This is a genomic window from Bradyrhizobium sacchari (assembly GCF_002068095.1).
Lineage (GTDB): Bacteria > Pseudomonadota > Alphaproteobacteria > Rhizobiales > Xanthobacteraceae > Bradyrhizobium > Bradyrhizobium sacchari.
Window position 1 is genome coordinate 1 of record NZ_LWIG01000031.1, and the last position, 57,671, is coordinate 57,671.

Annotated in this window: 43 protein-coding genes and 5 pseudogenes (1 of these 48 running past the window's edge); 24 read left to right on the top strand and 24 right to left on the bottom strand. The window is 58.7% G+C overall.

Going from position 1 to position 57,671, the window contains the following annotated elements; translation table 11 throughout:
• Both A5906_RS42660 and A5906_RS42375 read left to right on the top strand, forming a co-directional pair.
• Positions 1–373: pseudogene (locus A5906_RS42660) on the top strand (transposase); the annotation flags it as partial.
• A 1,276-nt stretch (positions 374–1,649) separates the two neighbouring features.
• Entirely contained in the window at positions 1,650–3,296 is a 1,647-nt protein-coding gene (locus A5906_RS42375; RefSeq protein ID WP_080138335.1) for an NEL-type E3 ubiquitin ligase domain-containing protein, read from the top strand.
• 178 nt (positions 3,297–3,474) lie between these two features.
• On the opposite strand, the gene A5906_RS27245 is transcribed toward A5906_RS42375, so the two are convergent.
• From A5906_RS27245 to A5906_RS27300, 12 genes are all read right to left on the bottom strand, one after another.
• Complete coding sequence (locus A5906_RS27245; RefSeq protein WP_080138336.1) at positions 3,475–4,194, bottom strand: hypothetical protein; 720 nt, start codon at positions 4,192–4,194, stop codon at positions 3,475–3,477.
• 59 nt (positions 4,195–4,253) lie between these two features.
• Positions 4,254–5,003, bottom strand: a complete 750-nt coding sequence (locus A5906_RS27250; RefSeq protein ID WP_080138337.1) for a P-loop NTPase family protein — start codon at positions 5,001–5,003, stop codon at positions 4,254–4,256.
• A 1,502-nt stretch (positions 5,004–6,505) separates the two neighbouring features.
• On the bottom strand, positions 6,506–7,849 hold the full coding sequence (locus A5906_RS43215; RefSeq protein WP_245326941.1) for a M16 family metallopeptidase: 1,344 nt from the start codon (positions 7,847–7,849) through the stop codon (positions 6,506–6,508).
• Positions 7,850–7,908: 59 nt separating this feature from the next.
• Positions 7,909–9,291, bottom strand: a complete 1,383-nt coding sequence (locus A5906_RS27260) for a M16 family metallopeptidase (protein WP_080138383.1) — start codon at positions 9,289–9,291, stop codon at positions 7,909–7,911.
• A gap of 502 nt (positions 9,292–9,793) precedes the next feature.
• A complete protein-coding gene (locus A5906_RS42665; protein ID WP_161495439.1) occupies positions 9,794–9,940 on the bottom strand; it encodes a hypothetical protein in 147 nt (48 codons plus the stop codon).
• Between the two features lie 417 nt (positions 9,941–10,357).
• Positions 10,358–10,975, bottom strand: a complete 618-nt coding sequence (locus A5906_RS27270; RefSeq protein WP_245326932.1) for a tetratricopeptide repeat protein — start codon at positions 10,973–10,975, stop codon at positions 10,358–10,360.
• Between the two features lie 30 nt (positions 10,976–11,005).
• Positions 11,006–13,105: a type III secretion system export apparatus subunit SctV gene (sctV, locus tag A5906_RS27275; RefSeq protein ID WP_080138340.1), complete on the bottom strand. Its 2,100-nt coding sequence runs from the start codon at positions 13,103–13,105 to the stop codon at positions 11,006–11,008.
• A 15-nt stretch (positions 13,106–13,120) separates the two neighbouring features.
• The gene (gene sctY / locus A5906_RS27280; RefSeq protein WP_080138341.1) at positions 13,121–13,540 is read right to left on the bottom strand and encodes a type III secretion apparatus assembly chaperone SctY; all 420 of its coding nucleotides are present in this window, start codon (positions 13,538–13,540) and stop codon (positions 13,121–13,123) included.
• Positions 13,541–13,542: 2 nt separating this feature from the next.
• Positions 13,543–14,079, bottom strand: a complete 537-nt coding sequence (locus tag A5906_RS27285; protein WP_080138342.1) for a hypothetical protein — start codon at positions 14,077–14,079, stop codon at positions 13,543–13,545.
• Positions 14,080–14,112: 33 nt separating this feature from the next.
• The gene (locus A5906_RS27290; protein WP_080138343.1) at positions 14,113–15,006 is read right to left on the bottom strand and encodes a SctD/MshK family protein; all 894 of its coding nucleotides are present in this window, start codon (positions 15,004–15,006) and stop codon (positions 14,113–14,115) included.
• Positions 15,007–15,121: 115 nt separating this feature from the next.
• Entirely contained in the window at positions 15,122–15,313 is a 192-nt protein-coding gene (locus A5906_RS27295) for a hypothetical protein (RefSeq protein WP_080138344.1), read from the bottom strand.
• A gap of 42 nt (positions 15,314–15,355) precedes the next feature.
• Entirely contained in the window at positions 15,356–15,664 is a 309-nt protein-coding gene (locus tag A5906_RS27300) for a hypothetical protein (protein WP_080138345.1), read from the bottom strand.
• A gap of 912 nt (positions 15,665–16,576) precedes the next feature.
• Here A5906_RS27300 and A5906_RS27305 point away from each other — a divergent pair.
• Positions 16,577–18,025, top strand: coding sequence for a DUF1521 domain-containing protein (locus tag A5906_RS27305; protein ID WP_080138346.1), 1,449 nt, complete (start codon positions 16,577–16,579; stop codon positions 18,023–18,025).
• A gap of 1,832 nt (positions 18,026–19,857) precedes the next feature.
• Here the strand turns inward: A5906_RS27305 and A5906_RS45120 are convergent.
• Both A5906_RS45120 and A5906_RS27320 read right to left on the bottom strand, forming a co-directional pair.
• Positions 19,858–20,724, bottom strand: coding sequence for a rhamnan synthesis F family protein (locus A5906_RS45120; protein WP_245326933.1), 867 nt, complete (start codon positions 20,722–20,724; stop codon positions 19,858–19,860).
• Between the two features lie 307 nt (positions 20,725–21,031).
• The gene (locus A5906_RS27320) at positions 21,032–21,724 is read right to left on the bottom strand and encodes a secretin N-terminal domain-containing protein (protein ID WP_245326934.1); all 693 of its coding nucleotides are present in this window, start codon (positions 21,722–21,724) and stop codon (positions 21,032–21,034) included.
• Positions 21,725–21,897: 173 nt separating this feature from the next.
• Here A5906_RS27320 and A5906_RS41745 point away from each other — a divergent pair, with 173 nt between their 5' ends.
• From A5906_RS41745 to A5906_RS41750, 13 genes and pseudogenes are all read left to right on the top strand, one after another.
• Positions 21,898–22,410, top strand: coding sequence for a nodulation protein NolB (locus A5906_RS41745; RefSeq protein ID WP_136615515.1), 513 nt, complete (start codon positions 21,898–21,900; stop codon positions 22,408–22,410).
• Between the two features lie 8 nt (positions 22,411–22,418).
• Complete coding sequence (gene sctJ / locus A5906_RS27330) at positions 22,419–23,285, top strand: type III secretion system inner membrane ring lipoprotein SctJ (RefSeq protein WP_080138348.1); 867 nt, start codon at positions 22,419–22,421, stop codon at positions 23,283–23,285.
• Positions 23,286–23,296: 11 nt separating this feature from the next.
• On the top strand, positions 23,297–23,929 hold the full coding sequence (locus A5906_RS27335; protein ID WP_080138349.1) for a nodulation protein NolU: 633 nt from the start codon (positions 23,297–23,299) through the stop codon (positions 23,927–23,929).
• Positions 23,926–24,546, top strand: a complete 621-nt coding sequence (sctL, locus tag A5906_RS27340; protein ID WP_080138350.1) for a type III secretion system stator protein SctL — start codon at positions 23,926–23,928, stop codon at positions 24,544–24,546. The genes A5906_RS27335 and sctL overlap by 4 nt, the downstream gene beginning before the upstream one ends.
• Positions 24,543–25,898 carry a type III secretion system ATPase SctN gene (sctN, locus tag A5906_RS27345; RefSeq protein ID WP_080138351.1) on the top strand — a complete coding sequence of 452 codons (1,356 nt, stop codon included), beginning with the start codon at positions 24,543–24,545 and terminating at the stop codon, positions 25,896–25,898. The genes sctL and sctN overlap by 4 nt, the downstream gene beginning before the upstream one ends.
• On the top strand, positions 25,874–26,410 hold the full coding sequence (locus A5906_RS27350; RefSeq protein ID WP_080138352.1) for a hypothetical protein: 537 nt from the start codon (positions 25,874–25,876) through the stop codon (positions 26,408–26,410). The genes sctN and A5906_RS27350 overlap by 25 nt, the downstream gene beginning before the upstream one ends.
• A complete protein-coding gene (gene sctQ / locus A5906_RS27355; RefSeq protein ID WP_080138353.1) occupies positions 26,407–27,528 on the top strand; it encodes a type III secretion system cytoplasmic ring protein SctQ in 1,122 nt (373 codons plus the stop codon). Before A5906_RS27350 ends, sctQ begins: the two co-directional genes overlap by 4 nt.
• The gene (sctR, locus tag A5906_RS27360; protein ID WP_080138354.1) at positions 27,521–28,186 is read left to right on the top strand and encodes a type III secretion system export apparatus subunit SctR; all 666 of its coding nucleotides are present in this window, start codon (positions 27,521–27,523) and stop codon (positions 28,184–28,186) included. The genes sctQ and sctR overlap by 8 nt, the downstream gene beginning before the upstream one ends.
• Before the next feature lie 2 nt (positions 28,187–28,188).
• The gene (locus A5906_RS27365; RefSeq protein WP_036014823.1) at positions 28,189–28,464 is read left to right on the top strand and encodes an EscS/YscS/HrcS family type III secretion system export apparatus protein; all 276 of its coding nucleotides are present in this window, start codon (positions 28,189–28,191) and stop codon (positions 28,462–28,464) included.
• 10 nt (positions 28,465–28,474) lie between these two features.
• Complete coding sequence (gene sctT / locus A5906_RS27370) at positions 28,475–29,296, top strand: type III secretion system export apparatus subunit SctT (RefSeq protein WP_080138355.1); 822 nt, start codon at positions 28,475–28,477, stop codon at positions 29,294–29,296.
• Positions 29,293–30,330: an EscU/YscU/HrcU family type III secretion system export apparatus switch protein gene (locus tag A5906_RS27375; RefSeq protein ID WP_080138356.1), complete on the top strand. Its 1,038-nt coding sequence runs from the start codon at positions 29,293–29,295 to the stop codon at positions 30,328–30,330. The genes sctT and A5906_RS27375 overlap by 4 nt, the downstream gene beginning before the upstream one ends.
• 1,251 nt (positions 30,331–31,581) lie before the next feature.
• A complete protein-coding gene (locus A5906_RS27380; RefSeq protein ID WP_080138357.1) occupies positions 31,582–31,983 on the top strand; it encodes a hypothetical protein in 402 nt (133 codons plus the stop codon).
• A 1,028-nt stretch (positions 31,984–33,011) separates the two neighbouring features.
• Positions 33,012–33,176, top strand: a pseudogene (locus tag A5906_RS41750) (IS3 family transposase); the annotation flags it as partial.
• 47 nt (positions 33,177–33,223) lie between these two features.
• Here A5906_RS41750 and A5906_RS45125 read toward each other — a convergent pair.
• Positions 33,224–33,986: pseudogene (locus A5906_RS45125) on the bottom strand (transposase family protein); the annotation flags it as partial.
• Between the two features lie 124 nt (positions 33,987–34,110).
• Here A5906_RS45125 and tnpB point away from each other — a divergent pair.
• Together tnpB and tnpC are read left to right on the top strand one after the other, a co-directional pair.
• Entirely contained in the window at positions 34,111–34,794 is a 684-nt protein-coding gene (gene tnpB, locus A5906_RS45130; protein ID WP_245326935.1) for an IS66 family insertion sequence element accessory protein TnpB, read from the top strand.
• A 74-nt stretch (positions 34,795–34,868) separates the two neighbouring features.
• Complete coding sequence (gene tnpC / locus A5906_RS27405; RefSeq protein WP_080138359.1) at positions 34,869–36,461, top strand: IS66 family transposase; 1,593 nt, start codon at positions 34,869–34,871, stop codon at positions 36,459–36,461.
• A 22-nt stretch (positions 36,462–36,483) separates the two neighbouring features.
• On the opposite strand, the pseudogene A5906_RS45135 reads toward tnpC, so the two are convergent.
• A pseudogene (locus A5906_RS45135) lies at positions 36,484–36,901 on the bottom strand (IS5/IS1182 family transposase); the annotation flags it as partial.
• Between the two features lie 493 nt (positions 36,902–37,394).
• On the opposite strand from A5906_RS45135, the gene A5906_RS27415 reads away from it, so the two are divergent.
• Together A5906_RS27415 and A5906_RS27420 are read left to right on the top strand one after the other, a co-directional pair.
• A complete protein-coding gene (locus A5906_RS27415) occupies positions 37,395–38,918 on the top strand; it encodes a S10 family peptidase (RefSeq protein ID WP_080138360.1) in 1,524 nt (507 codons plus the stop codon).
• Between the two features lie 311 nt (positions 38,919–39,229).
• Complete coding sequence (locus A5906_RS27420) at positions 39,230–39,970, top strand: glycoside hydrolase family 12 protein (RefSeq protein ID WP_080138361.1); 741 nt, start codon at positions 39,230–39,232, stop codon at positions 39,968–39,970.
• Between the two features lie 587 nt (positions 39,971–40,557).
• On the opposite strand, the pseudogene A5906_RS41755 reads toward A5906_RS27420, so the two are convergent.
• From A5906_RS41755 to A5906_RS27460, 8 genes and pseudogenes are all read right to left on the bottom strand, one after another.
• Positions 40,558–40,736, bottom strand: a pseudogene (locus A5906_RS41755) (transposase); the annotation flags it as partial.
• Between the two features lie 195 nt (positions 40,737–40,931).
• The gene (locus A5906_RS27430) at positions 40,932–43,118 is read right to left on the bottom strand and encodes a hypothetical protein (protein WP_080138363.1); all 2,187 of its coding nucleotides are present in this window, start codon (positions 43,116–43,118) and stop codon (positions 40,932–40,934) included.
• Between the two features lie 1,033 nt (positions 43,119–44,151).
• Complete coding sequence (locus A5906_RS42675) at positions 44,152–44,490, bottom strand: hypothetical protein (protein ID WP_080138364.1); 339 nt, start codon at positions 44,488–44,490, stop codon at positions 44,152–44,154.
• Positions 44,491–44,688: 198 nt separating this feature from the next.
• Entirely contained in the window at positions 44,689–45,351 is a 663-nt protein-coding gene (locus A5906_RS27440) for a CpaD family pilus assembly lipoprotein (RefSeq protein WP_080138365.1), read from the bottom strand.
• A gap of 10 nt (positions 45,352–45,361) precedes the next feature.
• Complete coding sequence (locus tag A5906_RS27445) at positions 45,362–46,816, bottom strand: type II and III secretion system protein family protein (protein WP_080138366.1); 1,455 nt, start codon at positions 46,814–46,816, stop codon at positions 45,362–45,364.
• Positions 46,813–47,532 (bottom strand): response regulator, encoded by a 720-nt coding sequence (locus A5906_RS27450; protein WP_080138367.1) that lies wholly within the window; start codon positions 47,530–47,532, stop codon positions 46,813–46,815. Before A5906_RS27450 ends, A5906_RS27445 begins: the two co-directional genes overlap by 4 nt.
• Before the next feature lie 39 nt (positions 47,533–47,571).
• Complete coding sequence (locus A5906_RS27455; protein ID WP_080138368.1) at positions 47,572–47,952, bottom strand: hypothetical protein; 381 nt, start codon at positions 47,950–47,952, stop codon at positions 47,572–47,574.
• A gap of 1,382 nt (positions 47,953–49,334) precedes the next feature.
• Complete coding sequence (locus A5906_RS27460) at positions 49,335–50,303, bottom strand: hypothetical protein (RefSeq protein ID WP_245326936.1); 969 nt, start codon at positions 50,301–50,303, stop codon at positions 49,335–49,337.
• A 703-nt stretch (positions 50,304–51,006) separates the two neighbouring features.
• On the opposite strand from A5906_RS27460, the gene A5906_RS27465 reads away from it, so the two are divergent.
• The 4 genes from A5906_RS27465 to A5906_RS27485 all read left to right on the top strand — a co-directional run.
• Positions 51,007–51,441 carry a VirK family protein gene (locus tag A5906_RS27465; RefSeq protein WP_080138369.1) on the top strand — a complete coding sequence of 145 codons (435 nt, stop codon included), beginning with the start codon at positions 51,007–51,009 and terminating at the stop codon, positions 51,439–51,441.
• 2,868 nt (positions 51,442–54,309) lie between these two features.
• A complete protein-coding gene (locus A5906_RS45145; RefSeq protein ID WP_245326937.1) occupies positions 54,310–54,678 on the top strand; it encodes an ATP-binding cassette domain-containing protein in 369 nt (122 codons plus the stop codon).
• Positions 54,679–55,350: 672 nt separating this feature from the next.
• A complete protein-coding gene (locus tag A5906_RS27480) occupies positions 55,351–56,832 on the top strand; it encodes a pentapeptide repeat-containing protein (RefSeq protein WP_080138370.1) in 1,482 nt (493 codons plus the stop codon).
• Positions 56,833–57,032: 200 nt separating this feature from the next.
• Positions 57,033–57,671, top strand: the 5' portion of a protein-coding gene (locus A5906_RS27485) for a pantoate--beta-alanine ligase (protein ID WP_080138371.1). Its footprint extends 243 nt past the window's final position; 639 of the gene's 882 nt are visible here — the first part of the coding sequence; its start codon is at positions 57,033–57,035; its stop codon lies off the right edge, out of view.

Consider the following 57,671-nt stretch of genomic DNA (forward strand, 5'->3'; position numbering starts at 1 on the left):
CCTGCGCCATGACCGGATCGATGCGCCATGGTTCATCGAAGGGCCGATCGATGGCGTGAGCTTTCGCACCTATGTCGAGAAGGTTCTTCTGCCCGTCCTTCGACCTGGCAATATCGTTGTCTTGGACAATCTTGGCACAGGAGCAAAGCAGTTCACCACCTCATCCGTTCGGTCGGCGCCAAACTGTACTTCGTGCCCAATACTCGCCGACCTCAACCCGATCGCACAGGCCTTTGCCAAGCTCAAGCACCTGCTCCGCAAAGCTGCCGCGCGAACTGTCGACGGGGTCTGCGCCGCAATTGGCCAAGCACTCGATGCCTTCACCCCCGAGCAATACGCCAACTACCTCAAAAATTCAGGCTATGGAATCTAGTGCCATCGTGCTTTAGCCAGTTGGCGCTGCGAGATCGCATGGATGATGGAATGATGCAGGCAGCAGATGTGGCCGACCCAGCCTAGCCGCGTCTTTAGCCGGTCGAGGGAAAGCGCGCTGGGTGAACGGTCAACTCGCAAGCAGAGACTACGGCAGACGGTTCATATCTAAGCATGTTGCTGCGATGTCGAAGACGATTGTTCTTCGCAGCAACAACGTGGCGATGTGGTCGCCAAGAATTACAGAACTGAACAAAAATCAAATGACTAGGTCCAGAGCCAGGCGGAGAATGACGTCGTCGAGCACATGCTCTCATCATTGACGACCGGCTTGTCGCAGAAGGGTGTCGCTCCCTCCGAGGAGCAGCTGATGCATTGAAGGAGCGCCCGAGAAGGTGCGGCTGATCGCGACAGGGAGATGTCAATACGGGCACTCAAACGTGACTCACGCGAGATCAACAAGGTGCGGTAGATGCTTGAGTTCATTGGTCGCGGCGCGGCTCGACCACGCTGAGCTCGGCATAGAAGCTCTGTCGCGCCAGTGCAGATGCAGCTTCCGATTGTTCAGTCGAATGCATACGGTAAAGAACGCCCGACGGGCGCTCGAGGGGGAGGGCCGATTCACGTGGCCGATGTCAAAATGAGCTGGGAACTCCTCACCCGAGAAAGTTAGCGAGCCCGTGTTGTGAACACCGGGTGCGCGCCGCGTCTCGTAGCCAAGGGCGAGCGCGTTAGGCGCGATAGGTTGCAAGCTTTTAAACTCAGCTATCACATACGCGTTTGAACGTGGGAAGAAGTGGGGCCACCTGGCCCCAAGCCACAGCAAAGTTGAGGGCGTAAGGGCGCCGCTGCCGGCGTGCCTGCCCCCGGCACCAGTCGGTCCAGCTCGAACTCATTCGTCTGCGCAGTCTCGGGCCATCCGTCTTTTCGTCGCTCCGGGGCCGTCAGCTTATCGACAGCTAGCTTCCATATCATCAACACCGCTACTGGCTCGCTGGCTCGGCTCAAAAGGCGCAGATCTCGAAGGCGAGACCGGGGTGGACTCCAATATCGGCCGATCCACGGGCGAGATGTCGCCTGGTTCGCTCCACTACCTGCAGGTGCTCGGTGGTGCTTTTAGAAGCGTATTCGCGCCAGTCGTGCGGGACGGCCCTATTGTGGGATCGCACCTCATTGCGGTTGGCCGTCGGGATGTCAGCCATAGCGGGGGATTACGAATCCTAAGATGCGCCGACCCGGCGCGTTCGCTCCATTTTGCTACCGAAGAGACGATATCGATGAACGCAGAACAGCTCGGCGCTGGTACTCCTTCCGCAACTTCCGATTCGGAAAGCTCCGAACCGGGCTCTCCGGTCGCGTCGCAGTGGGGAGAGGCCCTGAGGGACGTGCATGCATCCGCTGCCGAGGTGGCTGCCTGGCACGAGGAGATGCTGGCCGACTGGGCTGCCGAAGACGGGCAGGGGCAACATGAGGATCGGCAACAGGCGGTAAGTCGAACGAGGGCTTGGCGGGGCACGGGTGAGCTTGATGAGCCGCTAGGTCTGTCGTCTCTGTCCTTGACCGCATTGTCTGCGCCCATTCTGGCCGGCGTGCGCCGCCTGAATGTCGAAAACAATCAGCTGGCAAGCCTGCCCGAACGCCTTCCAGCAACGCTTCAGGACTTGGACGCCAGCCGTAACCGCCTGACCCACCTACCCCCGCTTCCGGCTGGGCTCCAGTTTCTGAACGTCGAGTACAATCAGTTAACGGAGCTGCCCGAGCCTCTTCCGGCCGGGCTCGAATGGTTTAGCGCCAGCCACAACCGGCTGACCAACCTGCCTGAGACGGTCCCCCACCAGCTGATATGGCTCGGCGCCAGCAACAATCAGCTGACCAGCGTGCCCGAGACCCTGCTGACGCGCCTGAGCGGTGAGTCGAGCGTTAATCTGGAGAATAATCCGCTGCCCGATTGGGTGCAGGTCGGCCTGGCAACAGCGATGCAGCTCGAACACTATGCCGGCCCTCAGGTTTTCTTCTCGGACACTGTTGGAGCGTTGGAGGTCCAGCCGCGGCCACTGCAACAGGTTGCCGCGGACTGGCTCGAGGGCGAGCCCACGGTAGTGGCCACCTGGCAGCACTTCGGCCATGAGGCGGGGGCCGCGGACTATGCACGCTTCCTCGACAGGCTTCGGGGCACCGTGAACTACCATCACGAGACGTTCCGCCAGGCGGTTGCCGAAGATCTGCGGCAGGCAGCCGTCAGGCCGCGTTTGCGCGAGCAGTATTTCGAGTTGGCTTCGGGAGCGAACGCGAGCTGCGAAGATCGCGTGACTTTGGTCTGGAACGGCATGCAGACTGCACGCCTGAACGCTGATGTCGAGGACGGCGCCTATGACGGCCGACTGGGCGAATTGCTTCAGAACGGCCGCGTCATGTTTCGCCTGGAAGCGCTTGATGGCATCGCGCGCGAGAAGGTCAACTCACTTCGTCGTGCCGATCCCGACGCGGACGTTGATGATATCGAGGTCTACCTTGCCTACCAGACCCAGCTGCGTGACGCGTTGGAGCTGCGGCACATCGCTCCCGACATGCGCTTCATGAACGTCTCTCACGTGACCGAGGACGATGTAGCCAGTGCCGACGAAACGGTGCGGGACCAGGAAGCGGCAGAATTTCCGGACTATTTGGCTGCGCGCTGGCAACCATGGGAAAGCGTGGTGAGGCGCATCGCACCCCAAGACTATGCTGAAATGCAGGAGCGGCTCGTCGACGCGATGGGCGTACAGTTTGAATCCCGCTTGGATGAGCGACTGGCCGAGCATGGTCTGACAGGCGACGCCGATGCTGAGCGGGTCCTCGGCGCCCAGATACGAAACGAGATTGCCCGCGAGATCAAAAGCGCGGTCATGCATCAGGTGCTCGGGAAACTCGGCCTCGAGCTATGAGCGCCTTGCGAAGAAAGGTCCCATCGATTCGCTAGCCGCTCACAAAGTCAAGTAGGTCATCGACTCTTTCGAGCATGGGCTGTCTGCATGAGCCACTGGCGAATGAGCTCCGTCAATGAAGTCAGCGATCATCGATCACTCGTAGCCCGGACGAGTAGATGGCGATCAGACCGAACCCTCAAGTGGCCCGTGTGCAACGTAGGCTATCGATATCCGTCCCCCGCGGCCGATCGGAGCTTCGTAGCGTCACGCTCGAATCCAGATCGCGAAACATGCTGTAATTCCGTCGGATCCATTGATGTAACTCGGTGGACCAATCCTTCTCATTACGCAGGTAGCCAGTGAAGGAAAAACTAAGTCGGTCTATATATCTCTTAAGGAACAGCGGAAGTGCGGAAATCCGAATCACTCGCTCGCCATCCATCGCTTCAGGCAATCCGCCGCGCAGCACGAATTCATTGTGGACGGTGACCAGCGACGCCGGCGGAATCCGCCGCCGCAGCATTTCATAAGCGCGAAAGGAGATACGGTCTGCACCCGCGACGAAGAGAATGATAGGGGTCACGTAGCAGCGCGCTGTCTCCTTCATGAAGCCAATCTCCTCGCACATCTTGAAGAATTCGTCGAACGCGTGAAAGCCGAGGTCAATTACCTTGGCTACACGATCGTGGATGATTAGAGGGTCCATCAGCTGCATCTTGCCATAAGTGTCGATCACATCCGCGGTCTCCGTGATGTTCGGGAGGTAGTCGAGCAATGACGGCTCTTTCAAGTTGACATCAAACGACAGCGCTGTGCCGTTTTTCAGCAGCAAAAACTCGCTCATGGCACGAGCGATGAGGGTTTTACCGACCTGCGGGCTAGGAGAGCAGATGATGTAGATAGGGGTCGCTAACATAGCCAGCAGATCAATTTCGTTCCGTACGTGGGCTCGACCTGAGCTCGCCGAATATGCGACTACTTTTCGCCGGCCCGGGTGGCGGACTTGGCCCCGGCCAATTCCGTCAAGTTGATGCGATCAAATTCGCTCCAAACATTTGCCAGCCAGTGCCGGACATAGCCGCGCAGCACGAAGGAGTTGGTCGCGGGTTCATCGTTCCGTCCCTTGTTTGCGACGAAGTCTATGAATGGGACGGATGCGATCTCCACCTGCTCATAGGCCATCTCGTTAAGCTTCGGTATGGTCAATTCAGTCGCATGTTTGATGCGGTGGAAATAGGAATTGTAAGTCGCCTGATCCCACTGGAAGAATTGAGTGTCGTTGATGAAGTTCTTGACCAGGTAGTACTTTGCGCCGCTCATGAAAGTCGCAGTTTCCTCGATCTCGTCTAGCGACGCGATGGATGATCCCAGGATGTGGAACACGGCAAATGTGATCTGGCCGGACCGTGCCGAGTCCAGAAAGCCGATGTCGCGCAAGGAAGCGAGCGCAGAGGACAGTAGGCCTGCGCGAGCATCGATGACAGTGACGGACAGCCCTGAATTCAAGGTATCGAAGATCTTCATCTGGTCCGCTGTCGTCGTCATGTCGACGATCTCAGTAATCCCGGGATAAAAGCGCTTCAGCGTTCCCCGGGGCGACTCTGTGTCGAATGCGCGTGTTTGCACGTTATTGACGCTGAAGTAGTCCAGGAGCGTTCGTGATACGGTCGTCTTGCCGACTCCTCCCTTGTCCGCGCCGACCACAATTACCACTGGCTTCACCATAGAAACATCTCCTGAGATTCTCGCTATTGCCGCGCGCAAAGGTGCGCAATCGGTGCGACTCTGCTTTCGTTGCGAACATGGCAGAAAGAAGGGGTAATGAAACTTCGACGCGAGGGCTCTGCGATTGATAGACGTTTTCAACATCAAGCGAGTAACACGTCGTGTGATGATGCAGGGCCGAGAAATGGAGTAATCACTTGTATCGATGATTTACGTGAGGTTTGTGGACAGCTGGAATGCGCGAGCCAAGAAACAACTGTCTGCCGGCGGTGATCGTTGCATTGCCATAGGTGAGCTATGGATCCCGTCGCTGCCGTTATCTAATTTTTATGAGCGAGCGAGTCTTACGTAGCGTCCGATTGCGAGCTCGATGAACGCGCAAATGAAGCCGATCCTAGGCGCTCGGACTATGGCTTGGCAGATCATCAAGGGCCTCCTGGATCAGATCGTCTTTTCGACAGAGAGCAAAACGGCGGGTTAATCTCCGAGAGGTGAACCTGAACGACCGAGCGCTCACCCTGCTGAAGAATGTCAGGATATGCGAAAGCTGAAACGCGCTGGTGACTCAATAGCAACCATGCATCTGTTCGCTCTTCGGCGAGATTATCGTGTCACGGAGACCAAATGGAAGGGAGAGCAGGGCGCCGGCCGACGGCGCAGTACCAGTGGGGAAGCGTTATCGGACGCTCCGTTAGAAGAAGTCACCGTCGAGTGGCCGGAACCGGTGATCTTTGTTTTGGACACAATCGTCGCCGAGCTAAGTCCTACAGGGAAGGACCCTTAGTGGAATGAACGAGCTTGGCGGGAGTGCACTCTCGTTGGGCGCTTCCTTAGGGCGACAGACACTGTACGCTATGGCTTTAAAGCGCCCACTCTGACCACCCTTCGATATACTGGGCAAGACCGCCTGAAATGGGTTGCGAGCTGCGCGTCAAGCTCTCTTTCTTTTGATCGATCGCGCCTTACGTATTTGATCTGCAAATTCGGCCTCCGCCTAAAGCTACGTCATGCTCAACTTCATATGCAGTTACAACCGGAGCTTGGTCAGGCCGCCAGCTACAGTTTGCGCTCCAGGGGGCATCGATCCTGCCGGCGCAACGGTACATAACGCCGGCCTGTCAAGGCAACGCAACTCGAACACTCCTGAACACGATTAAGCCGGATACTCACTGAAACAATTGAGCGATGCCTGAAAAGCAGGAAGGGTCGAACTCATAGCGATCCCCTAGTGCTGCGAAGAGCTCAGATCCGGGGATCTCTTGGCAGGTTGTAAATCTCTGTCGTATTTGGTTAACGGGAAGATTCTAACTCGGACTGCCGCCTTGTTTGAACGCGTTTGCGCAAAAGCGGCCTCGAGCGACGGCATGGAACTTGCGTAGCCAACGAATATCTCCACTAGCTAAAAGCGAGTGGCTAGACGCACTCTGCGCGCAAGCGCGAGGCGCTTGCTAAGCGTCTGAGCTGCTAGAAAGCTAAATTGGGCGGCGTCGTTGGGGCGGCGTCTACTGATCGACGCCTGGCGGGGGTGCGGGCCCCAATGGCACGGTAATCGGTTGCGCTGCGTCCTTTTGGTAGCGGCCGACGATAACTGTGAGCAGACCCTGGCCCCACAGCCGCTGCGCTGCTCTCTTGGCGTCCTCCAGCGTCACCCGATCGATCACGGCATTCTGCTTTTCGAAATAGTCGATGGGCAGCTTGTCAAGCTGATGCTGCAGTAGCGTTCGCGCAAGCTTTGATGATGTGTTGACAGCCACCAGTTGCGAGCCCTTCAGGTAGGACTTTGCGTCATCGAGTTCCTGCTGAGTCGGTCCTTCCTCGGCGATGTGACGGACCTGCTTTTCGATTTCGTCGACCGTTTCGCCGGCGCGATCGGCGCTGGTGCCGCTGTTGCCGAGAAACATGGCTGAATGATCCAACCAGACAAGGCGCTCACCGACGGAATAGGCCAGTCCACGCTTCTCGCGGACTTCGCGGAAAAGGCGGGACGTCAGTCCGCCGCCGCCAAGGATGTGGTTGACGATATAGGCGGGCATGAAATCCGGCTCGCTGCGACGGACGGCTGGACCGCCAAAAGTCACTACTGTCTGCGGCACATCGAACCGAATGAAGACCTGCTGTGGCGGCTTTGCTGCGGTGACTTCGGCAACCGGCATTGCTTCCGCGTTGCTCGGCAGGCTGCCAAAGGTCGTGTCGAGCAGCTTGCAGACGACCCCTGGATCGACGTCGCCGACCACCGCGATTTTGAGCGTGTCTTTTGCGATCACGCGTCGGACATAACCCTTGAGATCCGCGACCTCAATCTTCGGCACGCTTTCCAGGGAGCCTTCGGTTGGGCGAGCATAAGGATGATCCCCAAACGCGACTTCCAGGAACCTGCGATGAGCCAGAGACGAAGGATCGGTCGAGTCGCGCCGAAGGCGCGCAAGCACCGTCGCACGGATCCGTTCGACGTCGGCGGCGTCGAAACGCGGCGAGGTTAGCGCGATCCGTAAAAGTTCGAAGGCCTCGTCCGCGTTGTCCTCGATCGTGCGCAAGGCACCACGGAAGTGATCGTGGGTCACGTGAAAACGCAGCTCAATGGCACGGCGGTCCAGCCGCTGATGAAAGGTCTTAAAGTCAAAGTCGCCGGAACCTTCCTTGAGCAGGCCAGAAACCATGTGTCCCACGCCCGCCTTTTGAGCGGGGTCCTGAGTCGCGCCGCCGGTGAAGGCATATTCCATCGAGATCAATGGGACAGTGGAATCCTGCACGAACCAGGCTTCTATACCGCAAGACGAAATCAGGCGCTTGATCCTGGTCCGGCCAAGTGCTCTCGCGGCGGCAGCCGAACTTGGCGAAGCGAGCATCGCGATGGACAGCGAGGCTCCCCCGAGGAGGATCCCACGTCGTGTGCAAGGATTGATCACTAGAGCTTCTCCCAGTGTTGCGGAGCAGACTCTTTGATGAGATAGCCCGTCACGGCTCGTTTCTTGTCGAGCCATTTCCGCACGGCCTCATGCACCTGCTGTGCACCGACCGCGCGGATGTCGTCGGGCCAGCGTTGAAGATCCTCGATAGATTGTCCCGTTGTCAGGCCGCGGCCATACCAGTGCGCGAGCATTTCCTGACTGTCCTGGGCGTAGGTGACCTGCGCGATCAGCCGCGTCTGCGCCCGCTGGAGATCTTCGCTGCTCGCGGGATTACGGATAATGTCGGCGATTACCTCGTCGATGCAGCGCTCGATCAGGTTGAGGTTGACGCCAGGTTTTGGTATGGCGGAAATCTCGAACAGCGAGGGATCGAGCGCGGCAGAGTGGTAGCTCGCTCTGGCCGTGACCGCGAGCTGCTTTTCGAGTACCAGCGAGCGATAAAGATATGAGTTGACGCCGCCGCCGATCAACTGCTCGAGCACCTCAAGCGCTGGACCCTCCCCCACGTCCGCGGTGCGAGCCGACGGTACGAGATAGTAGCGGTGCAGGGCTGGCTGCTCGACGCGGTAATCTGCCAGCGTTACTCTGCGCTGCGCGGCCGGCGTCGGCTCCTGCGGCCGCTGGCGCTCCTGGGGAATCGATGGTTGCGTGGGGATGCCGCCAAACGTCTCATTCACCATCGAGCGCATTTCGTTGGCAGCTACGTCGCCAGCGACGATCAGGATCGCGTTGTTCGGTGCATAGAAGCGCTTGTAGAAGGTAAGTGCGTCCTCTCGGGTAAGCTTTTCGATTTCTTGGCGCCACCCGATAATGGGGTGGCCGTAGGGGTGGTTGAGGTAAAGCGCCGCCATCATCTGCTCAGCAAGTTGGTTACCTGGACGATTGGCGACGCTCATATTGAGCTCTTCCAGCACGACGTCGCGCTCGGATAGCACGTTCTCGTCCTTGAGAATGAGACCGGTCATTCGGTCGGCTTCAAATTCCATCATCTCGCCGAGGTGCTCGCGAGGCACGTGCTGGAAGTAGCTGGTGAAGTCGAATCCGGTAAAGGCGTTGTGATAGCCGCCGGCGCGCAGGACGGCCTTGGGGAATTCATCCGCTGGATGTTTGGAGGTGCCCTTGAACATCAAGTGTTCAAGGAAATGCGCAAGCCCCGATTTGCCAGGCGGTTCGTCCGCGGAACCAACCTTATACCAGATCATCTGAGTCACGACGGGTGTCCGATGATCCGGGATCACGACCACCTGCAGGCCGTTCTGAAGCGTGAAGCTTGCTGGTCGAACTGATCTCGCCGTCTCGGCAAAGACGCTGGCCTGATCAGGAAGGTATAAGCCGGTGCCATCATCCGTTCGATGCTCGACCGCCGGGGCCGTGCGCATCGTCGAGTCAGAGGCTTCAGCGGCGGTGCCTGCCGCCTTGGCGGTGGCCGAAAGCCGGTTCTTCATGGCATCGCCTTTCGTTCCATACTGGTCACTATGTGGGGAAATCCGACAGGGCGCGGAGCCGCGCCTCGTTTTGGCGAGCAGCGCAGCAAAAACCGGACCAATCATCGGACGGCGCCTCGCGTACGCAAAGGGACACCAAAGAGAACCGACGCGCAATATTCTGGCTAAATGTAAACCGTCGACGTGTCGTGAACACGACCTTGCGCACAACGCGTCAGGAGAACTGCGGATTTCGTATGATAACCGACATTCGATGAGACGGAGGAAATCACCTTCGCGTGCCGTCGCTGCTTATGAAGGCAAAGGGACACCAAGTAGCACCGCTCTTCGTCTTTAAATCACCAATAAACAGGTCTTTCAGATTAAGGGTACCAAAGACACGCTCGATCACTGTCATCTGATCGTGGTTGCAAGCCGCCCGACTCGCTCACGTCAGCTATTTCTCCTCGCCGTTATCTGAACAACAAGATGCCAAACGCGCCTGAATGCGGCACGGCCGGGCGGTCTTGATGTGGATCTGTTCCTGCTGGAGGACGTTCATGTCGGCCGCCATCATGCCGGCAAGGTTCTGCCAGCCAAGCATGCCATCCGCTCCCGACGACCAACGGATCAATACGGCTCTTGAGCAAGTTCTTGACCGGGATAGCGGAGGAGGTGATCCACACATGAGCGGACTGGCCATTTATGGAAAACGTTCCCTCTATCGCGCGATAGCTTCGCTGTGCCGCCAGACCGCGGCACTTCGGCCAATGCAAGGACGTTCATGGCTGGCGCAAGCTGCAGATTGGGAGAAACGCGCGGTTACGAACCTCGAGAGATACCTTGCTTCTTCTGCTGCACGCCTGCTTGATTGCGCCAGACGAAGAGGATCCACGGCGCAGTTCCGCCATCCGCTACGCTCACACGTCCTATTTGTGTCGACGAGGGCTGCGCCGATTGAGGTTCCGCGCTCATAGTAAGCCTAGCTGTCGGCAAGCCGACAGGTAAGCATCAAACTTCGCTATTCCGCCCCGCTCTTGATTGCCACGCTATCTTGAGCGAGCCCATGCGTCCGGGCCGTCCGCCTGCGGTGCAGGTCGGCATCGCCAGCCTCCGTCTTGCCTTCAAGGGCGAGGGACAGTTCGAAATTGTTGCGCAGCATCGGGTTTGCCGGTTCCGCCGCGAGAGCTTGGCGGTATAGGTCTTGGGCCTCCCGGTGTCGGCCCTCGTGATCGAGAACAACTGCTTTGGCATTCAATGCGCGCAGGTCGCCAGGGGCTGCCAATAACACGCCGTCGAGCACCTCGAGCGCATCATTAGGACAACTGCGTGCCAGCAGGGCTCGCGCAAGAGGAATCGCCGCATCGATGTTGTTCGGCTGTTGCTTCAATGCATCGCGCAGAGCCCCTTCATCAGGACCTCGGCCGAGCGCGTACGAAATGCGCTCGCGCACGGCAGGGTCGATCTCTTTGCTGTCTGCGAGGTCTGATGTGGACGTTTGCTGCGGTGAAAGGCCATGTTTATCTGGGGTAGCACAGCCGGCGAGCAGCACAATAGCTAGCATCGCAAGCAGAGCCGGCCGCGGCCTTGGACTGGCGTAGCACAAATACCGCCGGTACCTGGTTTCATTACGTTTCATAGGCGACTCACGAGGAAGCGCTGCGCACTCTTAGCTTGCAGTTGTTAGGAGCCCTCCCGAGGACGGCGCCTTGGGAAGCTTGACGGATCCAATCGGTTGGACCGTGAAGTCCGCGGCAAGATCTTGATAGGACAGAACGGGCAGGTCGATCCCATTGCGTGTGAGAAAACCGCGTACGAAACGCCGGATATCCATCGAACCTAGGACGACAGGCTGGCTCTTGCTTTGCGCGATGGTCGCATGGATCTGACGAAATTGTGCAAGCAGCTTTTCGCTCTGCCATTCATCCAAGACGAGGTATGGGCCGACGGCCGTTTCCCGTACTGCGCCGCGGATGATTTCTTCGCTCTCACGCTCAATGATAAAGGCGACCACGACGCGATGAGCATTAGCATACCGAAAGCATATTTGCCGCTTTAAGGTAGCACGAACATATTCGGTGAGCAGGACGGCGTTTTGCTCGCGCTCGCTCCATTCTGCCAATGCCTCCAGAAGCAAGCGAGTATTGCGGATTGGAATGCCTTCGTCGAGCAAGCGGCGCAGGACCTCGGCGATCCGAGGAACGGTGGCCGTACGCAGCACCTCCTTCACCAGGTCAGGATATTCCTGCTCCATCCGGGCGAGCAATTGGCGTGTTTCCTGAATACCCACCAGGCGCTGTGCATAGCGTGTCAATGTAGAATGGAGACGTAAGGCTAGAACTTCGCTCAGCCGATGATATCCGATTCCGGCGGCCTTGAGGGCCGCTGCATGCCGTTCTTCGATCCAGACCCGATTCGTTTCAGGGTCTTGCTGAAAGGGGATGCCGCTCAATTCGATGTTCGCCATATCGTCGTTGAGCGCCAGGTGGCCAGGATTGATCACATCGCGCTCAACTGGAACACTATCGACATCCACCCGGAATTGCGACGAGGACAAGCTCTCGCCAATCTGGGCAGGAATGCGCGGAATGGTGATGCCGAGGTCCGCCGATACGAGCTTTGAAACACGCAAAATGCTCTCTTCCAGTTCGTCTTTGTCGATTGAATCCGTCAGGTTCGGTGCAAGGAACAACGCGATCGGAAGTGCTTCCGCATGTGCGGTCTGCTTCTGAGCCGCTGCAGGAGTCGGCGCCGAAGCAGCGGCGCTAGCTCCTATTTTGGCGGCAGGCTTGTCGCCTTTGGGAGCGACCTTGACGTAGCTTGCGGCAGCGAACAGGACGGCCAGCACGACAAACGGCGGCAAAGGAAAGCCGGGAACGAGCCCCATGAATACCAAGACGCAGGCGGCTAGCCTAAGTGCCTGCGTACTTGCGGTAAGTTGGTGAACGATATCGGCGCCGAGCTTGAGTTTGGAGGGACCGCTGACGCGCGTGACAATGGTCGCGGCGGTAATTGACAGGAGTAGCGCCGGAATCTGCGAAATGAGCGCATCACCAATCGTCAAGAGTGTATAGTGATGCAGCGCTTCATCGAGCGACATACCTTTGGAGAGCAGGCCGATGCTGATTCCGCCCAGCATATTGATGCAGATCACGATCAGCCCAGCGATGGCGTCTCCCTTAACGAACTTCATGGCACCATCCATAGCGCCATGAAGTTGACTTTCTTGCTCCAAGGCGGCACGCCGGCGGCGTGCTTCGTATTGATCAATGTGGCTGTTGCGAAGTTCTGCATCGATCGCCATCTGTTTGCCTGGTAGTGCGTCAAGCGTGAAACGCGCAGATACCTCTGCGACGCGTTCGGCACCCTTGGCAAGAACCATGAATTGGACCATGGTCACGATCAAGAAAATGACGATTCCGACCGCAATATTCCCTGAAATGACGAAGTCGCCGAAGGTGTGAATGATGCTGCCGGCATCGCCTTCGGCAAGGATCAGCCGCGTTGTCGCAATCGTTAGTGCCAGCCGAAATACGGTGGAGATCAGGATCACGCCCGGCAAGGACGAAAAATCAAGAGGTGTGCTGAGATAGAGGGCAACCATCAGCAGCAATATGGCAAAGCCAAGATTGAAGCCGATCAGCATGTCGATCACGATGATCGGGATTGGCATGATCATCATGCCGATCGCCAGAAGCAGCATCAAGGCAACCATGAAATCCGGGTGGGCCGGAGCGCGCACGATGAAGTCACGCAAAACGTTGGCCATGATAGATCCCTATTGCTATTTGATGAGGGCGATGCTCGCGCGCAGTGAGACATAGCGCTGAAAGACCTCGCGAGCCTCGGACATGCGGCCAGCGTGCCGCAGTGCGTGACTGCGCAACAGCGTCATCGGTATGCGGGAAGAGGGTTGCGTATCAAGTGCGTCCAGCCGATCCAGCACGTGGAGTGCTTCCTCGCCAAGGCCCTCGGCGATCAGCGTGTAGGCTAGAATGCGGAGTAAACCGACGTCACTGGAGTGCTCGCGAGCTGCAATTCGCAGTAGAGCCAGACTCTGTGCGCTCTGCCCGCACGCGAGATGGACATATGACAGTGCGCAAAGCAGGTCGCGCTCCGGCCCGGAGATCGACGGAATATCACTGGATTCGGAGACTTCTGGAATCAGGGGAGCGGCGTGCTGCAATCCGTCAGGATCGGCCATGGTTATCCCTTGATTAAGCTGTTTTGATTTTGCCGGAGCATTAGTAACCGCTGAAGTTCCTGCTGCAGGATTGCCAAACACTCTCGCGCCGTCTTGTCTTCCGGCGTCGCCTGCAACGTTCGCGTCAAGCGCTCCAGAAGAACACCGTGCTTGTCGGCGCGCAGCACGTCCGGATGACGGAGGCGTGGAACGACGAAAGAGAGCAGTCCGCGGGACAGATTGGGACCATAAAGGGAAGCTAAGAGTGCGTGTGGATCTAGCTCATTTGCCCCTGCCTCACTTTCGAATAAAGTGACGCGCGAAATGGCGCCGACGGAATTGACCTCGAGCGCCGCGTCGCTCGCACCATCAATTGGCAGATCAGGCGGAACCGCATCCCGCCACGACGCGCGCTTCGTGCCGCTATCCGCATGGGCGCCTCCGACTTCCAGTTTGTCACCTCGCGAGGGAGGCGAGCCGATGACCGGTGCGTGCTGGCCCGCATCTAAGCCCTGCGATGAGGTGCTGGGCCCTACGGAGTGCTGGGGCAGCCTAGCCATCGCCTTCTCCTTCTTTCTTGCAGGGTAGAGACCTTAGTATTGCAAAGCGGCAGATCGGCCGTTGCGGCTGAGCAGAACTCGTCCATCCTCAATTCGATCAACGGTCCATCCATTACTCAAGAGCGCGCCGACAAAATACTTCTGCCCGGCAATAAGCAGATAAGGTTCGCTTCCACGCCAGACGGCTTGGACAGCAATCGAAGACGGTGTCTTTTCCTCTTTCACCGTGACAGCATTTACAAGGGGCGGGGCACCGTTGGTTTGACGATCGAACCATTGCTGGATTTCTTTCCATTTTGCGACGAAGTTCGGGGCAATTGTGCCCTCCGCGGTCACGACGCCGGGCCCGCGCCCGATCTTGACGTCAAGCAGACCCTCTTGTTCGATCTGTTGGCGCAGCGATGCGGCCATTTCATCAGCAGTTCTCGCGTCAGAATGATCGACGGTTGGTTTAGCCGCAATCTCGACCGCGCGCGATGACTCGGCACTTGGCGCCTCCGCCCTGTCGCCGAGGTCGACGATAGTTGAGACGGTGCCGATCGCGACAGCGCTGAGCAATATCAGACTGAGTGCCACGATCGGCCTGCGAGATCGCCTGCTCGAAGCAGCTGGCTCGAAATCCTCCGTCGACCAGCGGATAGACATCGCGCCGGCATGAACGATCGCGGGCAGGGGCACTCTGACGCGCTCACCTGAAGTGAGGCTCGCGCGACCTTCTAAGCTGATATTGGGAGCGAGCGCCTCGACCTCGATCGAATCGCTCTGTGCGATGATGCGCAGGTGATGCAGCTCGAGCCCCTGTTCAACGAAGATCATGTCGGCATCGAGGCCGCTGCCCACAATGCTCTCGCCGCCCGCCGTCTTTCCTTTGAGCCCGGTATAGAGCCCCGAGAGCACCTCGAACTCGAGCGAAACAGGGTCGTTCACGATAATCTCCTGAATAACGAGAGAAGCCGTACGGCGGTGCCGTACGGCTCATCCAGAGTTCGTCATTCACAGCGCGGCGACGGTAGCAACGCGGTGAGTCACCCGTCTTGCAGAATTACTGGACGCGCTCGTCGGCGACCTTCTTCTCGGACGAGAGTTCGGTCGTGATTCTGCGCATTGCCACGGCCTGGGCCTGAACCTTCTGGCTCACACGCTCGAATTCAGCCATCTGGTTCTGGAAGCCGGTATCGCCGGTCTGCTGAACACCAGCAGCCCCGCCATTTCCGCCAACATTGTCAACTGCCATGTCTATTTACCTTTCTTCCGGGATAACCTTGGTTGTGATTTGTTAGGAGGTGCGGGCCGGCGAGACGAACGCAGGAATAGAAAGGAACATCGGCGTACCGCCGAGCGTGCTGAGCCCAAGGTTCAGCTCCGGGCTCCTGCAGGCAGTCTCGGGCTTGGGTTGCACCTCGGTCTTTTCGCCGACGTCTTTGTGGTCTGCGGCCTTATCATGGCTACCCTTGTCAGGCACCAAGGCGTGGACTACCTTGTCAAAGACCTTGTCCACGGTCCCACCCACTGCCGAACCAATCGCCGCTCCGGCCGGGCCGCCAAGGTATCCGCCGGCAGCGCTTCCGATCATTTCTCCGATCATCGCATTCTCCTATGCTCGTCTTGTTGCGCTCAATAGACGACTGCTCGCCTAGAGTTCAGCGGCCTCATGCTAGGGGGGCTAGCTTTCGAAAACCTGACGAGTCGCACGTTGCGTGTGGGTTGATTTTATGCTGTCGCCTTGGATCTGCTGGTAATCATCGGCTCACCCGGGCGTTCCAGCCGCGCCTACAGTCAGCTTGGCTCAATGCGGGTTGAGCGGTGCTTAGTTGCGCGTTCAGGAATCATTTTACCTGGGGGAGCCTGCGCAGGCGCGTGGCCTGCAGCGTAGAGTGCGGAAGCGGGATAAGGCATCAAGTTGTGCGGGTCTCAGCCGGCCCTTGGCTCGTTTGCTAACATGGCTGCTTGCGAAAAGTCTGGTTCGCGGGTCTTAATGTTGGGGGGCTGTTCGACGCGAGTGTTCAAGCTATCGATCGCTCCCCGCAGATGTGTGCCCGACCGGCGGGAGCGCTGATTGCTCGGTGAGGCGGGATGATTGGCTGATAACCGGCAGACGTCGCGTCACTTGTCATGAAGACATAGGGACGCCTCTGGGACCAGGCGAGTCTTGCCAAAAGAGGCATTGAAGCTTGCGATTAGTTCAGCGAGGGATGCGTTTCGGGCATCCGATCGACGTGAACGTGAGTGCGACTTAGCTCGCTCATCGTCGTCAGCTTTTCGACAGGTGTTCGAGCTACCGTCTCTGTGAGTTAAATGCGCGTGATGTGCTCGTGCAGTTACGGTGGTGGGGCGAGAGGAAGGATCTAAATTGGGCTGCCGGCTCTGGCAAGAAAAGTAGTCGTTCGTTCGGATGAGCTAATGGTGCGTTCTCATGCAGATCTGAAAGCGAGGTGCCTGCTATGCGCGTAACGCTCACGCTTTTGCAGATTTCGTCTATGCAACAGGAGTAAACTAAATGCCGTATCTTCCCGTGGCCGGTCTCCCAGTGGTGGGCGCGCCCGACTCGATGAACGGAGTGGTGCCAGAAGGGGCGGTTGTCACTCCCGCCTTCAACGCCTTGTTGGGGCAGTATGCTCCGGCAAGCTACCAGTATCTGCCGGTAGCCTCATCGGCCGTCGTCAGTCCGGGCGTTGCGAGTGTCGTTCCGCTCGTCGTGGCGCCAGCCGTCGTGACGACCCAGGCGTACATGATGGCGCCTCCGCCTCCCACCATGCTGATGAGCCAGCTGAGTCAGAATTCGGAGTCTGCTGTGGATCCGGTGTGGACGCATGAGGTCAAGGATGGCAAGGCCACGATCAACCTTGGAGACAAGTATACGATTACGGCCGATGAGAAGGATGGCACCTGGACGGTTCGCAACAACCAGACCGGTCATGTCACGGTAATTCATGGCGACCCCCACGTTGATGCTGATGGAGACGGCAAGGATGACTTCGATTTCAAGAAGGATATGACGTTTCAGCTCGACGATGGCACGAAGATTACTGTCAATAATGTCGACTACGGTAATGGTGAGGCCATCTCGTCAAAGCTTACCATTACGAACGGCCACAACGCGATGGTTGTCGAGGGGCTCGGCGACGACAAGGATGGCGAAAACAATCTGAGGGTGACGCAGTCCAATGCTGGGATGACCCTTGACGAGTTGACGTCCGATGGTGCCCAAACGATCCATGAGAGTGGCCAAGGCTGGGTCGATGGCGCCGGACGCGCGGTGAATCAGGCGAGTATCGATGCAGGCGAACAAGGGCGCGGGCCAGGTCAGTATGCAAGCACAGCGCCTGCCTCTACGGCCCCCGTCTTCTTCGTTCCTCCTCCTCCGCCGCCTCTTGCGATGGTGCCGGTTGCAGCCGCCCAGGTGCCCACGCAGTCCTCTCAGCCGGCGCCGGTGTGGTCGCATGAGGTCAGAGACGGCAGGGCCGAGATCAAGCTTGGTGATAAGTATTCGATGTTGGTCGACGAAAATGACGGAACGGTGCTCATTCGTAACAATCAAACAGGCAAGGTCACGGCGATTCATGGCGATCCCCACGTCGACGCCGACGGTGACGGCAAGATCGATTTTGACTTCAAGAAGAACATGACTTTCCAGCTCGACGACGGCACTAAAATTACTGTCGACACCGTCGATATCGGCAATGGCAAAACGATGGCCTCGAAGCTGACCATTACCAACGGCGACAATGCTATGGTCGTCGAAGGGCTTGGAGACCGCTTCGACGGTAAGAACAATCTTAAGGTGACGCAGTCGAATGCGGGCCGTACGCTTGATCAGCTGACTTCGGATGGAGCCCAGACGATTTATGAACAACCAGGCTCGGGCTGGGTTGATCGGTCTGGACGCCAGGTGAACCAGGAGATCATCGACAGCAATGAGAATCCCGGCACATCGTCGGATGCTTGAGTCGGCCGCGCGCCTGGTTAGTATTGGGAGGCGTTCCTAGCTTTCGGATAAGTCACTGAAGCGGGCGCTAGCGCCCGCTTTTCGTGTCGGCGAGGAAGATGAAGATATGAGGTGCGGCGGCGTATCGATCCAGGGTCGCCGCTCTCATCGCGGGATCGGGGCGGTCTGAGTTGGCGCCAATCGTGTCGACAAACGCGCCGTGACCTCGGGATCAGGTACCCGCAACATTTGTTTCGATTCTTGTGTCAGGGATCCAGGAGTCGCGCAGGTATGGGCGCGGCGAGCGCCAAGGTTCGCCGATGTTACGGAAAATCTCAAAGGATCTCTCTGGTGCACGATACCAATCGAGGATAGCCAGCTGACGCAATTGATCATTGGTTCGCTTGAAACGTCTATTGTCCTGACTAAAGAGCGCTCCTGACGAGCCCTCATCGAATAATGTGGGCGCGGCCGCATGCGCAAGTTGCTGCGGCGTCTTCCCAAAGTTCCCAGCGCGATCGGATTTGCGGACCGGCCGCACCGGCGACCTGGAGGATCGCCTAAGCCGCATCTAGCGGCTGTTATGTGCCAAGTCGACCTTCTTCGCCCGATCGTTCTCGGTTCGGCTTGCCTTCCGTCAGACCCTTCCCTGTGCGCGTCTGATAATCCGGGCCTTTACCCATCGTCTAGCTCGCTCATAGCGTCATCCATATCTGACTGAGAATCGCTTATGACTTGGGTGGCGACGGCAACCAGAGCCTTTTCGAAGGCTCGCTGCAACAATGCTGCGGGTGAATTGTCGCCGCCGTTCGGGGCGTTATCGGTGTTTGTGCCAGCTTCTGGCGCCGTTGCTGCGGTATCGGCTGCGCCTGTGTCCATGTCGTAAAACCCAGCTAGCGGCGGTGCCGCGAATGACCTATTCCTGTCCTGCTAGCAGGGACAGCTTGCAAGAAGCTGACGAATGGTGAGGCTGTATTGATCTCGTGAGTCCTGCGCTCAGTGATCTCAGGTGACCTCGCGTCTTGGAATTGTGATGCGCAAAGGACTGTGCTGGTTTGAATGATCCGGCCGCTGCGTGTCTGCCGAACATCGGCACGCATTGGTCCGGCTCCAGGCGGGCCTGAGAGCCAGTGGATCGGATGGCATCTGTGTTCCGCTACTCTGGGATAGGGAGCTGGCCCCTGTCTCACGATTCTAGAAAAAATGACGCGAACGAGGGAGGTGCACCTTGCCCGACTTCTGAGGCAGGTCATCGAGTGGAATGCTGAGATGAGAGACATTGGGGTGGCGAACAGAGGTTTTCGCGGCTCAATCCGTCTAGAGCTATCATTGAAGATATTCATGCTTTAGATGGCCCGCGGGCGTACCTCTCTGAGCGCTGCTATCAGTCAGGCTATTGCCACCAGATGCTAGAGTCCTCGTGTTGCGAATGATCAATCGTTCGAAGGAATGAGGGGAGCGGCAGAGCAAGCACTTCGGCATTGAAGGTGCTCAGGGGAGCGTCATACCCTGACTATCCTGGTCCGGAACGCGTTTACCTTCATCTCGACGACATAATCTTCTCGCGGTCCGTCTAGATCGCCGCGTGACTCGCCGGGCTGGGCGCCAGACTTGCTTTCGCAGCCAAATTGCAATGCTGGCCCTTGTGTTCTCACCGGGCCATAAGAAGGACTATGTCATGCATCCGGCTCGCGCGGTCTTTGACTCGACCAGTGCCCTCGCACGAGGGCGCCTGGCACTTTTGTAGTGGCCCGGAAAGGAGAACGTCGCCGCGCCACTCGCCAGGTGTTTTGCCATCGGTAAGGTCGGTGTCGGCCCCGCGGAGATCGCCTTGCAATTGCTGGCTGCCGCCGTTAGCGGGTGGGCGGGTCTTCCGTGTCTACAGGCTGCTCTTGCTCTCCCTCTTCAGGCCAAAGGGTCGGCTCTAGCGAGGGTGTGAGACGAATGAAGTCCTCCCCCCTCCATTCGGCAATATGAGGGACCCCAAGAATGGTGAAAATTGCCGTCGGGTGGTCCTTGCTCGGCTTCACTCCGCTGCGCTCCAGCATGTCGATCTGAGCGCTTGTGGCTGTTTGACCAGTAAACACCCAGTAGTCCTTCGCGAGATGTCCGTCCCACATACGGAACTCGGAAAGTTCTGGCGGAGCTGCGGAAGACGCACCTTGGGGCGGCCCCGCCTGCAATGGTGGGGCGTGGGAGGGGCCAGCGTGCGACGGCGCACCCTGAAAAGGGGCGGTGCGGGATGGTCCCGCACGCGATGTCCCCGCTTGTGGCTCACCGTGCAGCGGCTCGGCATCCGTCGGGCCGACATCTAGATTCTGCCATATCAGATCTTGATCGAAGCCGGGATGGTCGTCGATGGCCTGAGCAATGGTCTGGGGCGAGAGATGCGGCGGGCCTTTTTCCGGCTCTGGCGCCTCGACGGCCGCAGGCGGGGCATATAGATCATCCAGCCGACCCCAACCTGACGAATGGGGATGCGCTAAATCTGGGTGAGGCCGATAGAGGTGTCCAGTATCGAAGTATGGCGAGTAGGGATGGCCCGCGTCCAGATAGGGTGAATAAGCCTCGCCCTGCAGCACGGGATGGACAACGCCCTGGGCCAAAGCGCGAGCCTCTATGCCGCTGAGCTGCCGCTCGAACTCGGTTGCATCTGTCGCTGTGCGTGCTGTGTCGGACTCCGGGCTCGTATTCGCCGGGGCGACTGTATTGAAATCCACCCTGTTTCTCCTTCCAAATGATGACGCGCATCAAGCTATGCTAAGCCTCAGCTAGCTCGGAAGGACGCGTGCGGAGGCCCACATTGATCTTTAATGCCTCGCGCTGCGTGCAAAGGCAGCGCAACCCAATTTCCCTCGAGCACCCGGTCTCTGATCCATCTATCGGGGCTGTCACAAGCAAAGCAGCCGCCAAGACCTCGCAGGCTCATGCTGGGGACCTTAGCTTTCAAAAAGCTGACGATCGGATGAATATAGGCAGGCGCCGGACGGACCGACTTCGCTCGGAGCGGTCTTGCCTCTTCGACCATCACTTCTGGCCTGGACCGGCTTCGCGCAAAACTCCCTCATGGTGCGGCGTTTCGGGAGAACCTTCCGGCCGCCCGTTCCGGAAGACCGTGCTCGAGGAGCCGCGAAACAGCATCAAAATCGACTCGTGTGACCTCTCGACGGCAACGGGACTGCGCCGGGCCTGCGCTTCCGCCATAAGGCCCTTAAGGGTCTGGTCCACCAGCGCAACAAATCGCGGTGGGCCAGAAGCAAGGATGAGGCCCTCTCCGGGAGCCGGTTTCACGATATAGCGCTCATCCGAGATGTTGAGCGCGTCGAGCGCGGACTTGAGCGCATCGAAGCTGATCGGGTTCAACACAATGAGCCGGCTTTGCGCCTCGTGGGCGGCTGAGATGTAAAGGACGAGCCCGTCGTAATACCACTGAAGATTGTACAGGGCAGTCAAACGGTCAAGGAATTCTCGTGGCGGCAGGTCCGGCATTCGTCCGCGAATCCGGCCCCTGACGTCGGCGCTGACATTGACCCTGATATTGAGATTGTTTCCGAACTCCTGCAGCGCCGCAGAAAGATCCTGATCGAGAACGGTGTAGCTATAAGGAGCGGACGGCAGTGAAAGGGATGCAGCAGACGAGCGCATTATTCCGATACAGATCAAAACGCCGGCACAAAGAATTCTTTCTAAGATATGTACCATCGTGGATCGCGCGAGCATTCCCGGACGCCTTCCGCTCATCATGAAGTTGGAGTTTCGTCCCAGCCTGGAAGCCAAACGTGATCTTTAGATGACGCAGTCAGCCCGATCTCCGTCAGGTTTTCGTCAGCTCGCCGGCCTATGAACTTGATCGATTCATCGGTTAAACGCCCAGGTCTCATCCCGCGAGCACAATGACTCATTCCATGTTGTTAGGCGCAGCGCCGATCCATCCCAATTCAGCCGACTGTCTTTCCGCTACCTGCTCGCCGGCAGCTGCTGGCGAGCAGGCGCGCTTCGAGCAGTCCCTGGCGCAAGTAGCTTCCAATCAAGGGTCTGCTTTCCCGCTCGCGAATCGGCCCACAGCGGCTCCGCCGATATTGGAGGTCCAGCGCACGAATGTGCTGGCAAGTCCGCCCGGTGACCGAATCCTTCAAACGCTTTCCAGTATCCACCAGGGCCGCGCCTTTCCTCCGGCGAGTGCGCCGGCTCCCGTGACAGGTTTGCAGTCTGGACCCGCTGCGCAGCTGCTTTTGCAGGCGGATAACGTCGGTGCACATGCAACTGTTAAACCGGTTGGAGCCGATTTTGAATCGATGATGACGAATCTGCGAGATGTATACAGGGACGTTATTCAGGTTTCCCTCGTCTCCAAAGGAACCAGCGCCGTCAGCTCGTCGCTAAACAAGCTGCTATCGGCCGGCTGAGCAAGCTGATGACTGGCGATATGAAAAGGGGTAGCTGGGGCGGCCGTCTATCGTGGCGGCAGCTTCGCATGTGTCTTGCTCTGCCCTTTCTCGTCTCGCTGATCGGCTGTAAGGCTGATCTCTACACCAAAATTCAGGAGCGCGAGGCCAATGAGATGCTCGCCCTTCTTCTTGGCAAGGGTGTTGATGCTGTCCGTGTTGTCGCCAAGGACGGAACCAGCACGATCCAGGTCGAGGAAAAGCAGCTCGCTTATTCGATTGACCTGCTCAACGTTGAGGGGTTGCCGCGCCAATCCTTCAAAAATCTTGGCGAGGTGTTCAAAGGGTCGGGCCTCGTTGCCTCGCCGATCGAGGAACGGGCACGCTACGTTTATGCTCTGAGCGAAGAATTGTCGCGCACGATCAGCGATATAGATGGCGTGCTTTCAGCGCGCGTCCATGTCGTTCTGCCGAAGAACGACTTGTTGCGGCAAGATGCGACCCCTTCCTCAGCCTCGGTTTTCATTCGCCATGGCTCCAGCGCTAAGCTCTCGGCACTGTTGCCGCAGATCAAGATGCTCGTCGCAAACAGCATTGAAGGGCTGTCCTACGACAAGGTCGCCGTCGTCTTCGTGCCGGTCGAGCGCGCTCCACTCGAGCAGTCTGCCGCGCCGGTAGTCCCTACGACTCAGTCAGCCAGAGCCGGTTCAGTGCCGTTACTTGCGCTTGCTATGGGAGGCGCCGGAGCAGTATTCGGCATTGTCGCTTGCGTATTCTTGGGGCCGCGCTTGCGTCATTTTGGACAATCACCGAGTAAGCTGAGCATGTTCGGTAGGGGCTCGCGTGTGTCTGCTGAGCAAGCGGCGGACAAAAAGATGATTGCTGATGCGACGTAGTCTGGACGCTCATGTCGGCATCGATGTCATCCACAAAATCCAATCGTTCGTTCACGCTCGTACCCGATCGGCTGCGCGAGCTTGCTGCCTCGGTCGATCCCGGTCGTTTTGCTGGGCTTCTTGACCCGCTACTTTCGCCTTCCACGTTGGCAAGGCTACAGCAGAGTGCCAGGCTGCAGCCAAGGCTGGCCGAATTGCTCCTGGGCAGCAACGTGGAGGTGAGCTGTGCCGACTGGAACGAAGATGCTCTCCTGGGGCATGATCCGCGGCGAGCTGCGCTGCTCGCGGGCAGCACCTGGCATGCACGCTCGATCCTCAAGCTGGTTTCCAGGCACGATCTGCCGAAATTGGTGGAGTTGATCGGTCCCGAACCGCATGCTTTCGCAGTCCGGAATTTATCCAGTGCCGTCGCAACGACCCCAATCGTCGACCCGGAGCAATTGTCCCGACAGATCGAATATGACGGGCATGCTTGTCTCGGCGCCTGGCTCGAAGAGACGTCATCGCTTGCCCGTATCTGCGTGCTTCTACGCTTGCCAGTTGGGACGGCCGCCGAGAGTCCAACTGCTGAACACCGTAGCGCAGCAGGCCAGCTGCTTTCGCTCGTGATGGCTCATTTGCGTACAGAGGCTGCCGGAGCATGACGGCCGATGCCCCACCACCGCCGGCGGCCCCGCAGATTCGGCCTCTTGGACCGCTGATCCCAGCTGTGCAGCTTGAGATCTGGCAGGATGCCGTACGGGCGCGGGCCGCTGCCGAGCGGCATCTGCAGCGGGTTCGCGGGTGGGCTCGCCAGGCTTATGAGCGGGAACGGGCGCGGGGGCGCGCCGAGGGTGCAAAGGCTGGCGCAGAGGAAATGGCGCGGCTGATTGCGCAGGCGACTTGTGAACTGGCCCAGCGCAAGGCGCTTCTAGAGCGGGAATTGCCGCAACTTGTCTTTGAGATCGTTCGCGATCTGCTTGGCGCGTTTGATCCGGGCGAGATGCTGGTCCAAAGCGTTCGTCATGCCATCGAGCAAAGGTATAAGAACACGGAAGTTTGCCTTCACGTATCCCCACTGAAAGCCGACCTGCTAGCCAGTGAGTTCAAGGACTATGATGGACTCGAGGGCCGGCCGAAGGTCAGGATTGAGGCGGATCCGGCGCTGAGCGCGGACCAATGTGTCTTGTGGAGCGAGTTTGGCAATGTCGATCTCGGACTTGCCGCGCAGCTGCGCGCGCTGCGTCTCGGGTTTGGCTTGTCAGAGGAAGCTGAATCGTGACCGTGCAACGACCGACCCATGATGCCGCGGCCGCAGAAGGAACTGTAAAAGCCGCACTCTCGTCCTTGAGAGCTTCCGCCAAGCACATCGATACACGGGCCGTCCGCGGCCGGATCACGCGGGCGGTGGGCACGCTGCTGCACGCCGTCTTACCGGAGGCCAGGGTCGGCGAACTGTGCTTATTGCAGGATCCTCGCAGCGGATGGTCGCTCGAGGCCGAGGTGATCGGTCTTTTGCCCGACGGGGTGTTACTCACGCCCATCGGGGACATGGTGGGGCTGTCCAATCGCGCGGAGGTGGTTACGACCGGGCGAATGCAGGAGGTGGCTGTCGGCCCCGATTTGCTCGGCCGCGTCATCGACAGTTTTGGCCGACCGCTCGATGGCAAGGGCCCGATAAAAGCTGGCGAGGCCAGACCGCTGCGCGGCAGGGCGCCCAATCCGATGAAACGGCGCGGGATTGAACAGCCGTTCCCGCTCGGCGTCCGTGTCCTGGATGGTCTCCTGACATGTGGAGAAGGTCAGCGGATCGGAATCTATGGTGATGCCGGTTGCGGCAAGTCGACGCTGATGTCGCAAATCGTAAGAGGCGCGGCGGCCGACGTCACCATCGTTGCGCTCATCGGCGAGCGCGGTCGAGAGGTGCGTGAATTCATCGAACGTCATCTTGGAGAAGCCCTTCACCGTTCCGTTGTTGTGGTGGAGACCTCCGATCGATCGGCAATGGAGCGGGCCCAATGCGCCCACATGGCGACAGCGCTGGCCGAATATTTTCGTGATCAGGGCCTTCGCGTCGTTCTGATGATGGATTCTCTGACGCGCTTTAGCCGCGCCATGCGTGAAATCGGCCTAGCCGCAGGAGAGCCGCCGACCCGGCGGGGATTTCCGCCCTCCGTTTTTGCTCTGTTGCCCGGCTTGTTGGAGCGCGCCGGCATGGGTGAGCATGGCTCCATTACGGCCTTCTATACGGTGCTCGTCGAAGGTGACGGCACGGGTGATCCAATAGCGGAAGAATCACGCGGCATCCTTGATGGCCACATTATTCTCTCCCGCGCGCTGGCCTCTCGAGAGCATTTTCCGGCTATCGATGTGCTGTCGAGCCGCAGTCGCGTCATGGATGCGATCGTGTCTGTGCCCCATCGCAAGGCGGCATCCTTCTTCCGCGATCTGCTCTCACGCTACGCTGAGGCCGAGTTCTTGATCAAGGTCGGTGAATACAAGCAAGGCTCTGATCCGCTGACCGATCGCGCGATCGCCTCGATCGAGCAGCTGCGCGCCTTTTTGCGACAGGGGCAGGGCGAGGGGTGCAGCTTCGAGGAGACGATCGCATGGATATCGCGTCTGACCGCCTGAGTCCTGTTCACGCCTCAAAGCTGCGGCTCGTCAAAGACATGCGAGAGCGAAGCGCCATTCGTGAATTGTCTAACAGCGAGGCCAAGCGCCACCTCGCGATTGAAGCTGTCCGAGAAGCTTGCCAGCATCTTGCACACGCCGAAGAGCGCCGCGCAAATATCGAGGCGGAGCTCTATCGCGAGATGGTAGCGGCCGATGCGATATCTGTCTGCGAACTGCTGCGACGCTATCATCTCATCATCGGGCGGCTCACAGACGAGATCACAGCGGCGCAGCGCGCTCTTGACAAGGCCCGTGTTGTTCAAGAGCAAGCTGAGGCTGCGGTTCTTGAGGCACAGGCCGTTTGGACCAAGCGTTCGGCGGCGAGCCAGAAATGGCGTGAGATCGACCACGACGTTCGGCGCATCACGAATGCTCATTTCGAAGCCGCCGCCGAAATCGAAGCCGAAGATGAAGTCTTGCTCCGCTACCGACGAGGCCCATCAGGGCAGACGGCAGGTGAGCCAACATGATGGCAGATCCTCTTCCGCGCCAGCTAGCGACCTGCGACGCGGAAGCCGCACCGGCGTCATATCGGCTGGCTGAGCCCGCAGCCTTCATGCCGACGCTGATCCTCTCGCACGCCGTCGCCTCGTGGCTTAACGAGATCGCAGCGTTGCGTGCGCCTCTGCAAGGCGTCCTCGGCGAGAAGCCGCTCTCGGTGCGTGTAAGCCGAATCGTCTGGCAGGCGGAGCCGGCTACGACATCGATGCTTGACTGCGTCTTCGAAGTAGATGGTGAAGCCTTGATCCTGTCCTTGCCCGGTAAGGTTGCGGAAGCGCTGGTTGGGGCCGTGCAGGATGGGCTTACCTTACCTTCTGAGCCGACGCGTTCGCTGGTCCTGGAACTTGCGCTTGAACCCTTGCTTGCTCCGCTGGAAAGAATGACGCAGCGGAATCTGCAGCTTGTCCGCACCGAGGAAGCGCGGAGTACGAAGCCTTATCTTGAATTTGACGTCGCCTATGGTGAGCTCGCGAGCAAGGCTCGGCTCCTTCTATTCTCGCCACTCGACGGTTCCGTTCCGCCGGCTTTCGCCGTTCTCGGCGAGCTTCTCGGCCGATTACCGCGACAGACGGCCAAGCTGCTTTCCAAACTCCCGGTCACCGTTGCAGGCCATATCGGTTCGCTCCGCGTCGCGATCGGCGTTCTTCGCCAAGCAGAGCAAGGCGACGCGCTGCTCCCGGACGCAATTCCACTCGCGCGAGGCCAGATCATTCTCGCTGCAGACAGATTGTGGGCCCCTGCAGAGATTGCCGGCGATAGGCTGATGCTGCGAGGACCATTCCGCTTGCAATCCCACCCCCTAAAAAGTGAAGATGTGATGCCCCAAAGCCAGGCTCAACAGCAGCCCCCGACCGAGGCGGATATCGACAGCATCGAGATCACACTCGTCTTCGAATGTGGCCGCTGGCCGGTACCGTTGGGAACCCTGCGAACCATCAACGAAGGCCACGTGTTCGACCTTGGCCGTCCTCTTGATGGCCCGGTCGATATCCTTGCCAACGGCCAACGTATCGGCCGCGGCGACATCGTGCGGATCGGCGAGGAGCTGGCCGTCAGGTTACGCGGCAGGTTGGCGCTTAATGACTGAGATCCAACCCAGCATTCTTGCGCTTCTTGCGATTACGGTCGGCCTTGGCCTCCTGGCCTTCGCTGTCGTCACAACTACCGCCTTTATCAAGGTCTCGGTTGTTCTCTTCCTTGTGCGCAATGCGCTGGGGACTCAATCGATACCGCCGAACATCGTCCTTTACGGAGCGGCACTAATCCTGACCGTTTTCATCAGCGCTCCGGTCTTCGAGCAGACCTATAACCGCCTTACCGATCCGCAACTTCGCTACCAAAGCTTCGATGACTGGGTGACGGCCGCCAAGGAGGGGCAGGAGCCGCTGCGTGCTCATCTGAAGAAATTCACCAACGAAGAGCAGCGCCGCTTCTTCCTGTCGTCCACCGAACATGTCTGGTCGGAGGAGATGCGCGGCAGCGTAACGGCAGATGATTTCGCAATTCTTGTGCCGTCGTTTTTGATTTCTGAACTCAAGCGTGGGTTCGAAATTGGCTTTCTTCTCTACCTTCCATTCATCACGATCGATCTGATTGTCACGACGATTTTGATGGCCATGGGCATGTCGATGGTATCTCCCACGGTGATATCTGTCCCCTTCAAGCTCTTTTTGTTCGTCACTATCGACGGCTGGTCGCGTCTCATGCACGGGCTGGTACTAAGCTACACGACGCCAGGAGGTTAACCATGAACGAAGCCAGCATCCTTACGCACCTCAGTCAATCGCTCGTGCTCTTCATGATCTGGGTTCTGCCGCCGCTGCTCGCAGCTCTGATCTCCGGCTTGATCATTGGCCTCATCCAGGCGGCAACTCAGCTCCAGGACCAAACCCTGCCGCTGACGGTAAAGCTTTTGGTCGTCGTCGCCGTGCTCGCCGGGTTTTCTCCCGTGCTCAGCGCTCCACTGATCGACCAGGCCGAGCACATCTTCAGCGAGTTCCCAGCACTCACAGCAAGATACTAACAGAGCTTGGATGGCCGGCCTGTCACCCGCAGAAGCGCAAGCTCTGGTTCAGGGCATGATCGAATTTGTCGCCGCAACCGGTCTGAGTGCGGCCCGCGCCCTCGGCATTATGCTGGTGCTTCCCGTCTTCACCCGGCCGCGTATCAGCGGCCTGGTTCGGGGAGGCCTGACGATTGCGATCGGCCTGCCGTGCCTCGGTCAGATCAAGCTCGGTCTGCAGGCCCTGGACCCGAACACGCGCCTGGTCAGCGTTACCATGCTTGGCCTAAAGGAGGTGTTCGTCGGTCTTATGCTCGGCATTCTGCTCAGTATTCCATTATGGAGCGTACAGGCAGTCGGAGATATCATCGATACCCAACGAGGAATTTCAAGCCAAGTGGCGGGGGAGGATCCCGCGACCCACAGCCAAGCGTCCGGAACTGGGCTTTTTCTCGGTGTTACGGCGGTTACGATCTTCGTTCTGGTCGGCGGGTTGCAGACCATGGTGAGCGGCCTCTATGGCAGCTACCTAGTGTGGCCTGTCTATCAGTTTCTGCCTGCCGTGACAGCGCAAGGGGCAATGGAATGTCTGGCCCTTCTGGATCGTATCATGATGACGACCTTGTTAGTCGCCGGGCCGGTGCTGGCCCTGCTGCTGCTGGTCGACATCTCGGTCATGATGCTCGGCCGCTTTGCATCTCAGCTCAAGATGAACGATCTCTCCCCGATGATCAAGAATGTTGCATTCGGGGTCATCATGGTCAGCTACACCGTCTATCTGCTACAATACGCCGGAGCTGAAATCCTGACCTCGAACAACATGCTCGAGTATCTGAAGAAGCTGTTGAAATGAGCTCTACGAGTGAGGAGAAAAAGCTTCCTCCGACGCCCAAGAAGCTGCGCGATGCGCGCAAGAAGGGGCAGAGCGCGCGCAGCTCCGATCTGGTGAGCGGCGTCAGCGCCTGTGCCGGTTTCGGCTGCCTGTGGTGGCGAGCGGGTGCGATCGAGGACAAGTGGCAAGAGACGGTCCGACTGGTCGATAAACTGCAGGGGCAGCCGTTCACAAGCGCGGTGCCACAAGCGCTCAGCGGCTTGCTAGAACTTTCGATTTCCACGGTTGCTCCGTTGCTCGCCGCTGCCGTGACAGCAGCTCTTCTGGCCAATGTCCTGGCCAATGGCGGCTTTATGTTTGCTTCGGAGCCGCTCAAGCCGAAGCTTGAGAAACTGGATCCTGTCAAAGGCTTGAAACGCATCGCCTCGAAACGTTCGGCCATCGAGCTCGGCAAGACGCTAGCTAAAGCGATTTTGGTTGGTGCGACCTTCTTTCTTGCCGTGACCGCGAGCTGGAAAGCGCTGGTGTACCTGCCAGTCTGCGGCATGGGCTGTTTTGGCTTCGTCTTCACCGAGGTTAGACTGCTGACGGGGATTGCCGCTGGAGCTTTTCTGGTCGGCGGATTGGCTGACCTTCTAATCCAGCGCTGGTTATTTATGCAGGACATGCGCATGACGGAAACGGAGGCTAAGCGGGAGAACAAGGAACAGCAAGGCAATCCGCAGGTGAAGCGTGAGCACCGGCGTCTGCGGCAGGAGTCGGCCAACGAGGCTCCGCTCGGCATCAATCGGTCCACGTTGATATTGCGGGGATCGGCATCGTTGATTGGGCTGCGCTATGTTCGCGGCGAGACCGGCGTACCGGTCTTGGTCTGCCGTGGCGAGGGCGAAGCTGCCTCACAGCTACTTGGTGAGGCGCGCGCGCTGCACCTCACCATTGTGGATGACGATGTCCTGGCACGTCAGCTGCTCGGCAAAGCAAAGCTCGGCAACCCGATCCCCTCGCAATACTTCGAGTCGGTCGCAAAAGCGCTTTATGCGGCTGGGCTGGTCTAGATCGTCCCGTCCCGACGCTACGATCCGCAACTTGCGCCTGAAGGACGCTCGGTTCGTACGCCAGGGTCCGATGGGACGGCCCGTTAACTGCTGGACCGCGCCTCGCCGACCGGAGTACCGGATCACCCCCCGGCGCCAAGCGCAACAGTTGTTTGCCGATTTTGTGAGCTTCAGCGTCCTGCACGGACGTCTACTTGTACCGCCTGGCTAGAGAGGCGCTGCCACTCGGATGACGAGCCGGTAGTTCTGATCGTCAATTAGGACGGCTTCCATCTGGCGCACGCTCTCAGCGAGGCCCTGTTTTTCGATGGTCGCCTATCTCGAGCAGCGCGCTAAAGCTTGATACCATCATTGCGTTTATACCTCTCAAGTGTAGGGCGAGCGCCGCATTGAGCCGCGCGCGTTCGAGAGCTGCAAGCCTGCGCGCGAGGGAAAAAGGAGAGCGTCTAGCTTAACTCGGGACGCAAGGTATTGCCGCCGTTGACCATCAATCGGGTCTTCCCGCGCAGGGGCCTGCAATTTCTACTGCGTCATCTAACCCAACCCGCTAGCTGACACCGACAAGTTTCGCGCCGAACCTCGCGGCTTTCCGCCGATAGTTAGATCGCTCGTACCGAAGCATCCAGTTCGCATGCGATCGGGCAAGAACGTCTAGGTGATCAGGTATTGCGGTGCCGCGGCGGTTACGGTCGCCTGGTTGCGCGAGCCGCCGAGAGGGTTTCTGATTAGATCATTTACGGAGCCGGCCGTGTCTGCTTCCAACTATCGACGGCATCCACCGCGATCCAAACTGGCTTTCACGTAGCGCTCCAGGAGCGCTCGTTAGCTCAGAGGGGCGGGCCCGTCAGCAGGCCGTGCAGGCTGCGGGTGAAGCCGTCGACGGTGGAGGCGATCGCCTGTCTCAGGGGCTTGGCCAATCTCAATAATTATTGAGTGTTGAGTGCTCCTCCATTTACTGCGCTCAGCGACTTTGACGCCGCCAGCCAACTACGCGCAGCGGGTAGTATCCTGCATTCGATCACGCAGTTCTCAGCCTCTTGGTGAGCGCGAGTGAGCAACCCGACAGCACACGGGCGCGCGCTTTACAGGCCGATGCGCTCTTGCGCACCGCGTTCACTTCCTCCTTTGGTGCGACCCCACCCTATGAGGTAGGTGTTGCATGATGGCAATTATGGTACCTTCTAGGCGACGATCGTAATGAGCAGCGAACAAGTCTGTGCGTTAGAAGCCCTTCAGGGTAGGAGATGTCGAATGCCCGCGAATGCAAGCGAAAACGAGAAACACGAGCGGCGGCCACATGTGGGGCCTGAACCGGCTCTGGCATCGGCCGCTTCCGCCGATGGCGCTGGAAAATTCACGACAGCTGCAGCGCGGATTCCATTTACGTTTCGGGAATGGCAGAGCTCGATCGAAGCGACAAGCAACCTGTTCGCTAGGGCACTGAAAGACGAACTAGGTTTGACTGCTTCCATTGTGCACGACCAGGCCACCTTTCTGAAGAATGTTGCGGACTCCAAAACTCCGGCCGAGCTCTTGAGTTGTCACCTGGACCTCCTGGATAAATTCTGGTCGAGGTCGTTCAGCGCGGGCTCGAAGATATTGGATTATCTCAAGCCACAGCCATCACCTGCGGGAAGGCAAGCGATTCACTGAGCCTGTAATAAGACCCCGATCGCAGCTACTTTCTCCTGAGCCGAGGGCATATGTCGCCCACGGACGACGGTGTGGAGCGCTGCATTGGCTTCGGCTGACCCGCCAGGTATTCGTACGATTGCTCTGAACTCGGAATGCCGCGAGTTATCTACGGTTCGTATTGCCGTAGATAACTCTCTTTGTCGAAGGGAGCTTGACACGAACTTGATGAATGAAATGCGTAGTCGCGTCGCGCGAGGGCCTGTCGCCGGAAGGTCGTTCTCACTCTCGACGGCAACCGGTCCACACAGGCCGCTTTTCGTTGGATAATTGCCGCGTCTCGTCAGCTTTCAGTAAGCGAGGCCGGATACAGAGCCGTTGTGGTTAGCGGGACGTGGCAGGGACAGCGCTATCTATCCAGAACGGTAAGCGCCGAGTCACGCTTTCCGCTAAACTCAACGGCAGTGCGGGTGCGGCAGGCATAGTCCCTTTATCCAGCCCCCCGGGTCGGTAGGCGCCAGGCCGCGCCCGCGCTGCTTCCTGTCGCTGACCTTCCGTCTGTGTCAGCTTTAGTGGTTTTGAGCGTTCAGGGGTGGACATGGACGGCTTCAATTTAACAGCTTGGCCTCATGGGCCGCAATTGCGGCGCAACCAGCCGCTGCCAAGTTTGTCTCTTTATGTGCCTGCGGGCTGGCAGCACGGAGACCAGTGGGCGCCGGAAGAGCTCAAGTTGGGAATGCGTTTGCACAACCTTCTGCCATCCGTGTCTGAGCCAAAGAAAAGCCTCACTCTCCGGGACGTGAACTACACAGCCAGTATCGGTCCGCCAGGCTCGGAAGATGAGATTTTTCTCCGCAGAACCTGAACAGGCTTCCGATTGAAGTCAGCCAAGGCGGCAAGTCGCGCCCGCGCTGCCTGCGTCCGAAGCTGACCGCTAAGCCACCTGAGGTGACTACCAGTCCTGGGGCGAGAGCTTCGTCGCCCTGGCCGAGGGTCTGCAGAACGCGCTGTGGTCGCTCGGCGAAGCAGCGCGAGAGCATCGCACCGGGCCAAGGCTGCTCAGCGACAATGGTTCGAGTTACGCGGCGGACGATCTGGCCGAGTGGCTCGACCAGGGGCATGCAGCACGTGCGCGGCGCTCCGTACATCCTCAGGCCCAGGGAAAGATCGAGCGGCGGCATGAGACGCTGAAGAACCGCATCCTGCTCAATAACTAAGACCTACCCGATAATCTCGAAAGTCAGTTCGTCGAACACTATAATCAATCGCCCATTAAGAACCGATTCAGTGGTGATTGGTCGTTGGGGCAGCGATGAATGGTGGTCAGCAAGAGACGCCAAAGAGCCCTCAGCCAGGTGTGGATGGGGCGGAACTTATGAACGACGGCGGAGAGGATGACCTACGGCATCGTCGGGGTGGCCTTTGAGGTCGCAGCGGCCGAGGTGACTGTCGGCCCTCATGTGTCCGATAATGGGTTCGATGGCGGAGCGGCGGCGCAGCTCGCGCTTGATGATGCCGAGGACCCCGCGCTCTTGGCCAAAGATGAAGACGCGATGCGGGTTCTGCGCCTCATGGCCGCGGTATCTCGTTGTCGACACGGCCGCGCGCGATCGCGGGGCCGGTCAACGTCTCGGCGCGCGATGACGTCCCACAGGGTGTGACCGTCATACGGCTTATCAGGCAGCGTCCTGGCATGCAGCACGAACAGACCAGCGGGAGCACGGGATTGTTGGTGACGAAGGAGGCTTTGACACCGAATGGTAAGGTGAGCGGGCCTTGCCTTTTTCCGATGCACTCCACCTCCCGGGGCGTGGAAGGAATACAGCTTCCAGCCGCGCTGGGCTGCTGCTGGGACCGCATCTGGGTGACCCGCTAGCGAGAGGACGAACGCGTTCTCGAGCGAAGACTGACCTTCGATCTAACGGGGATATCGCGGATCATTCTGCGCAGCCGGCTGCGCAGGATGCCCAACTGCCGCTGATGCGCTTGAATTGCTTCGCATGAGCATAGCGGGAAGCCATCATCGTCGTAAGCGGCAAAGAGACCCCATCCGGCGGACTGGATGAGCGATCGGCTATCGGCTGCGGAGTCTGCGAGCCGATGTGAGCTTCTATGTCTGCGCCTAGTTCTGAAACTAGAACCTTCCATATGATCGAAGCGGTCGCCGAGCGTCTTGAGGGGGCGCCGCGACAACTTCGCCGACGCTGGTCGGACGAGTTCAAGGCACAAGTCGTGGCAGAGGCGCTGGAGCCCGGCGCGAGTGTATCGGGGATCGCCCATCGGATCGGCATTCACCCCTCGCAGCTCTTCGCCTGGCGTCGCGATGCTCGGGCCGAACGAACCTACCGCTCGGGGCCTTCCAGTCGCGAAGCCGCGGTGGCGTGCATGTCAGACGCAGTGATCGAGATTGCCATTGGCGGGGTGGTCGTGCGCGCCAGCGTCGATGTCGACGAGGCACACTTGCAGCGGGTGATCGGTCCGATCGGCATGATCCCCTCTGGTGTGAAGGTGTTCCTCGCCAGCCATCCCGTGGACTTCCGCAAGGGCATTGATGGTCTTGTTGCGCTTGTGCGCGATGCCGGCTCGGATCCGTTCGATGGGGCGCTTCATGTGTTCCGGGCCAAAAGAGCCGACCGGATTAAGATCGTGTGGTGGGATGGCTCCGGCGTGTGCCTCTATTTGAAACGCCTTGAAAAGGCGACGTTTTGCTGGCGGCGGATCGGGCATCATCGGGTGCAGCTCACCTCCGCGCAGTTGATGGCACTGGTGGATGGGATGGACTGGAAGCGGGTCCGGGCTGTGCCGGTTAGGCCGCCGGAGATTGTTGGGTAAAAGCGCTGCGGCGAAGTGAATCAACCGGCTGAAAGGGCGAGAGAACCGGAGCAAAATGTGCTCTGGTCGGGTCAATGACGCCGCCCAATTTCGACCTCCCGAATGATGTAGAGACGCTGAAGGCCATGGTGCTTGCCATGGCTGAGAAGGCGGCCCGCGTCGATGCTCTGGAGAGCGAGGTCGACGATCTCAAGGCCCGCAACGCCGATGCCGACGCGCGCATCGCGCGGCTGACGCAGATCCTGAAGGCCTTTGACCGCGTCCGGTTCGGCCGACGATCGGAGAAGCTCGGCCCTGCGAGCATCGATGACGAACAGCAAGCCTTTGCCTTCGAGCAGATCGAGACCGGCATCGCTGCGATCAGGGCACAGGTCAATAAGGGCCGCGAGCGTGCGGATGGCAAACGCGCACCTCGTCGGCGCAAGGGCTTTGCGTCCCATCTGGAACGGATCGAGGTTGTCATCGAGCCGGAAGCGTTGGCTGAGCATGCCGGCAAGCAGAAGGTGCTGATCGGCGAGGACGTGTCGGAGCGTCTGGATGTGGAGCCGGCGAAGTTCCGCGTCATCGTCACGCGCCGTCCCAAGTATGCCTTCAAGAACGAGGACGGCGTGATCCAGGCGCCGGCCCCAGCCCACATCATCGAGGGTGGCATTCCGACCGAAGCCCTTCTGGCCCAGATCGCCGTGTCCAAGTACGCCGATGGCCAACCGCTCTACCGGCAGGAAGCCATCTATGCCCGCGACCAGGTCGAACTTGACCGCCAGCTGATGGCGCAATGGATGGGCAAGCTCGGCTTCGAGCTGGAGATCGTGGCCGACTACATCTTCAGCGAGGTCAAGAAGGCCGAACGGGTCTTTGCCGACGAGACCACCTTGCCGACGCTCGCTCCCGGTTCCGGATCGACGAAGACGGCCTACTTATGGGCCTATGCCCGAGATGATCGAACCTTTGGCGGCAGCGGCCCGCCGATGGTGGCGTATCGCTTCGAAGACAGCCGCTCCGGCGAATGTGCGGCCCGGCATCTCAATGTTTATCGCGGCATCCTGCAGGTTGATGGATACGCCGCCTATAACAAGTTGGCGCGACCCGATCGCGGCAATGATGGCATCACCTTGGCCGGCTGCTGGTCACACAGCAGGCGCAAGTTCTATGAGCTGCATGTTGCAGGAAGCTCGAAAGTGGCAACGACGACGGTCGAACGGATGGCAAAGCTCTGGCAGGTTGAGAAGACCGTGCGCGGCCAAAGCCCCGACGCACGCGTTGCAGCGCGCCAGCAAGCCTCCGCTGCGGTCGTCGCAGATCTCTTCGATCTCTGGCAGCACACCTTGCGGCGGATCTCCGGCAAGTCAAAACTGGCCGAGGCAATCCGCTATGCCGTCTCGCGCCGCTCCCTCTTCGAACGCTTCCTCACTGACGGCCGCATTGAGCTCGACTCCAACATCGTCGAGCGCGCCATCAGGCCACAGACAATCACAAGAAAAAATAGCCTCTTCGCGGGCAGCGATGGCGGCGGACGAACCTGGGCGACCATCGCAACACTGCTGCAGACGGCGAAAATGAACAACGTCGATCCGTTCGCTTGGCTCGCCCTAACACTTCAACGTATCGCCAACGGCTGGCCGAGCAGCGAAATCGACGCGCTCATGCCGTGGAACCACGCCGTGTGACGGCCGCAGCTTGCCGCTTACTCATCGTCGCCGTCTTGGCTATGCGAAGATAGGACTGCCGCAGCTTGAGCCCGCGTTTGATCGCCAGGCGGTTGAGCCCCTTGGTAGCTGTGCGCAGCAGCTTGGCATCGGTTGGGAAGGTGATGGCTTTCGGCTGCACGGTGGTGTCGACGGTGACCCGCTTGAGGTCCGCCTTGCAGAACGGGCTGGCCTTGCGCCAGCAGCAGGCTCTCGGCCCGCAACAGCTTCAGCTTGTCGCCAAGTCGCTTGCGCCATTGGGCTCGGTTCCGAGCGCTCGTGCGGGAAGGCGGGCTGAAAGAACTCTACGCCTGAAGTATTGGAAATACGGGGCGTTCGGCCAGGCTCGCACACACCCCCTCAAGGGATAGACCGCAAATCTGCCTAAGCAGCAGCCGGATCACAAACCGGGTCGCGATCCCAGCTGGCCGTTCTCAGCGGTGACGTTGGATGCTGGACGCAGGAACAACAGGAAGATCGCCAATTCTGGAAGGCTCTGCAACAAAGCGGATGCTATCGGCCATCAACTTGGTCCGGAGCACAAACAGCAATACGCTGATCCGCAGACTGATCCATCGCGGTTAATGCACGGTGAGGGGCCCGGCCGCCGTACCGGGGTTCGACTTGACGCGCAAATTTGAAAACTGAAGCCACGACCTGCGGATGCGCTGGCAAGCCGCCGACGCTTCGCCCAATGATAGAGACTACCAGCTTTAGTAGGTCTGTTGTTTCCGATTTTCAGCTAAGTGAGTAGCGCCGCTGTGAAAACACCTATCGTGCAACAGAAGGCGAGAATCAACCGTGCGAGTTCGGATTGCCCCGCAACGTCAACTTCCGCATTTGGCAGCGCGGCCCGGGCCTGATCAGCTCCTTCTTGAGTGAAGAGCAACGTGCGGCCGGACCGGGACAAACTCAATGCTGTTCGATTTGACCGCGCTACGCCGCACCTCGCTTGCGATAGCCCTATTTGCCGGCGCCGTGATAGGCAGCGCCGGGGCTGATGATACGCCGCCAGGCCTCGGCTCCCCGCCGAGTTCCCGAGCGACCGCCGATCAGCATCGCCTGCCGCCGGATTCTACCACCAAGCACACGCTGGAGCTGCCCGGCCGGACACTTCGTTTCACCGCGACTGCTGGTTCGATCCGCGTTTTGGACGACAAGGGCGAGCCGCAGGCCGACATCGCCTACACCTCCTATCAGCTCGAGGGCACAGATCGCGCCACGCGTGCGGTGACGTTTCTCTTCAATGGCGGCCCAGGCTCATCCTCGGCTTGGCTGCAGTTCGGCTGTGCCGGGCCCTGGCGGCTGCCGATCGATGCGGAGACCGTCACGCCTTCGGCCTCGCCGGAGGTCAGGCCCAACGCCGAGACCTGGCTCGATTTTACCGACCTCGTGTTCATCGATCCCGTCAGCACTGGCTATAGCCGTTTCGTGGCGACCGGCGAGGATGTGCGCAAGCGGTTCTATTCGGTCGATGGCGATGCCAGTTCGATCGCGCTTGTGATGCGTCGCTGGCTCGAAAAGCACGAGCGGCTCTCCTCGCCGAAATATATCGCGGGGGAAAGCTATGGCGGCATTCGCGGGCCCAAGGTGGTGCGCAATCTGCACATTCAGCAGGGCGTTGGCGTGAAGGGTCTGATCCTGGTCTCGCCACTGTTCGACTACCGCGTCGCAGGCACGAGCCTTCTGCAATATGTCGCCACGCTGCCAAGCTATGTCGCGGTGGCACGCGAAGCCAAGGGCGAAGGCAGGGGAGCCGTCACACGCGCCGACCTCACAGATGTCGAAGCTTACGCGCGTGGCGAATTCTTGGCAGACCTCGTCAAGGGGCAGGCAGACAGGGAGGCGACCAACAGACTCGCCGACAAGGTCGCCGCCCTAACTGGTATCGACCAAGCGGTAAGCCGACGGCTGGCAGGGCGCTTTCAGGTCAGTGAATTCCGCCGCGAGTTTGATCGCAAGAGCGGCAAAGTGACTGGCGGTTATGACGCCTCCGCGCGCGGCCTCGATCCTTATCCGGACTCAGATGGCCACCGCTTTGGCGATCCCTCGGGGGATGCGCTGGCGGGGCCGCTGGCGAGTGCCGCCGTGGATGTCCTGACGCGCAAGCTTAACTGGCGGCCGGACGGCTCCTATGAACTGCTGAACCGCGCCGTCGGTCCGGCCTGGAATTTCGGCAACGGCCGCCCCCCGGAATCGCTTTCAGAGCTGCGCCAGATCCTTGCGACGGACCCGAAGATGAACGTGCTGGTCGGACATGGCCTATTCGATCTCGTCACCCCCTATTTCGGCTCGAAGATGGCGCTCGATCAATTGCCACCCTTTGCCTCGGCGGTGCATCGCGTCAAACTCGTGGCCTATTCGGGCGGCCACATGTTCTATTCACGCGACGCCTCGCGCCAGGCCTTTCGAGCAGAGGTCGAAGCAATGATGAAGTAGGCGTGTGTTTCATCAAGTCGAAGGCGAACTCAGTGCTAGGCCAACTGAAATCCTGGTTTCGATGCGAGCCGGAGAGCAGCTCTTGCGATCGCAAAGGGTGCGACAGGTTAGGTTCGAGGAAAAACACTTGAAGTCCTTTTCGCTCTACGTGGACGACCGTTGCCAAAGAGATTGCTGACGCGCTGGAGGCGGACCTGCAACCGCTCGCCACGTGCGGGCCCATCACGCGAACATACAAATCATTCGCCGCTCTCGGATGACCTCACTTTGCTATTGGTTCGCTGGACGGCAGATCTCAGGTGGAGATTAGAATGTCTGCGTTTTCGAAGCTGAACGTACTTGCGCTGCCTTTTACGACAATGATTGCGCTATTCCCGGCATCCGCAAAAGCGCCGATCTGGAGTTCGAGCGATCAGTACGGTAGTTTTTCCCTTGACGGCTATTCCTGGAACAACGACGTATATGGTCAAGGTGCTGGACCTCAGACCATCTCTGTACATTCCGTCAACCAATGGAGCGTGTGGTCGAACCAACCTGATACTGCCGGCATCAAGAGCTATCCCCACGGAGCTTTCAATATTGGGAAACCGCTGAGCGCGATCAACAACCTGAGCTCAAGCTTTAATCAGTGCGTCCCGACTAGCGGCCGCTGGAACTTCGCCTACGATATCTGGGATAGCTCAAATGCCTATGAGATAATGCTTTGGACCAACTACACCGGAAATCCCGACGGAAGCGGTGATGTTAAGCCCATTTCTTACAAATATAATTCTTCAGGCACCTCCGCGATCCCCGTTTTCACAGGTGTAAGTGTGGGGGGAGCCACTTGGAACGTGTTTGAAGGCTGGAACAAACACAAGGTTATCTCGTTCCTGCGCACATCCAAGACCAATAGCGAGACTGTGGATATCAAAAGTATCCTAGAATGGATAAAGTCGAAAGGATATTTCGGTGACATAATCGTCGGCAGCGTCCAATACGGCGTTGAGATAACCTCGTCCCCAGGCGGACAAAACTTCGACGTTAATCATTGGGCTGTGATCTCGAAGTGACTACCTTGGGACTTACGATGTGGTGATCGTCGCACCAGGGCACGCTGTACGATGCGCGTCGTACCAAACCGCGCCAGGCGCTCGTTGTGGGGCCCGACGAAGATCGGCCGCGCTTCATGATGGGCGGCCCTGGCGCCGCAGGCCTCGTGCCGAACTGAATTCGCGGGTTTTCGAATTCTTTAATCGGAAGAGCCGCACTCACCGGCGAATCCCGGACATCGGTTTGCACGATCTTGAGATTCTGTTTCCGGTCAACTCCATTAGGCGATCATCGCGATTGTCATTCTGACTGCAATATTGGCCCTGACGCAATTTTGGTGCAGCTCCGATCGCTCCGCGCCGATTGGTCTCGCTGGGAGCAAATCGATTTTGCCGTGGCCGTACTTTGAGTTTGAGGCGCGTGATCTGCTCCTCGGTCTGTCCTTTGGGCCAACGCAAGGTGATCGCCGCCCGAACCGCCGCTTCGTCGTTCGTAAGGCGCGGGCGGATGAGGCAACACGACTGGCGCTAGCACGCTCGATCCAGGACAACAATTCGGCGGCCGTCTTGGGCGGGATCATGCCGTGGGCTTGGGCAATAATCTCTCGGGCCTCGTCGAGGAAGTCGGCGAGCTTTTGCAGTGTGGGGCGGAGCTGGTCGGCGACGCGGCGCATTGGGCCCGGCCGTCCTTGGCGTCGTCCGCGGGGAACACCGGGGCGATGAAGGCGGAGACGACGCGCCGTGCGCTCTTGCCGGCATGCGCCAGCGCATTGCCCATGAAGTGGACGCCTCTGTAGAGTGCCGTGCTGCCGAATGCGTACTTGATTGATAGCTGCTTGAGATCATGGTGGCGCTGGAAAGTGCGGATTTGCTCACCGCCCGGCATCGTTGAAGCGTACTTATAAGATCTCCGGAAGCAGAGCATCCGGCGTGGTTTCAGGGCGGCCTGAGCAGCTGTTTGAGGTGCCGACGAGCCCCTCATTCAGCCAAATTGTGGCTGATGGAAGAGAAGAACGCGGCCTCCCGGTAGGCTTTCGGCGGTGTAGAACTGACCGTGGATCGAAAAAACGGTTATTAGGATGTCCCGGCTCGGCAGAAGACCCAGGCTCTGCAATATGTTGATCACGGCAGGTGAAGCCTCTTGGGAGGCGTGCGTCCAGCCGTCGCCTAACAACCCTCCCAGTTCAGGCACTTGCGGGACTGGCTGATGGCCTGATGCCGGTCCGGCAGACGGCAGGGGAAGGTTTGGCGCCAGCGCCCAAGGTGCGTCCTCACCCGATTCGAAAGGTGCCGGCGAAGCAAACCCTGGCGCAAGATCGCCATAGATATCTGAGGAAGTCCTTGGTGCCGCCGGCGTAGCTTCACCCGGCAATGCGGGCCGAGGGTGATGAATGAGTTGAACGTCGTTGGGCCCTTCCGGTCCCAAGATGGCGGTGTAGCGTTCGCCGCCGATCTCGTAATTCATGATTGGATGTTCCTCAACAGGCAAGAAGTCCCACTTGCCCAAGGTGGACAGCATCCTGTCGGGGGCCAGCTGGGTGCGATGGGAAAAATTCTCGGGAACGGCGAACGAAACATCAAAAGTATCGCCGATAGCGGGCGACCGCAGATGGACGAGCTGAACATCGTCGAGCCCTCCCGGTCCCAAGGCGGCCGTATAGCGTTCACCGCAAATGTCGTAGGTCTTTACCCGTTGTGCTGCATCCGGCAAGAGGCCCCAGCGGCCAAGCCTGGTGCGCATCAATTTCGGCGCGGCCTGGGTGCCGTGGGAGAAATCCTCGGGAACGCTCAAAGACGCATCAAAGGCGTCGCCGGCTGCGGCGAACGTCTGCTCAACTGCGGTCTGGGCCGCAGCGCCTTGGTTCATCATCCGTCCAGAGTGGTCTTCAGAGGCGGAATTCGGCTGCGGCGAGCTCGGCTGCCAGGCCGCGGCATCGAATAGCATCTCCTGAGCGACACTTTGCACAGGCGAGGGGACTGTTGGACTCATCGTTAGCCAAGGCACCGGTGTATCGAAGGCCTCCGCCGGCAAGAGGTTCTCGCGCTCCGCCGCATCGAAAAGCGCTTCCTGAGGGACACTTTGCACCGGCGAGGGGACGGTTGGACTCATCGTTGGCCAAGGCGCCGGTGTATCGAAGGCCTCCGGCGGCAAGAGGTTCTCGCGCTCCGCGGCATCGAAAAGCGCATCCTGAGCGACACTTTGCACCGGCGAGTGGGCCATTGAACTGACCGTTAGCTCAAGCATTGTCGCCGGCAAGAGGTTCTCGCCATCCGCGGCATCGAAGAGCACGTCCTGGGCGACACTTTCTATAGGAGAATGGGCGGCTAACCCCATTGCAGGCCAGGCCTGCGGAGCATTGAACCCCGGCGGCAATGAGCCGCGCCCATCCGCAACGCTCCCGATCGGCTGCTCATCGGCCGGCATAGGCGACGGGACAGACGGCTGAATGACCTGACGCGAACTGCCTCCTTCTCCGGCTAAATTGTTCTGCGGGGTAATCGCGCGATAATCGCGGAGACCATTCAAGGCGGCGATGAGCGTCTTGTCCTTCGGAAACAATCTGTCCGCGTGGCCAAGCAGCGTATCATCACTAAGCTTGGCAATGGACGAGGGTCGAAGGGCTGCCGCCAACTTCCGCAGACCGCTCGCATAGCCGTTGGCCGTTGTCGGGGCGATCTTTCGACCAAAACCTGCCTCGGCGGCATCCCTGATGAGCCTCTCATCTTCCCTGGAAGGACGATAATGTGTTGAGAGGGGGTGAGCGTTGGCGTCAGGCTCGCGGTACCGACTGACCATAAACAATGCTGGGGCGATGACCTTGTCCTTTGGCAGCAGCTTCCTGGCGTAAGCGAGTAACGTATCGTCATCGAGCCCAGAAATTGATTTGCCGGACTGCTTCAGACCGTCAGCCAATTGGCGAAGCCGACGATCATAAATACTGACTGTGGTAGAACTCGGATGACCTCGCTCGAGCGCAGCGCGGGACGCTGCCTGGATAAGGCGATCGTCTTCCTCAGTGACATCATATAGCTCTGCGTGAGGATATAGGGGGCCCGCCTCTCGCACGTCTGCCAGGTGCTGATCAAACGCTGCTTGCGGCTGTTCCACTATGGCATCTGACCCAATTGACCCGTTGTCGGCTGGGTTGATCGTATTGAATCGGTCCATGGTCAGTCCGCTGGCCTCATTTTCTCGTTATTTCGCTACTCACGTTAGCTTTCCAAAACCTGACGTGGCGAGCCGGGAAGGCAAGATAGAATGAAAGGTAAATGATAGCCGGCAAGTGCCGTCTCTACGGCGCTGCTGCATCGCTCGTGCGGCGAGAGAAAGCGTCGGAATGAAAATGAGCTTCTTCAACTGAGTGGCGGCAGATCGAAATCGACATTGCAGCCGATTAGCTGTGCAGGTACGAAACCAAGCGGATCAGTGACATCATCGGCCAGCTCAGCGTCGCGCTAGGCGATCGTGTTTTGCTCTATATCAAGGGCGGCGCACTGCGGGCTCATTCCAGCACCGGCATCGATCAACCGGCTGTTATTGCATTGCGACAGGCTCTGCTGCGAATGCGACCATCGGTAGCAGGAACGACCAAAACGATCTTCGGCGCACATTAGGTGCAGACGTCGAATATGGCTTCGTACCCGGCGGGGCAGCCAAGCTTGAATACGACAACTTCGATTTCAGCAGACGCTACTCTCCCTGTGTTGGTAACGGGGCAAGTACAGATTGCTGGCGACGGCCCGGCCCGCGCCCTTGACGTTGGAGGCGGACCGCCACTCACCTTCAAACAGCAGTTTCATACAATCAGGTTTGGCGTGAATCACCATTTCCGATTTTGAATCAAACTGGGGCAATCGGCGATCTGTCACGTCGTCAGGACAAACGCACTGGATGAGCTTCGATTGGTGCGGCCTGATCTTGCACGAGATGATGGGAGAGCAATCCGGGTCGCGCGCCATTCACCATGGCGAGGCGTTTTGCACGGCCGCCGAGCGAGCCGCGCGAACAGCTCAGCTGCGCTCGCAGAAAGCATGGCGCCAAATGCGACGCGGTTGCTTGAGCGGCATAGGTCCGCCACACGCTTAGCAGCGCGAGAACTCCCTCAGTTCGCGCCTTTTCAATAAAAGGCTTGCGCTGGCATTGCTGGCCTCGGCCGAGGCGTAAATGATCGCTCTTATTGGCTGTGAGTGCCAGCTCACTCTTAATGTTCTTCTCGATTGGCGAGGTAAGTTGGCCCTTTTTGGAAAAGTCGTGCGTTGCAGCCCTTGTCATCCCGGACGCGCATGAGATGTACGCCCTTGCTCTGGTCACCCAAAAGGGGGAAGCGGTAGGAGCACGCCGGCCGCCGGAATTGCACTGCGCTAATGAGGAACGGAGAGCGCATCGCAATCGTCGAGACGGACTCACAAGGCTCGACGTCAAAGCGGAAAGAGCGTCCTTCGCTACCCTTGATGTGGCCGGGGAAGTAGTCGTCGGTGGTCTTGCTTCGCCAGTTGTCGACCACCGCCGGTCGAGAATCGAGCGCGCCATTGGAAAGCATCGAAATTGAGTCGGGTCCCTTCGCTATTCACCCGGAGTAGTAAGCACGCGCCCCTCGCGCAATGCGCGCTACACTCGACCCTTGCGTCATAAGCACAGCATGATCGTGACACACAGAGCCGGCGCCGTGTTACGGACGTGGTGACGGCGTTCAAGCCAAAGCCGTCGCACAGTGAGTTCGGACATGCGCCTAAACAGGCTATCGGAGCGGTTGCACATTCTGTGTTGTCGTTCCCGCCGCGTCCGACGCTACCGCGGCTGCTCCCTCTTCTCCGTTGCTCTTGTTGCGCGGGGCGAGAGTCGTGTGGTTGGCAAGAGGAGCGACGGCGCGATCGCCATTAACCGTGGTGACAGACCGATTATCTACCATGTCGAGCGGATCGTTCACCATAACGGCCAGATTGTTTTTGGTCGAGCAACCAAGCGTCGGTTCGAACGAATTGTCGTTCACTGCTGGTCCCACGATCGAAAGCGACGGACAGTTCGGAAGATGCGCTTCGAACGTGATCGCCTCGATCCTGACGCCGGAACGGCCGGGTAAATTTAGGGGAGAAGCGGACAGGCGGATGTTATAGGGATCTACGCCCATGGCGCGGGCCTCGTGCGCCACCTGCGCAATGAGCTTAGGGGAGCCGCTGACATCCACATGGAGTGCGTCCCGCCGGCCGCCACTTACGTTGGCGATAAAACTACGCAGCTGAAGCTTCTCGGGGGCGCGGAGGCTCTGCAGGAACATGACTCGCCTTTTTTGTTCGATCTGGACTCCTTGTTCAGCAGCCCTGGGGTAAAGCGAGGCACTATTTGCGCAGCCCCCCAATGTTGCGGCAATGACAATCAAATGGGAAAAGCATCGCAGGGTCATTTGTCGATCCTCATTCGATGATAAAGCCGGCGTTGCCCGTCAATCCTGGTGCGCTCGCGCGCGGCGCATCGCGGCCTTGAGGCGGCCGTGCCAGCGTGTTCGTCAAAATGCGGCCTGCATCTGATGGCGGTGCGATGCGGTCGGTCGGCGCACTTATCCGACTTGGATTTGATCCCGGCCGCACGATGTAAGGTGTGACAACGATAACCAGCTCGGTTTCGCGTTTTTGAAACGATGAAGAGCGAAAAAGCGCACCCAGGATCGGTACATCGCCGAGCCAGGGAAACTCGCCGATATCAGTGTTGAAGTTACGCCTGATGAGGCCGCCGATTGCAAAGCTCTGGCCGCTGGCGAGCTCGACCACGGTACTCGCCCGCCGAGTCGAGAGGGCAGGGACCGCCATACCATTGATCTTGACCTCGCCTTCGCTCGACAGTTCGCTGACTTCCGGCTTCACACGGACATTGATCTGGTTGTTGCTGAGCACAGTGGGGACGAATTCCAAGCTCACACCGAACTGCCGGAATTGGACCGAAACCTGTCGGTTATCCTGCATGACCGGGATCGGAAATTCGCCGCCGGCGAGGAAGCTTGCGGCTTCCCCTGACATCGCTGTCAGATTTGGCTCAGCCAGGATGGAGGCGAGGTGCTCACTGGCGAGAGCGTCGAGAACAGCGCTGAGGTTGGTATTGCCGGCGCTAATCCCGACCCCGATCGTGCCGCCGCCGCCGGCCGCGCCGGACCCGCCCGGTTTGCCGGTAATAAGGAAAGCGCCATTTGGGCCGGAGGCGGTGAAGCGGATATTTAGATCCTTGACGGCGCTGCGGGAGACTTCTGCCACCCGCACGCTGAGATTCACCTGCAGTGAGCCGGCGACCTGGATCTTGTTGACAACCGGCGCGCCCGCGCCAACAAATTGCTCAGTGACCTTCCTCGCCGCCTCAGCGACATCGGCATTGGGCGCCGTCCCGCTAAGGATCGCGCCGCGCGGGGTATAGCTGACCTGAATTGGATAATCGCCGACCTCGGCCCTGAGCGCGGCCCGCAGATCCTCGATCGGTTGGGTGACAACAACCCGCAGCTCGGCAAGAGCCTCTCCGTTGTCGTTCAGGGCGAACAGGCTCGTCCGCCCGGACTTTTTGCCAAACACGAAAATTGTACTGCTCGAGGCAGCCTGATAATCGGCAATGGTCGGGTCGGCAACAAAAATGGTCGCGGCCGGCGCGCTCAGATGAACTGTCTTTCCCTGTGACGAGGTAAGGTTGAGCGTGCCCGTGGTGCTGCCAGGTGCCGCACGTGGCACCTCTCCTTTGCCGTCCCGCTTCGTCTCGGCTGAGGCTGCAAGCGGAAACAGCAAAGCAAATCCGCATACGAGATAGCAGAGACGTGGCAGAGCGGCAGAGCCGCGTGGGCTGGTGATCGTAGGCGGCTGAATAGCGCCGGCGGCATTATTAAGGACCTTCAAGAGATTGTTGCCTTTAAGTGAGACTGCTCCGCAGCCGATGCCGTGCCAATGAGTTCAAGTGTGTAACCGACGCCGCGCGCGGTCTTGATCCTGAGCGTCGCACCGGCCTGGTTCAAATGCGCGCGTAAGCGATAAATCCCGACCTCCAGCGCGTTGGTCGAGACCTCGTCGTCGAACGCGTACAGGCTATCCTCCAGCGATGTGCGCGGCACAGTGCGGCCGGCGCGATTGAGCAGATGTTCGAGAATGCACACCTCACGCCGGGCAATCCGCAGAATTCGACCACCGACCGAGACTTGTCTGGCGATCGGATCGAAATGAAGATTCCCGAATGTCACGACCGGCGCCGTCATTTGCGTTGACCGTCGCAAAATGGCCCGCATGCGAGCGATGAGTTCGTCGATCGACACAGGCTTGGGTAGGAAATCATCTGCCCCGGCATTGAAGGTTGCAATTCGCCGGTTGAGATCATTGAGACTGCTCATCATCATTGCCGGCATTGATCGTCCTTCGCGCCGCAACTGCTTCAACCAGTCCAAACTATCTCCATCCGGCAAGACGGATTCGAGCAGTACGATGTGATAGTTCGCGCAATCCAGCGCGGCTGAGGCCTCATCTAGCGTGGGGGTCACGTCGACCACGAACCCGCAATTCAGAAGCGTTGCCTTCACAGCGCGGCCAAAGTCCGCATGATGATCAACCAGGAGAATTCGCATTCATCGCCTCTCGTCCATCCCCTGCAGGACTTGAGCGTGTCACGTTTGACCATGAGATCCGGCGGAAGCCAGATGCTGCCGGTTTGGCGTGAATTCGAAAAGCCGTAAACGATGCGCAATAGCTTGTTGGCGGGCAACCGATGCCTGCGCGTCCATCGCCATCGGATAAGTGGCTTGCGGGCGCGCGCCGGAGCGGGCGGCGCGGTTCAATATATCCTTTACGCAGGCAAGAGCTCTGCAATCTCTTACGGGGCTGAGAGTCCCGTCGGCGCGTTGCTGCATCTGTTGCCCGAGCATTGCCGTGCCTGGATGCGCGACGCGAACGCCTGCAGTAGCGATCGCGCCAAGCCGCCCGAGCGAAATCAAAGCGCGGGCGAGAGAAGCTGTATTTGCCGCCGAACAGACTTGCGAGAACAACATTGAAAACTCCCCAATCCGTCTTGATTCGCGGTCAGTCTTGCAAGGCTATTGAGCTCGTAAGGCCGTCAAGTCACGGCATTGCAAGTGTTCCGCGTTAAAGACACTTAACGCGCTATGTGTCGGCCAACGGGCTGCAAAAGGCCGAGATGCGATGAAGCGATCAACGCGCCCGAGATAGACATCCTCTCGCTAGCCGGAGATAGCCAAGCAAGATGTCAACTGTTGTGAAGCTCGGTCGCTCGTCCCGCGCTCCTACAGCAGACGAACGATGCAAGCTCTGAAGAGGAGCAGTCGAGTGTGGCCAGGTCGATCGAACCAGCATTGAGGTTTTGAGACGTTTGCAATATTGCCACCTGTCAGGAAGAGTTCACGCGAGCGGATTGTATCGCGAGACTGTCGGAAATCCTACAATCTGACGCGGGGTGAGATTCAAGTGTCTTTAAATGCTCGTTGGTAGCGGTGCCATCAAATTCGGAAGCGTTGTGACGAAACGGCGACACAGTGCGGCATGTCGTCGAGCTGCGCGCGGCCGTCCGTCTCGCTCTGTCCAAGATCGTGAGCATTTGTCCGTCCAATTAAGCGTAGAGCAGTGGGCGAAGAGGCAGGCGTTCTTAGCAAGCGTCGGGTAAGCCATGACGCCAGGATCAGGCGTTCCGATCCGCCTCATACGTGTCAATTTAGCGGGAAGACCGTGGCGAGGGAGCGTCCGCGTGACGTACAGGAGCTAACTTGTAGACTGCCGATCGCGCGAGCCAAGTTGTTCGGCAAGGGGACTGCGGAGAGAATCGATTGCCAGATGTCATTTTGAATGCGGCCTCCATACATTGCGATCGACTATGAGGCGTTTAGGCACGCGCGGCAAAATCGATTGTTTTTATGGAACGCATCCAGATGTCGGATTGGCTGCCCTGTAACAGCGCCGGTTGCCGCGGACGAGTGAATACCCGATGCGATCTCGGCCGAAACATCTGTTGGTTGATCGCGCCGTCAATGTCAGGCCGAGTTAGCTAACACGGGATGCTGCGCGATCAGCGGCTTACTTCACCGAGCCGTCTGCCAACCGTGAGGGCGTCAAAAAATTCATGTCGTTCGATCTCTCAGGGCATCCAAGGTGCCGGGATGCTGAAAAGAGCGGAAACTCACGGGCGAGAGGATGGTCCGGCGTCCTCCCGACCATCGGAAGTGCGTCTTCCGTCGGAGTCCTCAACGGCTGTACCCCTCGATAAGAGTTGATCGGGCCATCGGTCGCCCTCATTGTGTTTAGGTCGTTGTGCGCGAGTTGGAGTTGGTGCGCCGCTTCCACCTCTACCTTGTGTTACCTTGTGGGTGTTGTGGTGCTTGAACGCCAACCAACCCGCCAAATGGTGCGGCCGACAGACTATCTACTCGTTACTATCCCGCTTGTAGGGATTGTTTCCGCTACCGGTGCGGTAGCTTTCCAAATTTCCACCCAGGAACAGCCGCTCGGTTTCTCGGGTTGGGGTTCTGCCCAGCGAGCACATCAAATCGACGTCCGCATCGATGTTGTCGTGATCTTCGGCATTCATTCTAAGCGCAATGCTACTCAGCACGTCGTCGGGCGTCCAGACAGTGAGCTTCGGCAAGGTGTAGGTGTGCAGCGCGTCTGCATTGTTGGCGATCGCTCTCGCCAAGTGATCGCGAGAAGCGACGAGTTTTGCCGGATCTTCGACCAATGATACGAAGGGTGATGTTGTTGTCTTGCCGCGCATATGCCAGCCAGCTTGGCGCGCTCGGTCAATGGGATACCGCTCCGGATGATCTCCAACTGAAGAATGATCCCGAGCCGTATTGCGGACATGCACTATTGCGCGGGTGTTTTCTTCTGCGTGCGGCTTGCAATCACTGTCCCGATTCTGAAAACGCCGCAATGTGACATATGACGACCGCACCACGTCGTTGAACACGCTGTCTCGATCAACGGCAGATGCGGTCGCAGGTGACCAACGTGCCGCTTGCTGCTCGGCAAGATCGATCTCACTCCGAAGCGCTTCAAGAGTTGCACCTGTCAGTGTTGCCGCAAGCTGAGCGCGCGCGCTGACAAATGATGAGGCCGGATAGCGACTGCTCCCCGAGGCGGCCTCGCCTGGCACGGACGAGGACGTGGCAGTCGCGGAGTTTGGCGCTAAGGAGACTGAAACCGACGGTGGGGAGATCGAATTTAGGTCGTCTAGATCTAAGTCATTCAGCTGCTGCTCGAAGCTTGCTTGATCTTCTGAATTGTGTGCCGGTGTGCCGATCTGGGCGTCAAGCTCGTCCTGTTGGCCGTGGGGCGGCTGTTGTAACGCGTTGTGAGCCTCGAAGGGGGGGTGCGGCATTTCGTGGATCAACATTCATCTCTCTCTCTGCCCTTCGAAGTGCCGGATGTCGGCGTAGATTGTTGCAGGTTCAGCTTTCGAGAAGCTGACGGGCCAGGAAGACGGCCATTTAGTTTCAGCTTCTTGAGGAAGCCGAATGGAGCCAGTCAGCGAGGCGTGCGGTCAGCTGGATGGATGCTGCGCAAAGCGACGGTTCAAAATGCTGTGCTGCCTTGAGCCTTATGGCATTGCTGTTCCACTAGGCCGAGGTCGCGTGTCTTGACTGAGCTTGTTCGGTGCCTCGCATCAGGTTCGCTTCACCACCACATTGCGAGCGCGTTTGGCAGACAGTCGTTGCATGGCAAGATAGACAAGCTGGCGCTTGCGGCCGGTCGAAAAGGTCTTTCGTACATCGCCCGCTTATGCAGATGTGAGAATTGCATTCTCTCGCTCGTATGCCCAGCGGGAATGAGCGCAACCGGTTTCCGCTTTGTGGTGTCCAGGCGGACGGCGCTCGATCGTATCGTTCTGGTCGACGCGCGCGGGGCTAAACCATTCAGCAAAAACTGACCTACGAGGTTGTGATGTCGGAATACCCGTGACAACTACTTGCGCGTCGTTGCGGCAGGCTGCTTTGTACAGGCGCGAACTCGTTTGTTGTCTGGAATCAACCAAACGGCTTGCGAGAACGACGTCTTGAAAAATGCCATCTACAGTACTTATCGAGGGAGAAGAGCATATGAAGTTTACTGGCCGAGGACTAACGATCCTGTTGTCCTTGCTATCGGCCGCGAGCGCGCCGGCGAGAGCCGATGAGCCCTCGCCGAAATACACCGAGGTGCTCGGTGCCCTCCAGGCGGGGAAGAATGTGAAGCTCATACTGGACATGAGCCGCTGTAGCAGCGCGGAGGGTGGCAAGCCTGCCTCGGCGACGCAGGCCGGTCTGGTCATCAATGCTTTCAGGGTAACCGTCCAGAACGGCATCAGCTTCTCCAATGCTCATCAAACGGTCGACAGCTCCGGACGTGCCGTGACCGAATACATCCGCCATAGTCTTAGCCGCGAAGGCAAGCTGACGGTGCGAGCCTCGAAACTTGTCGTCGGGGCCACCGAACTCGTGAACCAAGGCGAATTCATCTGCGAACTGCCGGATGGAGCAAAGTTCATCTGGTAACGAAGAGCACAGAACAGGGGTGCGCCTCAAAGACTGATCCTTTAATCGTGCGGACACCTTCGTGCGGCATGATACGGATCCTTTTCGATCGTCAGGAACGGTCAGAGGGTTTCTAGCCGCCCTTTCGTCGGGGAGGATCAAGTTGCACGCACTTGCTGCTCAGATAACTCATGAGGGCCGTCGATCTCCAGTCGATGTCAGGATTGGAAGATCGGCGGTTCAGGCGGTCGCCTTACAGGTTGGGGCCAAGCCTCTCACTTGAACGCTCCAGATGAGCTCGCCAAGCTACGTCCGCACGCTGTCTCGCGGTCTTTGTGAGAACGTTATTTCCATGCCAATTCAGCCGTGGGCTCGCGATGATGATACTCGACCCTAGGCCAATCCGGGATGCTATCGTATTTTCATTCCACGTCCTGTGGGAGCCTTTCATCTGAATTGCGGTGCTGCCGAATGCAGCCACAACGTGATTGATTCAGCGGCTTAAGATCTGACGCTCAAGTGTACCAAGCCGGACTGCAGGATTGATCGATATAACGCGATCAACCCACCGGTGGTCGCGCCCTTCTCTTCCATCGGCCGCAATCTTGGCCGAACGAGGTGCTCGTCCACACCTCAGGCAGCTACTCAAGCTCCCGAAGCTGGCATCGCTCCCTCTTCTTTCGCTACTCACGTTAGCTTTCCAAAACGGACCTGGCCGGGCAGAAAGATAGAATGATAATGGTCGGCAAGTGCCTTTTACAACCTGAGGACAAATGCTCCGAATTTAGAGACGGTACAGGCTTCGGCTGAGGCTGATTTTCCAAGCGCGGTAGGTGACCAGTCCCCCCGCGCTGGCAGTTAGACCGGAGCATTATAGCGCCAACGCTGCTTTCGACTGTTCCGAGCATCGGAAAGGCAAATCACCCTTCCGGAGCCTCTTCCATCAGCCTCCTGTTCCTGACTTTCTGTAGGGATTCGATGTGCTAGCGGTCCGATAGTCATCCAGATTCCCACCCAGAAACAGTACCTCTCGTTCTTCAGTTGGGGTATCGCTCACCCATGCCAGATCGGGTTCATCATCCTCAGTCCCGTCCTCAAGAATACTGACGATCTCTTCCGCCGTCCAAGTTGCAACCCTCGGCACCGTGTAGGTGTGCAACTCATTCGCGTTCTCCGCGATGACTTTGGCACCATACTCGTTGTCATCGTCCGGCGAAAGGGCAGTTGTGAGGCCTCCTCGGACAGTGACACAAAAGGCGAAGAACTGGTGTCGCCCCTCATGTGCTCTGCCGCTGCGCGACCCAGATCAAGTCGTTGGCCTCCCCAGATATTCCAGGGAGCTTCGCGGTAACGCAAAGCCGCCATGGAGCGCAAATGAGCCATCGCGCTTTGACCGTCCAACCCATGTGGCTTGCAATCGCTGGCGTGGTTCTGAAGGCGCTGCAGCTCCGCGTATGACGATGCCATCACGTCGTCGTAAATGCGGCCACTATCGATGCGGACGGCTGATGGTCCGGTCGCTCTTGACCATTGTGCTGATCTTTGCCCAGCAAGCTCGATTTCTCTTCTGAGTTCCGCAATGTTCGCGCAGGTCAGTGTTGCGGCAAGCTGAGCGCGCGTTCTGACGAAGGATGCAACCGCGCACCGTTCGTTCTCTGGGATAGCTCGTGCTCTCTTGTTGCCATCCGTTACAGTCTGGTTCGATCCAGCCCCGGGTGCACCTGAGGCTGCGAGGATTGGCTGAGACTCTCTAAGCTGCTGCTCAAAGTCTGCTTGTGCTGTCTCATCCTGTTGCGGCTCGAGGTAATTCATCCGAGCCTCGGATGGCTTGACGTTGTCAAATGGGGCCATTCCGTTCTCCCTTTGGCAGGCTTGTCAATAAACTCATTCGTGCAAAGTTGATCTGATAAGGATCAACAACCGAGACGCGCACAATGTCTATAAAACGCGCCGGGCCTGGTTCTCGAGCGGGTCGGTGTGTTGAGGGCATACGGGTGGGACCCGACCCGGGACCCAGGTCATGCTTTTCTTCCAGATTATGAGCCATCAAGTCGGCGCCCTGTCTGGATAGAGATGTTGCTATGCTAGAAGGCTTAGCTGTCGAACAGCTGACCACACTCATTGTTTGAAGAAAAATCGGGACCCTTGCGGCTGTGCTGGATAGCCCGGTTCAGAGCTGAGTTTGGCGAGATGAGGCGCCATTGTTGCTGTCCCGCTCCACGGCAGCACCGTGGGAAAGGGCCGGGAGAAGCAGCCCGGCGGAAGCGCAGCAATCGGTGAGCTCGAGCTGCGTGGAGAAGTCTGACTGGGCCAGCTTGCATGGGCTGCGAGTGGATGTCCTTGAAATGTTCGGCAAGATGCAAGCTGTGATCCGAACAGCTGAATCTGGCTGCAGTCATCGGATTCGTGACCGGGCCGGGTGGCGTGAACCTCATTATCCTCGGTTGGGCCTGCTGATGCGAGGGGGCGCATCGGCGCGCCGGTCGCAAAACACGACCCGCGCGGGGCAAGGCGCTGATCCTGATCAGTCACGATCTGGCACGGGTCTCCCGCGTCGCGGATGAGATCCTCGTCATGCGAGGAGGAGAGGTCGTCGAAAGCGATCCCGCCGTCCAGATATTCAAAGATCCGCGACACCTCTATACTCGTCAGCTGCTGGACATCATGCCATCGGGCCAGCCGCGCGGCTCACATCTCTCACCATCGACTATTGTGCGTTCGCCTGGTCGGCAAGCGCAGCCCCACGCACGTGCAATCACTGCCGCAAGCTCGTTCCATCCTGCTCGAAGCGACAGGTCTGGTGAAGCGCTTTGAGGCCCCGGACGGCGCTTTACGGGCGGCGGTGGACGGCGTCCCTTCGAACTGCGATCCGGCGAGACTTTGGTCATCGTGGGTGAGCCCGGATCAGGAAAGTCAACGACCGCGCGCATTATACTGGCGCTCGACGAGCCTGACCGGGGAGCCGTTCAGTTTGCAGGCCGATCTTGGACCACGCTTGCCGAACGGGAACGGCGGCCTCGGCGGCGCTCGATATGGATGATTTACCAGGACCGTCTTGGCTCGTTTGGTCCACATTGGACGGTCGGACGCATCATATGCGACAGCCTTTCGAGCGACGTTGAGACACGGAGCAAGCGGCAGGAGCGCCATCGAGCTTCTCGATATGATGGGACTATCCCTGGCTTTGCTAGACCGAGGACCGCTCGAGCTCTCGGGCGGTCAGCGCCATCGCCCCAATCCTGCTGTAATGGTCCGTGAGGCCGGCGATCCGCAAGTGCGGAATCGCAAATCATCGATTGCCTGCCCGCAAGCAATTGCAGCTCTTGCTCACCTGCAAACGACCTCGGGATCTTTGCTTCCACGATAGCCTAGCAATCATGGTGCGGTTCCTGACAGCAAGATCGTGTTCGTCAGATTCAAAACATTCGATATCAATTTCGATTTCATGACGCCTATTCAGCCGGTTATTCCGACTGATGCGGCTGGCACGGTCGTTGCTATCAATAGGGTGAAGCCAGCCGAGTGCAGAATTAGATGAACGATCATTTTTGTGCCCGTAAGCCGCGGGTCCATTCTGAAAAAGAAGCAGGACCAAAATGTTGCACACTCGGTTTGTTGGAGAGTGATGTGGATTGTCCAAAAGCTGACGAAAAAACCGCAATTTTGCACATATCGGCAGTGTCAAACGAACGTTCATTATCAAAGGTGGCGAGTTTGGTGAACAATCGCGCCGAGTAGCAGTGGGGAGCATGACTAGAAGTCCGCTGACGTGCTCAAGCGTCAGCTGCGCACCGACCTAATAGGAGCCGCATCGACGCAACGTGTCGCCAATGCAGACGAGTTCGCCACAAAGCGCATAGCTTGCGTCCAGGCCGAGCGCAAAAAGGTCAGTAACAGGCCCCTCGTAATCCGTACAACGGAATCCTCGACATGTCGCAAAGGATCGGCGCTGATAGCGAGTGCACCGTGGATGAAGGGGCAGAGCACTGCGCAGATCCGAAAAACAAGATTGCATCAGATGGCGAGTTTGTTCGGTACTGGAGCCGAGCTGCCGATCGGCTGCGCGCGGTCGCAGCTGTCGGGAGGCGAACCGAGGAGTCGATCAAACGGACCGGTATCGGTTTGCAGCTCTCCTCGGAGAACTTTACCGGCCACGACCTCTCAGATTTCCCCTTGCGACGCTGTACTCTCAATCGTGCGCAGCTCTACGGAGCAAAGTTGGATCGCGCAGATCTTTCCGGGGCGAACCTTATTTGTCCGGGGCTAGAGCGGGCAAGTTTCCTCGGGGCCAAGCTCGATTTTGCCTATATGCATGGGATGGCAGCGCAGGTCTGCAACTTCGATGATGCCAGTCTGCGCAATGTAATTGATGCAACCGGCAGCCTTTTTCACGGTTGCAGCATGAAAAGGGCACGCTTTGACAACGCGATGCTCAGCGGGCTCCTCGTTTACCAGTGCGACGCGAGTGATGCTGTATTTGATGGCGCGGAATTACAGGGGTCAACCATCAATGAATGCTTCCTTCCTTCCGCTTCGTTCCGGTTTGCTAAGCTGAGCCAAGTCACGATCACGAAGGCGCATCTGGCGGACTGCTCGTTCTTCCAATCAAAGGGGGACTGCTTATCGATCGTGCGTCCAACCTCCGTCGACGGTCTTGTCTTGGAAGGCGCTCATCTTCCTTATCTGAGACTGTCAAAGGTGAGCGGGCGGATTACGGCGAGAGCCTTGAGCGCCCCATTTGCTGATCTTCACCTGTCAAATCTCGCGAGTGCGGAGCTGGAGCAGGCAGACTTGACCGAGGCGCGGCTACTGTCCGTAGGGTTGTCTGACGCAAACCTCGTCGGTGCTGTGTTGAACCGTGCATCTATTCATGCCTGTCAGCTGGATGGAGCGGACCTATCTCGCGCGTCAGGCGAAAGCATTTCGATAACCGAGAGCACAATGCGAGCCGCTAAACTCACCGGTTTTCGTGGCCGCTGCGCCTTTGTGCGCGACTGCGATCTCGAACATGCGGATTTATCCCAGGCTTACCTCTACAGGTCGATGATCACCGGGGATCCGCCGCAATCAATGGCGTTGGATCACGCAAATCTCGAAGGATCCAATCTCGTTCAGGCATACCTTGCCGCGGGTATGACCGACAGCAACCTGGAGGCAACGCGGGCCGCATACGTTCGCATGAACCAATCGTCCTTGCGCGATGCGAATCTGAGCGGGATATCGCCCTTCCAGGCCAGCTTCGTAAAGGTCGACTTTTCGGGTGCTAAGATAACCACTTTCGAGCCACCGTTTTTTGCTGACCGTTGTCGCGGACTGCAGGTCGCTCTGGAGGGCGACCAGCCCCGCGAGCCATCAAACTATCTGGCCGAATTCTCATCGTTGATCAGGCGTAGCCGAGAAGGGTCAACCTGACTGCTTGGAAACCGCAAAATAGAGGGGACTACAGCGCCCGTGAGCTTACAACACCTAGTTGCGCTCGTTCGAGCTCTGAGCGGACATTAAAGCTCTTTGGAGCTCGTTGGCGTGCGCGGCGCGCGCGAGACGCTACGGGCGCGCACCTTCCGCGATCCGAGCGCGCCACTCTTTCGGGTTCAAAAAACTGGAGTAAGAAAATGCATCTGGCAGGTCTTTCCGCAGGCAAGGCGTTCATCCGGGAGGTCGCGAGAACAGGTCAGGCGATTGGGACGGTACACACACTCGGCGCTCTGCATCTCGGGCATGCAGAACTGATCAGAAGAGCGGCATTGGAGAATGATGTCGCGATTGTCACAGTGTACCCCAACAAGATCCAGCTTAGACCAGGCAGGAGCTACGATTTCAATTTGGACGATGATATTGGACTTGCCTTACGTGCGGGAGCGACTGCCGTGATTTCCTCTAACGACGCCGAAATGTTCCCGCCTGACTATCGAACGTTTGTATCGCAAGGTGACTATCATTTGCGTTTAGATGGGCCTGAGGCGTGCTTGAAGGAAGCCGTTACCGGAGCAGTCCGCTGGATCTGTTATGCGCGACCGACGCGCAGCTACTTCGGCCTGAAAGATATCGGTCAGGCGATCCTGGTGAAGCGCGCCGCCGCAGACCTCCTTCTCGATTGCGAGATAAGGTTTGTGCCGACCGTGAGATACAAGAATGGAGTTCCCATTTCGTCTCGCTTGAGGCGATTTAGCCGCTCGGAGCTTGATGAGCTGTCGTGTCTGTTCACGGCCCTCGACCATGCAAGGCAAGAGATCGCCCGAGGAGCGGCGAGC

Bases quoted from the DNA above. Each gene is read 5' to 3' on its own strand.
- sctJ (WP_080138348.1), top strand. From the start codon at position 22,419: ATGACTGGCGATATGAAAAGGGGTAGCTGGGGCGGCCGTCTATCGTGG.
- A5906_RS27480 (WP_080138370.1), top strand. From the start codon at position 55,351: ATGTCGCAAAGGATCGGCGCTGATAGCGAGTGCACCGTGGATGAAGGG.
- A5906_RS27295 (WP_080138344.1), bottom strand. From the start codon at position 15,313: ATGGCAGTTGACAATGTTGGCGGAAATGGCGGGGCTGCTGGTGTTCAG.
- A5906_RS27450 (WP_080138367.1), bottom strand. From the start codon at position 47,532: ATGCGAATTCTCCTGGTTGATCATCATGCGGACTTTGGCCGCGCTGTG.
- A5906_RS27285 (WP_080138342.1), bottom strand. From the start codon at position 14,079: ATGGCTAGGCTGCCCCAGCACTCCGTAGGGCCCAGCACCTCATCGCAG.
- A5906_RS27440 (WP_080138365.1), bottom strand. From the start codon at position 45,351: ATGACCCTGCGATGCTTTTCCCATTTGATTGTCATTGCCGCAACATTG.
- A5906_RS27335 (WP_080138349.1), top strand. From the start codon at position 23,297: ATGTCGGCATCGATGTCATCCACAAAATCCAATCGTTCGTTCACGCTC.
- A5906_RS27430 (WP_080138363.1), bottom strand. From the start codon at position 43,118: ATGGACCGATTCAATACGATCAACCCAGCCGACAACGGGTCAATTGGG.
- A5906_RS27465 (WP_080138369.1), top strand. From the start codon at position 51,007: ATGAAGTTTACTGGCCGAGGACTAACGATCCTGTTGTCCTTGCTATCG.
- tnpB (WP_245326935.1), top strand. From the start codon at position 34,111: ATGATCGAAGCGGTCGCCGAGCGTCTTGAGGGGGCGCCGCGACAACTT.
- A5906_RS42375 (WP_080138335.1), top strand. From the start codon at position 1,650: ATGAACGCAGAACAGCTCGGCGCTGGTACTCCTTCCGCAACTTCCGAT.
- A5906_RS42665 (WP_161495439.1), bottom strand. From the start codon at position 9,940: ATGCTTGGCTGGCAGAACCTTGCCGGCATGATGGCGGCCGACATGAAC.
- A5906_RS27245 (WP_080138336.1), bottom strand. From the start codon at position 4,194: ATGTTAGCGACCCCTATCTACATCATCTGCTCTCCTAGCCCGCAGGTC.
- A5906_RS27375 (WP_080138356.1), top strand. From the start codon at position 29,293: ATGAGCTCTACGAGTGAGGAGAAAAAGCTTCCTCCGACGCCCAAGAAG.
- A5906_RS27365 (WP_036014823.1), top strand. From the start codon at position 28,189: ATGAACGAAGCCAGCATCCTTACGCACCTCAGTCAATCGCTCGTGCTC.
- sctR (WP_080138354.1), top strand. From the start codon at position 27,521: ATGACTGAGATCCAACCCAGCATTCTTGCGCTTCTTGCGATTACGGTC.
- A5906_RS42675 (WP_080138364.1), bottom strand. From the start codon at position 44,490: ATGCTTTCCAATGGCGCGCTCGATTCTCGACCGGCGGTGGTCGACAAC.
- sctQ (WP_080138353.1), top strand. From the start codon at position 26,407: ATGATGGCAGATCCTCTTCCGCGCCAGCTAGCGACCTGCGACGCGGAA.
- A5906_RS27455 (WP_080138368.1), bottom strand. From the start codon at position 47,952: ATGTTGTTCTCGCAAGTCTGTTCGGCGGCAAATACAGCTTCTCTCGCC.
- A5906_RS27300 (WP_080138345.1), bottom strand. From the start codon at position 15,664: ATGATCGGAGAAATGATCGGAAGCGCTGCCGGCGGATACCTTGGCGGC.
- A5906_RS27250 (WP_080138337.1), bottom strand. From the start codon at position 5,003: ATGGTGAAGCCAGTGGTAATTGTGGTCGGCGCGGACAAGGGAGGAGTC.
- A5906_RS27320 (WP_245326934.1), bottom strand. From the start codon at position 21,724: ATGCTCGCGCGATCCACGATGGTACATATCTTAGAAAGAATTCTTTGT.
- A5906_RS27350 (WP_080138352.1), top strand. From the start codon at position 25,874: ATGGATATCGCGTCTGACCGCCTGAGTCCTGTTCACGCCTCAAAGCTG.
- sctY (WP_080138341.1), bottom strand. From the start codon at position 13,540: ATGGCCGATCCTGACGGATTGCAGCACGCCGCTCCCCTGATTCCAGAA.
- A5906_RS27415 (WP_080138360.1), top strand. From the start codon at position 37,395: ATGCTGTTCGATTTGACCGCGCTACGCCGCACCTCGCTTGCGATAGCC.
- A5906_RS27260 (WP_080138383.1), bottom strand. From the start codon at position 9,291: ATGCGCACGGCCCCGGCGGTCGAGCATCGAACGGATGATGGCACCGGC.
- sctT (WP_080138355.1), top strand. From the start codon at position 28,475: ATGGCCGGCCTGTCACCCGCAGAAGCGCAAGCTCTGGTTCAGGGCATG.
- A5906_RS27420 (WP_080138361.1), top strand. From the start codon at position 39,230: ATGTCTGCGTTTTCGAAGCTGAACGTACTTGCGCTGCCTTTTACGACA.
- A5906_RS27305 (WP_080138346.1), top strand. From the start codon at position 16,577: ATGCCGTATCTTCCCGTGGCCGGTCTCCCAGTGGTGGGCGCGCCCGAC.
- A5906_RS41745 (WP_136615515.1), top strand. From the start codon at position 21,898: ATGACTCATTCCATGTTGTTAGGCGCAGCGCCGATCCATCCCAATTCA.
- A5906_RS43215 (WP_245326941.1), bottom strand. From the start codon at position 7,849: ATGCTCGCTTCGCCAAGTTCGGCTGCCGCCGCGAGAGCACTTGGCCGG.
- A5906_RS27460 (WP_245326936.1), bottom strand. From the start codon at position 50,303: ATGTTGATCCACGAAATGCCGCACCCCCCCTTCGAGGCTCACAACGCG.
- A5906_RS27380 (WP_080138357.1), top strand. From the start codon at position 31,582: ATGCCCGCGAATGCAAGCGAAAACGAGAAACACGAGCGGCGGCCACAT.
- sctV (WP_080138340.1), bottom strand. From the start codon at position 13,105: ATGGCCAACGTTTTGCGTGACTTCATCGTGCGCGCTCCGGCCCACCCG.
- tnpC (WP_080138359.1), top strand. From the start codon at position 34,869: ATGACGCCGCCCAATTTCGACCTCCCGAATGATGTAGAGACGCTGAAG.
- A5906_RS27270 (WP_245326932.1), bottom strand. From the start codon at position 10,975: ATGAAACGTAATGAAACCAGGTACCGGCGGTATTTGTGCTACGCCAGT.
- sctL (WP_080138350.1), top strand. From the start codon at position 23,926: ATGACGGCCGATGCCCCACCACCGCCGGCGGCCCCGCAGATTCGGCCT.